The 54,691-nt window shown below is 70.1% G+C and carries 58 protein-coding genes and 1 tRNA gene (1 of these 59 cut by a window edge); 22 read left to right on the top strand and 37 right to left on the bottom strand.

Annotated elements, in window-relative coordinates:
- Together AB0B89_RS00295 and AB0B89_RS00290 are read right to left on the bottom strand one after the other, a co-directional pair.
- Positions 1 to 123, bottom strand: the start of a protein-coding gene (locus tag AB0B89_RS00295) for a GntR family transcriptional regulator (protein ID WP_358545860.1). Its footprint begins 255 nt before the window's first position; the window shows 123 of its 378 coding nt (coding positions 1-123); its start codon is at positions 121 to 123; its stop codon lies beyond the left edge, outside the window.
- Positions 120 to 596, bottom strand: coding sequence for a hypothetical protein (locus tag AB0B89_RS00290; RefSeq protein WP_358545857.1), 477 nt, complete (start codon positions 594 to 596; stop codon positions 120 to 122). Before AB0B89_RS00290 ends, AB0B89_RS00295 begins: the two co-directional genes overlap by 4 nt.
- Before the next feature lie 63 nt (positions 597 to 659).
- Between AB0B89_RS00290 and AB0B89_RS00285 the strand changes: the two genes are divergently transcribed.
- Entirely contained in the window at positions 660 to 1,223 is a 564-nt protein-coding gene (locus tag AB0B89_RS00285) for a site-specific integrase (protein ID WP_358545855.1), read from the top strand.
- 64 nt (positions 1,224 to 1,287) lie between these two features.
- Here the strand turns inward: AB0B89_RS00285 and AB0B89_RS00280 are convergent.
- The 3 genes from AB0B89_RS00280 to cysS all read right to left on the bottom strand — a co-directional run bounded on the left by AB0B89_RS00280 (position 1,288) and on the right by cysS (position 3,857).
- Positions 1,288 to 1,360 (bottom strand) — tRNA-Thr (locus AB0B89_RS00280).
- A gap of 100 nt (positions 1,361 to 1,460) precedes the next feature.
- Entirely contained in the window at positions 1,461 to 2,438 is a 978-nt protein-coding gene (rlmB, locus tag AB0B89_RS00275) for a 23S rRNA (guanosine(2251)-2'-O)-methyltransferase RlmB (RefSeq protein WP_358545853.1), read from the bottom strand.
- Between the two features lie 21 nt (positions 2,439 to 2,459).
- The gene (gene cysS, locus AB0B89_RS00270) at positions 2,460 to 3,857 is read right to left on the bottom strand and encodes a cysteine--tRNA ligase (protein ID WP_358545850.1); all 1,398 of its coding nucleotides are present in this window, start codon (positions 3,855 to 3,857) and stop codon (positions 2,460 to 2,462) included.
- A gap of 426 nt (positions 3,858 to 4,283) precedes the next feature.
- Here cysS and AB0B89_RS00265 point away from each other — a divergent pair, with 426 nt between their 5' ends.
- On the top strand, positions 4,284 to 5,891 hold the full coding sequence (locus AB0B89_RS00265) for a DUF2637 domain-containing protein (RefSeq protein WP_358545848.1): 1,608 nt from the start codon (positions 4,284 to 4,286) through the stop codon (positions 5,889 to 5,891).
- A gap of 174 nt (positions 5,892 to 6,065) precedes the next feature.
- On the opposite strand, the gene AB0B89_RS00260 is transcribed toward AB0B89_RS00265, so the two are convergent.
- The 3 genes from AB0B89_RS00260 to AB0B89_RS00250 all read right to left on the bottom strand — a co-directional run bounded on the left by AB0B89_RS00260 (position 6,066) and on the right by AB0B89_RS00250 (position 7,534).
- On the bottom strand, positions 6,066 to 6,335 hold the full coding sequence (locus tag AB0B89_RS00260; RefSeq protein WP_358545845.1) for a GlsB/YeaQ/YmgE family stress response membrane protein: 270 nt from the start codon (positions 6,333 to 6,335) through the stop codon (positions 6,066 to 6,068).
- A gap of 198 nt (positions 6,336 to 6,533) precedes the next feature.
- The gene (gene ispF, locus AB0B89_RS00255) at positions 6,534 to 7,034 is read right to left on the bottom strand and encodes a 2-C-methyl-D-erythritol 2,4-cyclodiphosphate synthase (RefSeq protein ID WP_358545843.1); all 501 of its coding nucleotides are present in this window, start codon (positions 7,032 to 7,034) and stop codon (positions 6,534 to 6,536) included.
- A 17-nt stretch (positions 7,035 to 7,051) separates the two neighbouring features.
- Entirely contained in the window at positions 7,052 to 7,534 is a 483-nt protein-coding gene (locus AB0B89_RS00250) for a CarD family transcriptional regulator (protein WP_114028347.1), read from the bottom strand.
- Positions 7,535 to 7,797: 263 nt separating this feature from the next.
- Here AB0B89_RS00250 and AB0B89_RS00245 point away from each other — a divergent pair, with 263 nt between their 5' ends.
- Positions 7,798 to 8,424, top strand: coding sequence for a copper chaperone PCu(A)C (locus AB0B89_RS00245; RefSeq protein WP_358545840.1), 627 nt, complete (start codon positions 7,798 to 7,800; stop codon positions 8,422 to 8,424).
- A 189-nt stretch (positions 8,425 to 8,613) separates the two neighbouring features.
- On the opposite strand, the gene AB0B89_RS00240 is transcribed toward AB0B89_RS00245, so the two are convergent.
- Positions 8,614 to 9,303, bottom strand: a complete 690-nt coding sequence (locus AB0B89_RS00240) for a response regulator transcription factor (protein ID WP_358545837.1) — start codon at positions 9,301 to 9,303, stop codon at positions 8,614 to 8,616.
- Positions 9,300 to 10,412 (bottom strand): ATP-binding protein, encoded by a 1,113-nt coding sequence (locus tag AB0B89_RS00235; RefSeq protein WP_358546039.1) that lies wholly within the window; start codon positions 10,410 to 10,412, stop codon positions 9,300 to 9,302. Before AB0B89_RS00235 ends, AB0B89_RS00240 begins: the two co-directional genes overlap by 4 nt.
- 175 nt (positions 10,413 to 10,587) lie before the next feature.
- Between AB0B89_RS00235 and phoU the strand changes: the two genes are divergently transcribed.
- Complete coding sequence (gene phoU / locus AB0B89_RS00230; protein ID WP_358545834.1) at positions 10,588 to 11,244, top strand: phosphate signaling complex protein PhoU; 657 nt, start codon at positions 10,588 to 10,590, stop codon at positions 11,242 to 11,244.
- Between the two features lie 96 nt (positions 11,245 to 11,340).
- Here the strand turns inward: phoU and AB0B89_RS00225 are convergent, their stop codons facing one another.
- The 3 genes from AB0B89_RS00225 to mshA form a co-directional block, all read right to left on the bottom strand.
- Positions 11,341 to 12,084, bottom strand: coding sequence for a phosphoglyceromutase (locus AB0B89_RS00225; RefSeq protein ID WP_358545832.1), 744 nt, complete (start codon positions 12,082 to 12,084; stop codon positions 11,341 to 11,343).
- A 54-nt stretch (positions 12,085 to 12,138) separates the two neighbouring features.
- Positions 12,139 to 12,660, bottom strand: a complete 522-nt coding sequence (locus AB0B89_RS00220; RefSeq protein ID WP_358545829.1) for a YbjN domain-containing protein — start codon at positions 12,658 to 12,660, stop codon at positions 12,139 to 12,141.
- Positions 12,661 to 12,735: 75 nt separating this feature from the next.
- Complete coding sequence (gene mshA, locus AB0B89_RS00215; protein WP_358546037.1) at positions 12,736 to 13,974, bottom strand: D-inositol-3-phosphate glycosyltransferase; 1,239 nt, start codon at positions 13,972 to 13,974, stop codon at positions 12,736 to 12,738.
- A 231-nt stretch (positions 13,975 to 14,205) separates the two neighbouring features.
- Here mshA and AB0B89_RS00210 point away from each other — a divergent pair, with 231 nt between their 5' ends.
- From AB0B89_RS00210 to AB0B89_RS00195, 4 genes are all read left to right on the top strand, one after another.
- Positions 14,206 to 14,946, top strand: a complete 741-nt coding sequence (locus AB0B89_RS00210) for an SDR family NAD(P)-dependent oxidoreductase (RefSeq protein ID WP_358545827.1) — start codon at positions 14,206 to 14,208, stop codon at positions 14,944 to 14,946.
- Between the two features lie 49 nt (positions 14,947 to 14,995).
- Positions 14,996 to 15,802, top strand: coding sequence for a class I SAM-dependent methyltransferase (locus AB0B89_RS00205; protein ID WP_358545824.1), 807 nt, complete (start codon positions 14,996 to 14,998; stop codon positions 15,800 to 15,802).
- A gap of 198 nt (positions 15,803 to 16,000) precedes the next feature.
- Positions 16,001 to 16,444 (top strand): CBS domain-containing protein, encoded by a 444-nt coding sequence (locus AB0B89_RS00200; RefSeq protein ID WP_358545822.1) that lies wholly within the window; start codon positions 16,001 to 16,003, stop codon positions 16,442 to 16,444.
- A complete protein-coding gene (locus AB0B89_RS00195; protein WP_358545819.1) occupies positions 16,441 to 17,730 on the top strand; it encodes an ArsB/NhaD family transporter in 1,290 nt (429 codons plus the stop codon). Before AB0B89_RS00200 ends, AB0B89_RS00195 begins: the two co-directional genes overlap by 4 nt.
- Positions 17,731 to 17,752: 22 nt before the next feature.
- Here the strand turns inward: AB0B89_RS00195 and AB0B89_RS00190 are convergent, their stop codons facing one another.
- From AB0B89_RS00190 to AB0B89_RS00175, 4 genes are all read right to left on the bottom strand, one after another.
- A complete protein-coding gene (locus AB0B89_RS00190; protein WP_358545816.1) occupies positions 17,753 to 18,880 on the bottom strand; it encodes an enolase C-terminal domain-like protein in 1,128 nt (375 codons plus the stop codon).
- Positions 18,864 to 21,968 carry an FAD-binding and (Fe-S)-binding domain-containing protein gene (locus AB0B89_RS00185; protein WP_358545813.1) on the bottom strand — a complete coding sequence of 1,035 codons (3,105 nt, stop codon included), beginning with the start codon at positions 21,966 to 21,968 and terminating at the stop codon, positions 18,864 to 18,866. The genes AB0B89_RS00190 and AB0B89_RS00185 overlap by 17 nt, the downstream gene beginning before the upstream one ends.
- Positions 21,965 to 23,731 carry a thiamine pyrophosphate-dependent enzyme gene (locus tag AB0B89_RS00180; protein ID WP_358545811.1) on the bottom strand — a complete coding sequence of 589 codons (1,767 nt, stop codon included), beginning with the start codon at positions 23,729 to 23,731 and terminating at the stop codon, positions 21,965 to 21,967. Before AB0B89_RS00180 ends, AB0B89_RS00185 begins: the two co-directional genes overlap by 4 nt.
- Positions 23,732 to 24,096: 365 nt before the next feature.
- On the bottom strand, positions 24,097 to 24,660 hold the full coding sequence (locus tag AB0B89_RS00175; protein ID WP_358545808.1) for a YetF domain-containing protein: 564 nt from the start codon (positions 24,658 to 24,660) through the stop codon (positions 24,097 to 24,099).
- 484 nt (positions 24,661 to 25,144) lie between these two features.
- Here AB0B89_RS00175 and AB0B89_RS00170 point away from each other — a divergent pair, with 484 nt between their 5' ends.
- Complete coding sequence (locus tag AB0B89_RS00170; protein WP_358545806.1) at positions 25,145 to 26,656, top strand: SDR family oxidoreductase; 1,512 nt, start codon at positions 25,145 to 25,147, stop codon at positions 26,654 to 26,656.
- Here the strand turns inward: AB0B89_RS00170 and AB0B89_RS00165 are convergent.
- Positions 26,569 to 28,323, bottom strand: a complete 1,755-nt coding sequence (locus tag AB0B89_RS00165) for a glycoside hydrolase family 15 protein (protein WP_358545804.1) — start codon at positions 28,321 to 28,323, stop codon at positions 26,569 to 26,571. The genes AB0B89_RS00170 and AB0B89_RS00165 overlap by 88 nt on opposite strands.
- Before the next feature lie 124 nt (positions 28,324 to 28,447).
- On the opposite strand from AB0B89_RS00165, the gene AB0B89_RS00160 reads away from it, so the two are divergent.
- From AB0B89_RS00160 to AB0B89_RS00130, 7 genes are all read left to right on the top strand, one after another.
- Positions 28,448 to 28,804 carry a BlaI/MecI/CopY family transcriptional regulator gene (locus AB0B89_RS00160; protein WP_358545802.1) on the top strand — a complete coding sequence of 119 codons (357 nt, stop codon included), beginning with the start codon at positions 28,448 to 28,450 and terminating at the stop codon, positions 28,802 to 28,804.
- A 2-nt stretch (positions 28,805 to 28,806) separates the two neighbouring features.
- Positions 28,807 to 29,727 (top strand): M56 family metallopeptidase, encoded by a 921-nt coding sequence (locus AB0B89_RS00155; protein WP_358545800.1) that lies wholly within the window; start codon positions 28,807 to 28,809, stop codon positions 29,725 to 29,727.
- A gap of 12 nt (positions 29,728 to 29,739) precedes the next feature.
- Entirely contained in the window at positions 29,740 to 30,279 is a 540-nt protein-coding gene (locus AB0B89_RS00150) for a helix-turn-helix transcriptional regulator (protein WP_358545798.1), read from the top strand.
- Positions 30,280 to 30,282: 3 nt separating this feature from the next.
- Positions 30,283 to 30,723, top strand: a complete 441-nt coding sequence (locus tag AB0B89_RS00145) for a hypothetical protein (RefSeq protein WP_358545796.1) — start codon at positions 30,283 to 30,285, stop codon at positions 30,721 to 30,723.
- A 219-nt stretch (positions 30,724 to 30,942) separates the two neighbouring features.
- Positions 30,943 to 31,272, top strand: coding sequence for a DUF2516 family protein (locus tag AB0B89_RS00140; protein WP_358545794.1), 330 nt, complete (start codon positions 30,943 to 30,945; stop codon positions 31,270 to 31,272).
- A gap of 68 nt (positions 31,273 to 31,340) precedes the next feature.
- Positions 31,341 to 31,727, top strand: a complete 387-nt coding sequence (locus tag AB0B89_RS00135; protein WP_358545793.1) for a hypothetical protein — start codon at positions 31,341 to 31,343, stop codon at positions 31,725 to 31,727.
- Positions 31,724 to 32,179 (top strand): hypothetical protein, encoded by a 456-nt coding sequence (locus AB0B89_RS00130; RefSeq protein WP_358545792.1) that lies wholly within the window; start codon positions 31,724 to 31,726, stop codon positions 32,177 to 32,179. The genes AB0B89_RS00135 and AB0B89_RS00130 overlap by 4 nt, the downstream gene beginning before the upstream one ends.
- Positions 32,180 to 32,207: 28 nt before the next feature.
- Here the strand turns inward: AB0B89_RS00130 and AB0B89_RS00125 are convergent, their stop codons facing one another.
- Positions 32,208 to 33,164, bottom strand: coding sequence for an asparaginase (locus AB0B89_RS00125; RefSeq protein ID WP_358545791.1), 957 nt, complete (start codon positions 33,162 to 33,164; stop codon positions 32,208 to 32,210).
- A gap of 96 nt (positions 33,165 to 33,260) precedes the next feature.
- On the opposite strand from AB0B89_RS00125, the gene dtd reads away from it, so the two are divergent.
- A complete protein-coding gene (dtd, locus tag AB0B89_RS00120; protein WP_358545790.1) occupies positions 33,261 to 33,686 on the top strand; it encodes a D-aminoacyl-tRNA deacylase in 426 nt (141 codons plus the stop codon).
- A 21-nt stretch (positions 33,687 to 33,707) separates the two neighbouring features.
- On the opposite strand, the gene AB0B89_RS00115 is transcribed toward dtd, so the two are convergent.
- The 3 genes from AB0B89_RS00115 to AB0B89_RS00105 all read right to left on the bottom strand — a co-directional run bounded on the left by AB0B89_RS00115 (position 33,708) and on the right by AB0B89_RS00105 (position 36,136).
- On the bottom strand, positions 33,708 to 34,769 hold the full coding sequence (locus AB0B89_RS00115) for a folate-binding protein (protein ID WP_358545788.1): 1,062 nt from the start codon (positions 34,767 to 34,769) through the stop codon (positions 33,708 to 33,710).
- Positions 34,770 to 34,807: 38 nt separating this feature from the next.
- Entirely contained in the window at positions 34,808 to 35,221 is a 414-nt protein-coding gene (locus AB0B89_RS00110) for a Fur family transcriptional regulator (RefSeq protein WP_358545786.1), read from the bottom strand.
- A 426-nt stretch (positions 35,222 to 35,647) separates the two neighbouring features.
- Entirely contained in the window at positions 35,648 to 36,136 is a 489-nt protein-coding gene (locus AB0B89_RS00105; RefSeq protein ID WP_358545783.1) for an FABP family protein, read from the bottom strand.
- A 99-nt stretch (positions 36,137 to 36,235) separates the two neighbouring features.
- Between AB0B89_RS00105 and AB0B89_RS00100 the strand changes: the two genes are divergently transcribed.
- Positions 36,236 to 36,598, top strand: coding sequence for a DsrE family protein (locus tag AB0B89_RS00100; protein ID WP_358545780.1), 363 nt, complete (start codon positions 36,236 to 36,238; stop codon positions 36,596 to 36,598).
- Between the two features lie 24 nt (positions 36,599 to 36,622).
- On the opposite strand, the gene AB0B89_RS00095 is transcribed toward AB0B89_RS00100, so the two are convergent.
- The 4 genes from AB0B89_RS00095 to AB0B89_RS00080 form a co-directional block, all read right to left on the bottom strand.
- Positions 36,623 to 37,336, bottom strand: a complete 714-nt coding sequence (locus AB0B89_RS00095) for a glutamine amidotransferase (RefSeq protein WP_358545778.1) — start codon at positions 37,334 to 37,336, stop codon at positions 36,623 to 36,625.
- Positions 37,326 to 38,555, bottom strand: a complete 1,230-nt coding sequence (locus AB0B89_RS00090; protein WP_358545776.1) for a MurT ligase domain-containing protein — start codon at positions 38,553 to 38,555, stop codon at positions 37,326 to 37,328. Before AB0B89_RS00090 ends, AB0B89_RS00095 begins: the two co-directional genes overlap by 11 nt.
- 72 nt (positions 38,556 to 38,627) lie before the next feature.
- On the bottom strand, positions 38,628 to 41,711 hold the full coding sequence (locus AB0B89_RS00085) for an ATP-binding protein (protein WP_358545773.1): 3,084 nt from the start codon (positions 41,709 to 41,711) through the stop codon (positions 38,628 to 38,630).
- 62 nt (positions 41,712 to 41,773) lie between these two features.
- The gene (locus tag AB0B89_RS00080; protein WP_358545770.1) at positions 41,774 to 43,717 is read right to left on the bottom strand and encodes a hypothetical protein; all 1,944 of its coding nucleotides are present in this window, start codon (positions 43,715 to 43,717) and stop codon (positions 41,774 to 41,776) included.
- A 284-nt stretch (positions 43,718 to 44,001) separates the two neighbouring features.
- Between AB0B89_RS00080 and AB0B89_RS00075 the strand changes: the two genes are divergently transcribed.
- From AB0B89_RS00075 to AB0B89_RS00065, 3 genes are read left to right on the top strand one after another with little or no spacing between them, the layout of a single operon-like run.
- Entirely contained in the window at positions 44,002 to 44,682 is a 681-nt protein-coding gene (locus tag AB0B89_RS00075) for a hypothetical protein (protein ID WP_358545768.1), read from the top strand.
- On the top strand, positions 44,682 to 45,335 hold the full coding sequence (locus AB0B89_RS00070) for a hypothetical protein (protein ID WP_358545766.1): 654 nt from the start codon (positions 44,682 to 44,684) through the stop codon (positions 45,333 to 45,335). Before AB0B89_RS00075 ends, AB0B89_RS00070 begins: the two co-directional genes overlap by 1 nt.
- Positions 45,335 to 46,153 (top strand): hypothetical protein, encoded by an 819-nt coding sequence (locus tag AB0B89_RS00065; protein ID WP_358545763.1) that lies wholly within the window; start codon positions 45,335 to 45,337, stop codon positions 46,151 to 46,153. The genes AB0B89_RS00070 and AB0B89_RS00065 overlap by 1 nt, the downstream gene beginning before the upstream one ends.
- On the opposite strand, the gene AB0B89_RS00060 is transcribed toward AB0B89_RS00065, so the two are convergent.
- From AB0B89_RS00060 to AB0B89_RS00015, 10 genes are all read right to left on the bottom strand, one after another.
- Positions 46,038 to 47,417, bottom strand: a complete 1,380-nt coding sequence (locus tag AB0B89_RS00060) for a hypothetical protein (protein WP_358545760.1) — start codon at positions 47,415 to 47,417, stop codon at positions 46,038 to 46,040. The genes AB0B89_RS00065 and AB0B89_RS00060 overlap by 116 nt on opposite strands.
- A 258-nt stretch (positions 47,418 to 47,675) precedes the next feature.
- A complete protein-coding gene (locus tag AB0B89_RS00055) occupies positions 47,676 to 47,975 on the bottom strand; it encodes a DUF1416 domain-containing protein (protein WP_358545758.1) in 300 nt (99 codons plus the stop codon).
- Positions 47,975 to 48,814 carry a sulfurtransferase gene (locus AB0B89_RS00050; RefSeq protein ID WP_358545756.1) on the bottom strand — a complete coding sequence of 280 codons (840 nt, stop codon included), beginning with the start codon at positions 48,812 to 48,814 and terminating at the stop codon, positions 47,975 to 47,977. The genes AB0B89_RS00055 and AB0B89_RS00050 overlap by 1 nt, the downstream gene beginning before the upstream one ends.
- A gap of 14 nt (positions 48,815 to 48,828) precedes the next feature.
- A complete protein-coding gene (locus AB0B89_RS00045; protein ID WP_358545754.1) occupies positions 48,829 to 49,239 on the bottom strand; it encodes a DUF4395 domain-containing protein in 411 nt (136 codons plus the stop codon).
- 90 nt (positions 49,240 to 49,329) lie between these two features.
- Positions 49,330 to 49,413: a putative leader peptide gene (locus tag AB0B89_RS00040; RefSeq protein ID WP_358546035.1), complete on the bottom strand. Its 84-nt coding sequence runs from the start codon at positions 49,411 to 49,413 to the stop codon at positions 49,330 to 49,332.
- 32 nt (positions 49,414 to 49,445) lie between these two features.
- Complete coding sequence (locus AB0B89_RS00035) at positions 49,446 to 49,817, bottom strand: thioredoxin family protein (RefSeq protein ID WP_358546032.1); 372 nt, start codon at positions 49,815 to 49,817, stop codon at positions 49,446 to 49,448.
- Between the two features lie 105 nt (positions 49,818 to 49,922).
- Complete coding sequence (locus AB0B89_RS00030) at positions 49,923 to 50,714, bottom strand: zf-HC2 domain-containing protein (protein WP_358545751.1); 792 nt, start codon at positions 50,712 to 50,714, stop codon at positions 49,923 to 49,925.
- On the bottom strand, positions 50,711 to 51,223 hold the full coding sequence (locus tag AB0B89_RS00025) for a sigma-70 family RNA polymerase sigma factor (RefSeq protein WP_358545749.1): 513 nt from the start codon (positions 51,221 to 51,223) through the stop codon (positions 50,711 to 50,713). Before AB0B89_RS00025 ends, AB0B89_RS00030 begins: the two co-directional genes overlap by 4 nt.
- Positions 51,224 to 51,254: 31 nt before the next feature.
- Positions 51,255 to 51,932: a DUF2993 domain-containing protein gene (locus AB0B89_RS00020; RefSeq protein ID WP_358545746.1), complete on the bottom strand. Its 678-nt coding sequence runs from the start codon at positions 51,930 to 51,932 to the stop codon at positions 51,255 to 51,257.
- 108 nt (positions 51,933 to 52,040) lie between these two features.
- Positions 52,041 to 52,298 carry a MoaD/ThiS family protein gene (locus tag AB0B89_RS00015; protein ID WP_358545743.1) on the bottom strand — a complete coding sequence of 86 codons (258 nt, stop codon included), beginning with the start codon at positions 52,296 to 52,298 and terminating at the stop codon, positions 52,041 to 52,043.
- Positions 52,299 to 52,591: 293 nt separating this feature from the next.
- Between AB0B89_RS00015 and AB0B89_RS00010 the strand changes: the two genes are divergently transcribed.
- Complete coding sequence (locus tag AB0B89_RS00010) at positions 52,592 to 53,311, top strand: response regulator transcription factor (RefSeq protein WP_358545740.1); 720 nt, start codon at positions 52,592 to 52,594, stop codon at positions 53,309 to 53,311.
- 84 nt (positions 53,312 to 53,395) lie between these two features.
- Here AB0B89_RS00010 and AB0B89_RS00005 read toward each other — a convergent pair.
- On the bottom strand, positions 53,396 to 54,691 hold a 1,296-nt coding region (locus AB0B89_RS00005; protein ID WP_358545737.1), incomplete at its 5' end, for a bifunctional UDP-sugar hydrolase/5'-nucleotidase.

Raw genomic sequence — 54,691 nt, 5'->3', positions numbered from 1 at the left:
GAGGTGGCGGATGGTCGGCAGCCGGGCGCCCACGGCCAGCGTGCGGTCCTGGATCTGGCGGGCGAGCTGGGCCCGTAGCTGCTCGAACGGCGGCACCGGCGAGGCCGCGTCGATGACGATCATCGGACGCGCATGACCCGCCGGGCCACCGTCGCGCTCGACGGCGTCCTGGCTTGGAGCGCGATGGTCGCGCCCACGCCCAGGAGCAGGTAGGCGACCGCGGCGGCGCTCCACCAGCCGGGCGCGGTGCCGAACAACAGCACCATGGGCAGCGTCCACTGCACGCTCGGCGTGGTGAGCTCGCGGGCGTCCTCGACGCGCATGATGACGTCGGCGGTCAGCGACTCCTCGTCCTCCGCCACCACCGGGCGCCGCAGCAGGTGGCGCAGCTGCATGGCGCTGATGGCCGTCCCGCCGAGCAGGCCGATCAGCAGGACGACGGCCAACTGCCGAACGGTGGGGTCGGGAACGGCCAGGGCGCTCCCGGCCAGCACCATCGCACCGGCGAACGTGGCGGCCACGAAGACGGCGTACGGCCGGCCGAGCACGGCTTGCCAGCCGGGCTGGATCAGATGGGCGACCCTGCAAGACAGCATCGCGCCCGGTGCGTCATAGCTTGCGACAAAGTCAACGCTCCGTGGACTCTCATCGTCCCGGTGGTGCGAGCCCCGGCTCAGCGGCGGCCGTCGCCGTGGACCATCATCGACCTCGACGTACCGGAAGTCCGGATCAAGGGCAGCTCGTTCGTGATCGACGGGGAGCGGGTGGAAGGCACCACCAAGAGCGGCCGGTCGCGCGTGGTGAGCCTGGACGAGGAGACGGCACAGGTCCTCCGGGAGCATCGCGCCCGGCAAGCCGGCGAGAAGCTGGTGGCAGGCGAGGAGTGGAAGGGCACGGACGACTACGTGTTCACGACCGGCTGGGGTGAGCCGATCTACCCGGACACCGTCACCTCGTTGGTCCCGAAGCTCATCGCCGCCTACAACGCACCCAAGGACCGCCCCAGACCGAAGAAGCCGCTCCCCCATGCGAGGCTGCACGACCTACGGCACGTCCACGCGACGACGCTTCTGCTGGCCGGCGTTCCGGTCCATGTGGTCGCCGCTCGGCTCGGTCACGCCGACCCCACGATCACCCTTCGGGTGTACGCGCACGTGATCAATGAGCAAATGGCGACGGCGGCGGACATCTTCGCGACCGTCGTCAAGGACGCCGCCGCATAGCCGCTGTTAGCAACCTGTTAGCAAAAGGCCCCTTGTGATGATCGCAAGGGGCCTTTGGGCTGGGAGCCGACGAGGGGAATCGAACCCCTGACCTACGGTTTACAAGACCGTTGCTCTGCCGATTGAGCTACGTCGGCGTGTGGTGCCCTACGAGTTTAGTCGTAGGGCGTGGGCACCGTCACCGATCATCGGTACCGGGTCGGCCGGCTGGGGTGGGGTCGGCCGGCTGGGGGGGGGTCAGCGGCGGCGGCGGAGGCGGGCTACCTCGTAGAGGGCGATGCCTGCGGCTATGCCGGCGTTGAGGGACTCGGCGGCGGCGTTCATGGGGATGCGTGCCACCACGTCGCAGGCCTCGCGGACGAGGCGGGACAGGCCCTTGCCCTCGGAGCCGACCACGACGACCAGAGGCTCGGTGGCCAGCTCGACGTCGCCGATGTCGGTGGAGCCCGCGCCGTCGAGGCCGACGACGAACAGACCCTGCTCACGGTATTCGCGGAGCGTGCTCGTGAGGTTCGCGGCCCTGGCCACGGGCAGGTGGGCCAGGGTGCCGGCAGAGGTCTTCCAGGCACCGGCGGTGACCCCGGCCGAGCGGCGCGCCGGCACGAGGATGCCGTGGGCCCCGAAGGCCGTGGCGGAGCGCGCGATGGCTCCGAGGTTGCGCGGGTCGGTGACGCTGTCGAGCGCGATGATCAGCGGCACCTCGGCCGCGTCGCGTGCCCGCTCGACGAGGTCCTCCGGGTGGGCGTACTCGTAGGGCGGGAGCTGGAGCGCGAGGCCCTGGTGGACCGTGCCCTCCGTGAGCCTGTCGAGCTTGTCGCGGCTGACCTCAAGCAGGGCGATGCCCCGGTTGGCGGCCATCTTGATCGCATCGCGGACGCGGTCGTCGCTCTCGACGCGCTGCGCCACGTACAGGACGTTGGCGGGCACCTCGGCACGCAGGGCCTCGACCACGGGATTGCGGCCGCCGATCACCTCGGGAGCGTCGTCGCGCTTGCCCCCGCGGCTCGGCCGGGCGGGCTGCTTGTCAGGGGTGCGCGGCCCCGAGCCCGGAGCGCCCTGAGCGGCGCTGCGCTTCTTGTCCTTGAACCAGTGGCGCTCGTGGGCAGGCGGGGTCGCTCCTCTTCCTTGAAGAGCGGACCGGCCCTGCCCACCGGTGCCCCGTGTGGGGCCCTTCTTCTTCGCGGGCCTACCGGACCCCTTACCCACACCAGCCATGGTCCCAGCCTACCGGCGCGATCAGCGGGCCAATTCCCATCGAGCGCCCTGGGGGGTGTCTTCGACCATCACGCCCGCCGCGGCGAGCTGGTCGCGGATCGCGTCGGCCGCGGCGTAGTCCTTGCGGGCGCGGGCGGCCTGACGCTGCTCCAGAGCCACCTTGACCAGGGCGTCCACCGTGTCACGGAGGCCGCTGTCGGCCCTTCCCTCGCGCCACTGCGGTGCCCGGGGGTCGAGACCGAGCACGTCGAGCATGTTCTGGGTCTCGGCGAGAAGTCGTGCGACCTGCTCCTTGTTGCCGTGGGCGAGGGCGACGTTGCCCTCGCGGACGACCTCGTGGACCACGGCGAGCGCCTGCGGCACCCCGAGGTCGTCGTCCATGGCGTCCACGAACGCCTGCGGCAGCGGCGCCGCCGCGTCGACGTCGTGGATCACCTCGGCGGCCCGGGTGACGAAGCCCTCGATGCGCTGGTAGCCGGTGGCGGCCTCGGCCAGCGCCTCGTCGGAGTAGTCGATCGAGGAACGGTAGTGGGCGGCCACCAGGTAGTAGCGGAGCTCGACGGCGCGGACCTTGCCCAGCATCGCCGGGACCAGCAGGGAGTTGCCGAGGGACTTGCTCATCTTCTCGGCGCCGATCTTGAGCATGCCGTTGTGCAGCCAGTAGCGCGCGAAGCCGTCACCGGCCGCCTGCGACTGGGCGACCTCGTTCTCGTGGTGCGGGAAGATCAGGTCGACACCGCCGCCATGGATGTCGAAGGTCTCGCCGAGGTACTTGGTGGCCATGGCGGAGCACTCAAGGTGCCAGCCGGGACGGCCGGGGCCCCACGGGGTCGCCCAGGTCGGCTCGCCGGGCTTGGCGCCCTTCCACAGCGCGAAGTCACGGGCGTCGCGCTTGGCCGAGTCGGTGTCGGTGTCGGCCGCCGCGCGCATGTTCTCGGGACGCTGGTTGGAGAGCCTGCCGTAACGCTCGGCGTAGGACATGACGTCGAAGTAGACGTCGCCGCCCGTGGCGTACGCGTGGCCCTTGTCGATCAGCCGGTGGATCAGCTCGATCATCTCGGGGATGTGGCCCATCGCCCTCGGCTCGACCGTGGGCGGCAGGCAGCCGAGCATGTCATACGCCCACGTGAACGCCCGCTGGTTGCGCTCGGCGACGACGAACCACGGCACGCCCTCTTCACCCGCGACTCGGATGATCTTGTCGTCGAGGTCGGTCACGTTGCGGCAGAACGACACGTCGTAGTCGGACCGCATCAGCCATCGGCGCAGGACGTCGAAGTTGACACCTGAGCGGATGTGCCCGATATGCGGTGGAGCCTGGACAGTGGCGCCGCACAGGTAGATCGAGACCCGGCCCGGGTGGATGGGGACGAAGTCGCGGACCGCACGGGTGCTGGTGTCATATAGGCGCAGACTCACGAACGCAAGGCTAATGCCTCGCACGCCGTGGCAGGACTGGTTGCCCGACCTCACAGGCCCGCAAAACGAATGTGAATCCTGAGGCCTTTCCGCGAGGCCGGAAGGACTGACCGCCTTCTCCCTAATAGAGCACCTTGTCCGAGATCATTTGGGCTGGTACGCCCTACTTTGCCCCTAGCCTCAGCGATAGATTCGCGGAACGCGCCGGCTCTTACGAAAATCCGGATCCCCGAGGGGATGACCGAAGGCACTTCGGTCACCAGGGCCTCATTGTTCACTCCGCCACCAGACCCCTCGCTCGTCAGTCGCCTTGCCGTGACGGGCCTACGCGAAGGGGTCGGGTTGGGTTTCATTCTGATCTGCTGCCGCGTGGCGTCGCGGTCCGCGCCGGTTACGGCAGCGCCGATTCTGTAGGCTCGAAGCGCCATGGACGTCACTCCCCCCTTGGCGGCAGGCCAGTCCTCCCGCCGGACCGCGCCTCCGCCCGTTCCCGCCCAGCCGACCGGAACGGCCTTGGTGCTGCGCCGCGTGGGGACCGCCGTCGCGGGCCTCGCGGTCGCCGCGCTGGCCGGTGCCGCCTGTGTGCTCTCCTTCGACGCGCTGCGGGCCCTCGCCGTGACAGGAGGGGCACGTTCAGACCTGTCCTATCTCTACCCGGCCGGCTTCGACGCGCTGCTCGCGATCGCGCTGATCAGCGTGCTCCTGCTGCGTCCCGCCCGGCTGCTCCTGAAGCTGCAGGCCGCTCTGGTCCTCACCCTGCTGATCGTGGCGGCCGCCGCGGCCAACGTCGTGATCGCCACGGGCGTCACCGTCGGCGTCCGGCAGGCCACTGTGGCCGTCGCCGTGGTCCCCTGGGTGATGCTGGTCCTCGGGCTGTGGCTGTTCCTGCTCCCGGCGAGGAGCGGCCAGTCCCGCCCTTCGGCGGCCGGCGTCACGGAGCACGAGGCGGCCGACATCCCCGAGCACGAAGCCACGGACGTCCATGAGCGTGCGGTACGGACGGACATCGTCCCCTTCGGGCACGAGGAACGTGACCCCGACCTGGCTCCTCCGCTCATGACGGGCCACGCCCCCGCCCTGGAGCGGGACTTCGCGCCGCATCTGGAGGCGCTGTACACGCCCGAGCCCGAGATCGCTCCGGTGGTGCCGCCGACGCCCGCTCCGGAGACCCCTCCCGTGGACGAGCTGCCGCCTCTGCCGCGCCAGGACAGGGACGGTGAGGCGGGCGAGCCCGAGCCCCAGCGCGTGCCCACGCGCGCGGTTCCGGCCCCCAGGCAGGCTACGAGCCCCCATGAGACCGGCGCCTCCCACAAAGAGACGGGTTCCTCGCGAGAAGGAAGCGGTGTCTCCCCTGACGCGGGCGGCGTCCCCGATCCCGAAGCGACCGTGCCCCAGCCGGGCCCTATGAGTCCGGAACCAGGCCCTATAAGTGGGGAACCGGGCCCTATGAGTCCGGAAGAGGACCACGCCGCCCAAGAGCACGCACACGCCGCGCAGCAGGAGCACGGGGTACCGGACCAGGGACACGGCGCGCCGGAGCAGGAGCACGCGGTTCCCGAGCCGGAGCCGGAGCAGCGGCTGGTGCCGAAGCCCCGGGCGCGGACCAGACCGTCCCCGCGACCGGAGCGAGACCCCGACATGCCGCTCCGCTGGGGAGACCTCGTACGTCCCTCCACCGGCGACGTGCTGGTCCATCCGCTCCCCAAGCCGACGCGTGATCGCGAGCCAGGCGACACGCAGCCGTACCCGCAGATCACCGACGAACCGGCTGAGCGGCCGGCCACGGAGGTCTCAGACGGCGCTGAGGACTCGCCGGCGGCGAACACCCAGCCCTACCCCCATCTGCGTGAGGACGCCGCTCCGATGCCCTCTGAGGCGCGGCAGGAGGCCGGCGCCGGTCCCGACCCGGCCCACGACGCCGGCTGCGCCGACGAGGAGGAGGCCCCGCGGGCGCGGCGGCAGCCGTACGGGGAAGCGCCCGCGGCACCGCCGTCCGTCCGGATGCGCAGCACCCCGCTACCCCCCGAGGAGTAGGCCGGGAACGCCGAAGATCCGCCCGATCGGGGGGATCGGGCGGATCTTTGAAGGTGCCGGCGGAGTCGGGCACCGTGCGGGTGACCGCCGTGTTTCAGGGCCTGACGGCCGAGAGATCACATCCGGCGGTTCGAACGTCGGCGAAGGTCACCGTGTGGTGGACTCCGCCGAGGGTCAGACCCTGGTGCGGCCGCGGAGACCGGCCACGATGCCGACACCGACGACGGCCAGAACCACCTGCATGACGAGCTCGATCCAGTCGATGCCGTTGGTGGTCGCGACGCCCAGCACCTGGGCGAGCGCGGTACCGATCAGGGCGGCGACGATACCGACGACGATGGTGAGGATCCACCCGATGGGCTGCCGACCCGGAAGGATGAGCCGTCCGAGGGCGCCGATGATGGCACCGATGACGATCGCGCCGAGGATGGTTTGAATGGACATATTGAGCCTCCCCTTGAGGGTTGCACCTTCACGCTGAAAAGGTGGCTACCCGGATTCGGGGCTCTAATCCTAGAAAGTAAAAAATCCCTGCTCAGCAGGGTAAAAAGAGGACGGCGTCCCGTGCACCGCGCCGGTTGCCGGGGCACCGCCCTCTGATTCGCGAGCAGTTCGACCCGCCCGCCGTTCGGGATCCCGCTCTTAGGACGTGCCGGCGGGCCCGACGGTTGGCGATGATTCCGGAGAACCTTCGAAGACGATCGCGTTCGCGATGGCCGCGACGCCCTCTCCGCGCCCGGTGAGCCCGAGCCCGTCGGTCGTGGTGGCGCTGACGCTGACCGGCGCGCCGACGACCGCGCTCAGCGCCCTCTCGGCCTCGGCGCGGCGGGGCGACAGCTCGGGGCGGTTGCCGATGACCTGCACGGCGATGTTGCCGATCTCGAAGCCGGCCGCGCGCACATGACGTGCGGCCTCCTCAAGAAGGGTCACGCCCGACGCGCCCGCCCATCGCGGGTCGGCGGTGCCGAAGAGCCCTCCGAGGTCGCCGAGCCCCGCGGCCGAGAGCAGGGCGTCACAGCACGCGTGGGCGGCGGCGTCGCCGTCGGAATGACCCGCGAGCCCCGTCTCGCCGGGCCAGTGAAGGCCGGCGAGGTGAAGGTCACGGCCGGATGCGAAAGGGTGGACGTCGACTCCGACGCCCACCCTTGGATGTTTCGTGTTCAGGAGTTGAGAACCTCGTCGAGAAGGGCCTCGGCCTTGTCCTCGTTGGTCTTCTCCGCGAGCGCGAGCTCACTGACCAGTATCTGCCTGGCCTTCGCGAGCATGCGCTTCTCGCCCGCGGACAAGCCCCGCTCCTTGTCGCGCCGCCAAAGGTCGCGCACCACTTCGGCCACCTTGTTGACGTCGCCGGACGCCAGCTTCTCGAGGTTGGCCTTGTAGCGGCGGGACCAGTTGGTGGGCTCTTCGGTGTGTGGCATGCGCAAGACATCGAAGACACGCTCTAGGCCTTCCTGGCCTACAACGTCACGCACGCCGACGAGCTCGGCGTTCTCCGCCGGCACCTGAACGGTAAGGTCGCCCTTGTCGACCTTCAGCACCAGATAGGTTCTGTCTTCGCCCTTTATCGTGCGGGTCGTGATGGCTTCGATCCGAGCAGCCCCGTGGTGGGGGTAGACGACAGTGTCGCCGACCTGGAAAGTCATGTGACAAGTACCCCTTCCGCTGTACTCCAGGATACCACGCGCCAGTCCCCTCCCGGAACAGTGAAATCAACATAACTGCAGGTCAAAGCCTCGATTTGGGACTTGACAACCGCCCGACTGTATGAATCCTAAGTCCTGACATACCCGGTGACCTGCGATGCTGGCCGCGTTCGCGCTCGCACCCGCCCGCCTCGGAGAGGGGTGCGGCGCACGGATAAGGTTGCTTCTGGCCATGCCCATGTGTATCAAGGAGACCTCGAACTGTGACCAGCACCAGCCGTCGCAGGGTGATCGCCGTCACCGCGCTGCTCGCAGCCGCCCCGGCGCTGGCGGCGTGTGGCGCGGGAGCCGATGCGAACACCAGCAATGCGTACGCCCCGACTGAGGCCCACGTGCTGATTGACGGCAACGACACCGCGAAGACCTACGGCAGGAACGGCATCAAGATCCCTCAGGCGTTCCTCCTCGGCCCGGACTCGGGTGCCAAGATCGCGGCGGGAGGCTCCATCCCGCTCTACCTGTCCATGGTGAACTACGGCACCACGGCCGACTCCCTCGAGGGGGTGGCGGTGGCCGACCAGAGCGCCGCCTCGGTCAAGACGGCAGGGGCGATCGCACTGCCCCCCGGCAAGCTGGTCAACACCGGCAGGCCCACCTCCACGGTCATCCTGGAGGGCACCCAGAAGCCGCTCCTCGGTGGCGAGAGCATCTCCGTGACCCTGAAGTTCGCCAACGCCGGCGACATCAACATGACGATCCCCGTGATCACGCGCAGCCGCGAGTTCAGCAGCCTGTCGCCCGCCCCCAGCGCGGTCCCGTCCGCCACCCCGGCTCCGGAGACCTCCCCGGGCACGCCCGCCCCGAGCGCGACTCCGTCGGCGAACGGTTGAGGCACCCAAGGCAAGAGGCGCCTAAAGGCACTCAAACGGCGAAAGGCCCGTAGACGGCCAAAAGCCCCCAGAAGTGCCTAGGAGCCCATACAAGCGAGAAAGGCCCGGTTGATGTACGTCCGTACATCAACCGGGCCTTTCTCACTGCGGCTCAGCCCCGGGAGGGACCGATCCACGGCACGACCGGGGTCACCCCTCTGCGGGGTCGAACTTGTAGCCGAGGCCCCGCACAGTGAGGATGCAGCGCGGGTTGGACGGGTCGGCCTCGACCTTCGCCCGCAGACGCTTGACGTGGACGTCCAGGGTCTTGGTGTCGCCGACGTAGTCGGCCCCCCACACGCGGTCGATCAGCTGGCCACGCGTCAGCACCCTGCCCGCGTTGCGGAGCAGCACCTCAAGCAGCTCGAACTCCTTGAGCGGGAGCTGCACCTGCCGGCCCCGTACGGCGACGATGTGGCGGTCGACGTCCATGCGGACGGGGCCCGCGGCGAGGACGGCCTGCTCGATCTCCTCGGCGTCGCCATGCCTGCGCAGCACCGCGCGGATGCGTGCGACCAGCTCACGCGAGGAGAACGGCTTGGTGACGTAGTCGTCGGCCCCGAGCTCCAGGCCGACCACCTTGTCGATCTCGCTGTCCTTGGCGGTGAGCATGATCACGGGAACCTTGGAGCGCTGCCGCAGCGAGCGGCAGACCTCCGTACCCGGGAGGCCGGGGAGCATCAGGTCGAGAAGCACCAGGTCGGCGCCGCTTCGGTCGAAGGTGTCGAGCGCTTCGGGGCCGGTGGCCGCGACCGCGACCTCGAACCCCTCCTTGCGAAGCATGTAGGACAGGGCGTCTGAGAACGACTCCTCGTCCTCGACGACGAGCACGCGGGTCACTTCGCGGCCTCCAGAGAGTTCGATGTGCTTGGTACGGCTATCGCCGTGCCGCCGAAGGCCGGCAGACGAAGGGTGAAGGTGGAGCCCGAGCCTTCCTTGCTCCAGACCGTCACCTCGCCGCCGTGCGCGACGGCGACGTGCTTGACGATGGCGAGGCCGAGACCCGTGCCGCCGGTGGCCCGCGACCGGGCGGCGTCGACGCGGAAGAACCGTTCGAAGATGCGTTCCTGGGAGCTCTCGGGGATGCCGATGCCCTGATCGCTGACGCTCACCTCGACGACCTCGCCGGCGGGCCTCGCGCTCACCACGACGCGGGTGCTCTCAGGGCTGTAGGCGACGGCGTTGTCGATCAGGTTGCGCAGCGCGGTCACGAGGAGCTCGTCGTCGCCCCACACGCGCAGGCCCTCGGTGCCGCCCGCGACCAGGGCTATGTCCTTGGCGGAGGCCTTGGTGTTGCACCGGTCGATGGCCTCGTGGAGCACCTCGTCGACCGGCACGCAGCCGGGCGTGGGGATGGGCTCGCCGCCCTGGATGCGGGACAGCGTGATCAGGTCTTGGACGAGGTAGGTCAGGCGAGCCGCCTCGTGCTGCATGCGGCCGGCGAACCGGGTGACCGCCACGGGGTCCTCCGCCGCGTCCTGGATGGTCTCTGCCAGCAGGCTCAGTGCCCCGACCGGCGTCTTCAGCTCGTGGCTGACGTTGGCGACGAAGTCACGGCGTACGGCCTCGACGCGGCGGCGCTCGGTCTGGTCCTCGGCGAGGACCAGCACCTGGCCGTGGGTGCCGAGAGGCGCGACCCGGACGGCGAACGTGGTGGTCTCAAGGCCGAACTTGTGGCCCGCGACCTCGAACTCGCTCTCGCGGATCTCACCGTCCCTGCGGACCTGGCGGGCGAGGGCGAGGAGCTCGGCGGCCATAAGATGATCGCCCTTGACCAGTCCGAAGGCACGGGCGGCCGAGCTGGCCCGCAGCACCTTGTCGTCGCGGCCGAGGACGACGGCGGAGGATGGCAGCACGGCCAGCACCGACGCCACCCCCTGGGGCAAGACGGTGTCGGAGTTCTCCACGATCTCGGTGCGACGTTTGTCCTTCGGGCGCACCGCCACCATCGCGATAGCCCCGACGACAAACCCCGCCAGAGCGGCCAGGCTCGTCAGGATCTCACTCACGCTTTCGATGGTAGGCGGCCTTCTTCGCTGGCCAGGACCTCACAGAGGCCCCTTTCCTGGAGAGTTCATCTATTGGACGAAGTTCGTTCACGAACGCGCGCGTAGCGTGAGCCGCATGCGCGACGCCTTCCACGAAGAACTCAACGCTCTCACCGATCGGCTGGTGGAGATGACCAGCCTGGTCCGCTCGGCCATATCGAGGGCCACCACCGCACTGCTGGACGCCGACCTCCAGCTCGCCGAGAGTGTGATCTCCCAGGACGAGGAGGTCAACCGGCTCTACGCGGAGATCGAGACCTCCATTTTCGAGCTGCTGGCCACGCAGCAGCCCGTCGCCGTGGACCTGCGCATCGCCATCACCGCCCTCCGTATGGGCGGCGACCTGGAGCGCATGGGCGACCTCGCCGAGCACGTGGCGAAGATCGCGCGGATGCGCCACCCCGACTCGGCGATCCCGCCGGAGGTGCGCGACACGATCCTTGAGATGGGTCAGATCGCCGAGCGCCTGATCACCAAGACCGGCAGCTGCATCGCCACGCACGACGTCGAGCTGGCCAAGGAGCTGGACGACGACGACGACGCGATGGACAGGCTCCACCGCAGGCTGTTCCGCGTGCTGCTGTCGAAGGACTGGGCGTACGGCATCGAGCCGGCGATCGACATCACCCTCACCGGCCGCTACTACGAGCGGTACGCCGACCACGCCGTCCGCGTCGCCCGTGACGTGGTCTACCTCGTCACCGGCAGCCGCGAGAGCGGCACCGCCTCCTGACCGGGCACGCCACGTCCTGACCACCAAGGCGCCCAGGCGCATGAGAGAGCCCCGGACCTCAGCGGTCCGGGGCCTCCTCCGTCTATGTGGGGGTGGCTACTTGCCCTGGTTCGCCACGGCCTCGATGGCGGCCTTGGCGGCCTCGGGGTCGAGGTACTCGCCGCCGGGCTTGAGGGGCCGGAAGTCGGCGTCCAGCTCGTACCGGAGTGGGATGCCGGTCGGGATGTTCAGCTTGGCGATCTCCTCGTCGCCGATGCCGTCGAGGTGCTTGACCAGTGCGCGCAGGGAGTTGCCGTGGGCCACCACCAGCGTGGTGCGTCCCGCCGCGAGGTCGGGGACGATGCTGTCGTACCAGTAGGGCAGCATGCGGTGGACGACGTCCTTGAGGCACTCGGTGCGGGGCATCAGCTCGGACGGCAGCGTGCCATACCGCGCGTCCCCCACCTGCGAGAACTCGTCGTCGTCGGCGAGGGGCGGGGGCGGGGTGTCGTACGAGCGCCGCCACAGGGCGAACTGCTCGTCGCCGAACTCCTCGCGGGTCTGGGCCTTGTTCTTCCCCTGGAGGGCGCCGTAGTGGCGCTCGTTGAGTCTCCAGGACCTCGTGACCGGCAGCCACAGCAGATCGGCCGCGCCGAGCGCGAGGTTCGCGGTCTGGATCGCCCGGCTCAGGACCGAGGTGTGCACCACATCGGGCCGCACCCCCGCGTCGACCAGCAGTCTGCCGCCGCGCCGCGCCTCTTCCTCACCCGTGGCCGAGAGCGTGACGTCGACCCACCCGGTGAACAGGCCCTTCGCGTTCCACTCACTCTCGCCATGCCGCAATAGCACCAAAGTAGCCATGCGCCAAGCTTAAGGGCGGGCCCGGCGCGGTCACCCAGCCTTCGGCGTCCTGCGTCAGCTCTCAGCCCTCGGCTGCTGTGTTTCAGCCGTCGGCCTGTTGCGTTCGACGATGCCTTCGAACGCGCGCAGGTTGGCGAGCGACTCTCCCCGCTTGACCCGCCAGTCCCACTCGCGCCGGATGGACGAGGCGAATCCCAGCTCCAGGGCCCGGTCGAACCATTCGTCCGCGTAGGTCAGCACGCAGCCGAGCAGCCGGTCGATCTCCTCGTCCGAGACCGCCGCCAGGGGCAGGTGCCCGACCAGGTGGACGTCGCCGACCGAGTCGAGCGCGAAGTGAACCCCGTACATCGAGCCGTTCTTGGACAGCAGCCAGCGGTAGAACGCCACGTGGTTCTCGTCGGGCTGACGGCAGAAGAACGCCTCGACGTGCAGCGCCTGGTCGGAGATGGTCAGCCAGGTCATGGTGGCCAGCTTGTGCCCACCAGGCAGCTTCACCAGGAACGAACCCGGACGCGGGCGCTCATAGGTGATCTCCGCCGCCTTGAGCGCGGACTCGACGACCGCCTCGTGATCCATACCAGTGCACACTCCCGCGTTCCGATCCGGCTAAACCCTGTGTATCAGTGTGATGGCACCACAAGGTGGAGCCGGCTAGAGGTTGACCGCCATCGGCACCCGGTGGAGCCGGGTCATGGCGCCGGCGTAGACCTCCATGAGGCGCGCGGCCGTGGCCGACCAGCCGAAGGCCGCGGCGTGGTCCCGCGCCCCCTCCGCCATCGAGTCCCGCCAGGTCGGGTGGTCGACGAACTGGCGCAGCGCCTTCGCCCACACGTGCGGCTCGTGCCCGTCGACGAGCAGGCCCGAGACGCCGTCCTTCACGGCCGTGCGGAGCCCGCCCACCGAGGCCGCCGCGACAGGGGTGCCACACGCCTGTGACTCCAGTGCCACAAGGCCGAAGGACTCGTTGTGGGACGGGACGACCGTGACGTCGGCCGCCCGGTACCAGTCGGCCAGCTCGTTCTGCGGGGCGGGTGGCGCGAGCCGCAGAAGCTCGGAGATGCCGAGTGCGGCCGCGAGGTCGGTGAGGTAGGACGGGCGGGCGAGCCCGTTGCCGCTGGGGCCCCCCACGCAGGCGACGATCAGCCTGGACCGCAGCGAGGGGTCGTGGGCGACCATGCGGGCCGCCGCCCTGAGCAGGACGTCCGGGGCCTTGAGCGGCTGGATGCGTCCGACGAACAGCATGATGTGGGCGTCCTGCGGCAGGCCGAGCCTGTGCCGCGCCGCGCCCTTGGACGCCGGCTGGAACACCTGGAGGTTGACCCCGGGATTCACCACCGCCACGCGTTCGGAGGGGGCTCTGTAGAGATCGATCAGCTCCTGCGCCTCGGCGGCGGTGTTGGCCACGAGACGGTCGGCGACCTCGACGACCTGTTCCTCGCCCAGCACGCGCGCCACCGGCTCGGGCTTGTCGCCGTGGGCCAGCAGGAGGTTCTTGACCTTGGCCATGGTGTGCATGGTGTGCACCAGCGGCACGCCCCAGCGCTCCTTGGCCAGCCATCCGACCTGGCCGGACAGCCAGTAGTGCGAGTGGATCACGTCATAGTGCCCCGGCTCGTACATCGCCTCGGTGCGCAGCACGCCGGACAGGAACGCGCAGAGCTGGCCCGGCAGGTCGCCCTTGTCGAGCTCCTCGTACGGCCCGGCGGTGACGTGCCGTACGGTCACGCCCGGCTCGATCTCGACGGCCTGCGGGAGGTCGCGAGCGGTCTGCCTGGTGAAGATCTCCACCTCTACGCCGAGCCCGGCGAGGCGCTTGGCCACCTCGACGATATAGACGTTCATGCCGCCCGCGTCGCCGGTACCCGGCTGGTCCAGCGGGGATGTGTGCATGCTGATAGTCGCCACCCGGTTGATCCGGCGTGCGACAGGCACTCGCGGCACCTGACACCACCTCCAGAGGGGTTATAACTGTCGGATACTTCCTGAGATTCCCGACAGTGGTCGCGTGGCCCGGCGCAACCCCTACCCAGTCGCGCTGGGAGGATGACGACCGGGCGGCCCACGAGCGTGGCCAGGGGCGCCAGGGCACCGAAGCACCAGAGGCGACCTTAAGGACGAGACATGACCAAGACAGCGGTGGTGACGGGCGCGAGCAGCGGCATCGGCGAGGCGACGGCTCGGCGGCTCGCGGCGGAGGGCTTCGAGGTCGTGGCCGCGGCCAGGCGTCGTGACCGGCTCGACAAACTGGCCGCCGAGGTCCCCGCGATCCGGCCCGTCACGCTCGATGTGACCTCCGACGAGTCGGTCGCCGAGCTGGCCGCCTCGCTCGACCGCTGTGACGTGCTGATCAACAACGCGGGCGGGGCGTTCGGCCTTGAGAGCGTGGCCGAGGGGCTGGTGGACGACTGGCAGCGCATGTACGAGGTCAACGTGCTCGGCTCGCTGCGGATGACACGGGCGCTGCTGCCCGAGCTGATCGACTCCGGGGACGGCGTCCTGCTGATGCTGACGTCGGTCGCCGGTCTGGTCTCCTACGAGGGCGGCGGAGGCTACTGCGCGGCCAAGCACGCCCAGACCTCCATGACCGAGACCCTCCGTCTTGAGCTGTGCGGGGAGCCCGTGCGGATCATCGAGGTGGCTCCCGGCATGGTCTACACCGAGGAGTTCTCGCTCACCCGCTTCCGCGGCGACGCCGAGCGCGCGGAGAAGGTGTACGAGGGCGTCCCGAACCCGCTGACCGCCGACGACGTCGCCGACGCGATCGCCTGGTGCGTCACCCGGCCCGCGCACGTGAACGTCGACCGGCTCGTCATCCGCCCGCGCGCCCAGGCCGCGCAGCACAAGGTCCACCGGATCTCCTGACCATGAAGATCCAGCGGTACGAGGTCCACCGGATCTCCTCCTCATGAAGATGGGAAGGCCGGTCGGCGAGATCACCCGGGGGACGACGGGGCACAACCGCCTGCGCCGCTCCGACCGGTGGACGGCCGCGGTGTACGGCCCTCTGCTGGTCTCCGCCGACAGGCCACTGGTGGCCGACCTCGGGTACGGGGCCTCGCATGTCACCACGTCCGAGCTCTTCGTACGGCTGCGCCGGGTCCGCCCCGATGTGGAGGTGGTCGGCATCGAGATCGATCCGGTCCGCGTCGCGGCGGCGAAGCCGTACGAGAGGCCGGGGCTGTCGTTCGTGCGCGGCGGCTTCGAGCTGCCTGTGGGCAGGCGGCCGCTGATCGTCCGCGCGTTCAACGTGCTCAGGCAGTACGGCGAGGCGCAGGCGTGGGAGGCGTGGGACCTGCTGCGATCCGGCGTCGCGGAGAACGGGGTGGTCGTCGAGGGCACCTGCTCGGAGATCGGCCACCGGGCCGCGTGGGTGGCCCTGGACAGGCGCGGGCCGCGCACCGTCACCCTGTCCGCCCGGCTCGCCGGGTTCGAGCGCCCCTCGGACCTCGCCGAGCGGTTGCCCAAGACTCTCATCCACCGCAACGTGCCCGGCGAGCGCGTCCACGCCTTCCTCCGGGACTTCGACCACGCCTGGGCCCTGGCCGCGCCGTACGGCGCCTATGGTGTACGGCCGCGCTGGATGGCCGCCGTGGAACGACTGGCCGGCACCTGGCCGGTCGCCACCACTCCCCCGCTCGGCGGCAGACGCCGCTGGCGCCTCGGCGAGATCACCCTCCCCTGGTCGTCCCTCGCCCCGGACGAACGGCCGTCCGGCTGACGCCTCCGGTCGTCCGGCCCTCCGGTCTGACGATGAGATCGACGTGCGCGCGTGGAATCCACCTGTCAGTCACAGCGTAGATCTCTCCTGCTCGACCTGGCTGCGCTGTGCCGATCTTTCACGGTCGTTGATAGGTTTCGTCCAGGTGCGCCGGGAAGTCTGGTCGGCAGTCGCTTTGTCGATCTTGAAAGGACTGCCGTGCGCGCTCGTGATCTGATCAGCGCCTTCCCCTCCGTCACCCTTGGCACACCGGTGATCGAAGCCGCCAGGCTGCTGGCCGACCAGGACCTGCCAGGGCTGATCGTGGTCGATGACGACGGGCTGCCGGTCAGCATCCTGCCGGGCACCCAGGTGCTGCGAATGGCGGTGCCCGGCTACTGCCAGGACGATCCGGCGCTGGCCCGCGTGGTGGACGAGAAACACGCCGACGCCTTCCTCACCTCGCTGGCCGGGCGAACCGTGGCCGAAGCCCTGCCCGTCGACGCACGGGAGCTCCCCGTCACCGACCCCGACGCCACCGTGCTGGAGATCGCCGCGCTGATGGCGCGCACCCGTAGCCCGCTGGTGGCGGTGGTGGACAAGGGAAGGCTGCTGGGCGCGGTCACCCTGCAGGCGCTCATGGATCGGGTGCTCGGCTCATGACGACGCTCGCCTGGATCTCGGTAGCGGTCTTCCTCGGCGCCTACGCGCTGATCGCCAGCGAGAGGATCCACCGGGTCGCCGCCGCGCTGGGCGGTGCCGCGATCATGCTTCTGATCCACGCCAGTGGCGCCGATGCCGCGTTCTTCTCGCGGGAGACCGGGGTCGACTGGAACGTCATCTTCCTGCTGCTGGGCATGATGGTGATCGTCGGCGTACTGAAGCAGACGGGTGTCTTCGAGTACCTGGCCATCTGGGCCGCGAAACGGGCACGCGGCAAACCGTACCGGCTGATGGTCCTGCTGGTCGTCATCACCGCGCTGGCCTCGGCGTTGCTGGACAACGTCACCACTGTGCTGCTGATCGCGCCTGTCACATTCCTGGTGTGCGAACGGCTCGCGGTGCCGGTCGTGCCGTTCCTCATCGCGGAGGCGATGGCGTCCAACATCGGTGGCACCGCCACCCTGGTCGGCGATCCGCCCAACATCATCATCGCCAGCCGCGGTGGGCTGACCTTCAACGACTTCCTCGTCCACATGGCGCCCATGATCCTCATCGTGATGGTGGTGTTCATCGGCCTGTGCGGGCTGATGTTCCGCAAGGCGTTCCGCTACGACCCCGACCGCGCCGCGGAGATCCTCCAGCTCGACGAGCGCGAGGCGATCGCCGACCGGCGCCTGCTGTGGCAGAGCCTGATCGTGCTGGCCCTGGTGATGGCCGCCTTCGTGCTGCACCCGGTGCTGCACTACGAGCCGTCGGTGGTGGCCATCCTGGGCGCCGGAATCCTGGTGGCGGCCACCACGGTCACCACCGAACAGGCGATCGCCGAAGTGGAGTGGCCGACGCTGGTGTTCTTCATGGGCCTGTTCGTCATGGTCGGCGCCCTGGTGGAGACCGGGGTGATCGGCCAGGTCTCGCGACTGGCCGTGGAGGCGACGCAAGGACAGCTCGGCGTGACCACGATGGTGCTGCTGTGGGCCTCCGCCGGCCTTTCGGGGATCGTGGACAACATCCCCTACGTGGCCACGATGAGCCCCATCGTCGCCGACCTCGTCCAGGCCAACGGCGGCAACGGGCACGCGCAGGTGCTGTGGTGGGCGCTGGGCTTCGGCGCCGACCTGGGAGGCAATGCCACCGCCGTGGGCGCGGCGGCCAACGTCGTCGTCATCGGCATCGCCGCCCGCAACCGCACCCCGATCAGCTTCTGGGAGTTCACCAGGTACGGGCTGATCGTCACCTTCGTCACGGTGGCGCTGGTGACGCCCTACCTGTGGCTTCGCTACCTCTGACGTCAAGACGGCATCGGCGGGGTCAGTCCACGCGAAAGCGCTCCGCGGCGGTGTCGTCGAAGGCGAGGCCGTTACCTGGGGAGTCCAGGTTCGGCTGGGCCGCGCCACCACGGGCCGTGGATACTCCATGGAACAGCATCGTCTCGATCCGTACGTGGTCGTGGAACCACTCCAGGTGGCGAAGGTTGGGGACCGACGCAGCCACAGCGAGGTGCTGGTGTGGTGCGCAGTGGCCGGAGACCTCAAGGCCGTTCGCGGCGGCCACGGCGGAGGCCCTCATGAACTCGGTCACCCCGCCGCATCGGGTGACGTCGATCTGCTGGCAGTCGACGAACGGCGCCATCCGGGCGAAGTAGGTGAGGTCGTAGCCGTACTCTCCCGCGGCCACGTCGGCGCGAACGGCGTCCCTGACGATGCCCAGGCCCTGGAGATCGTCGGAGGAGACGGGCTCCTCGAACCAGCGCACGTCCAGGTCGTCTGCCTGCCGCATGAGCCGTATGGCCTGCTTGCGGGTGTAGGCGCCGTTGGCGTCGACGAACAGCTCCGCGTCGTCCCCGATCGTCCGGCGTGCCGCCGCCATCCTGTCCAGATCCCGGTCCATGCGCCGGCCCCAGGATTCCCCTATCTTGATCTTGACCCGTGGGATGCCCTCGTCATGGGTCCACCGTTCGAGCTGCCGGTGCTGCCGCTCGGCGGTGTAGGTGGTGAAGCCGCCGCTGCCGTAGACGGGCACGGTGGTTCGCGCGGTTCCCAACAGCCGGGCCAGTGGGAGGTCGTGGCGGCGGGCCTTGAGGTCCCACAGGGCGCAGTCCGCGGCCGACAGGGCCATGCCGGCGATGCCGGGCCGCCCGGCGTTGCGCAGCCGCCGCCGCATCGCGAGCCAGGCGCCGGGGACGTCGTCGGGGTCCCGGTCCCGTATGACCGGTGCGAGAAGCTCACGCACGACGGCTGCCGTGGCGGCGGGGCCATAGGTCCATCCCAGTCCTGTGGTGCCGTCGCAGGTGGCGTGTACGACGACGAGCGTGGTGCTGGACCAGCTCAGCGTGCCGTCGGCCTCCGGCTCGTCGGTGGGGACCTCGTAGGCGCGTGCGGCCAGCAGCGTCGTCATGTGGTCGTCTCGTACGACGCCACGTTCATCTGGACGGTCCACGCCTGCGTCGTAGCGTGGCGACCACGGCGGCACACAGGCCGAACACGGCCGCCCCTGCCGCGATCCGGGCGGCCATCGAGGGTGTCGCCGGCCGGCGCGCGTACTCGCGTTCGGGAAGCGGGGATCGTCCCATGTCACCATGCAGCCCGGCGCGCAGCAGCTCCGCCAGGTGCATGGCGGTACGGCCGCGTGCGTCGCTCTGCTCGACCTGGGTGCGGCAGCTGAACCCGTCGGCGAGGATGGCGGTGGTGTCGTCGGCGTCGCGGACGGCGGGCAGCAGCACCCGCTCGGCGCACGCGCCGGAGACCTCGTAGTGACCCTGTTCGAAGCCGAAGTTACCCGCCAGCCCGCAGCAACCGGAGTCGAGCACGTCGGCATCCACCCCGGCGTCGCGAAGAAGCGCACGGTCGGTGTCGTATCCAAGGATGGCGTGCTGGTGGCAGTGGGTCTGGACCAGCGCGGCCCGGGGCACCCGCGGGGGTCGCCAGCCTGGTGTGTGCTGGTGGAGCAACTCGGCGAGGGTGAGCGTCTGCCGGCTGAGCCGCCGGACGTCCATGTCGTCGGGGAGCAGCTCCACCGCGTCGCTCCGGAACACCGCGGTGCAGCTGGGTTCCAGTCCGACGATCCAGGTGCCGGCTCGAATGTGGGGCCGCAACTCCTCGACGACGCGGCCCAGCGACCTCTTGGCCATACCGAGCTGACCGGTGGAGATCCACGTCAGCCCGCAGCAGACCGATCGGTGTGGCACCCGTACCCGCCATCCCGCACCCTCGATGACCTCGACGGCGGCCTGGGCGACTCCGGTGTGGAAGTGGTTGGTGAAGGTGTCCGGCCACAGCACCACCTCACCGAGGGAGCCGTCGCCCGTGGGGCGGCGCCGTCGGAACCACTCCTGGAACGTCTCCGACGCGAACAGCGGCAGCTCCCGCCGCGGGTCGACGCCCGCCGCCTTCTTGGCGAGCCGGTCCAGCCCGGGGGTGCGGGACAGAACGTTCACCGTTCGAGGGGCGTGCGAGGCGATCACCGCCCACAGCGGCAGCCAGCCCATCGAGTAGTGGGCGCGTGGGCGTAGCCGCCTCTGGTAGTGGTGGGAGAGGAACTCCGCCTTGTACGTCGCCATGTCCACGTTGACCGGGCAGTCGGACTTGCAACCCTTGCAGGCCAGGCAAAGGTCCAGCGCGTCACGGACCGCGGGTGAGCGCCATCCGCCGCCCACCGCGCCGCCGCGTGAGGTGCCGTCGAGCATCTCGAACAGCAGCCGGGCTCGGCCGCGGGTGGAGTGCTCCTCCTCGCGGGTGACCATGTAGGACGGGCACATGACTCCGCCGCCGTCGCTACCGTGGCGGCGGCAGAGCCCGACTCCGACGCAGCGCGATACCGCCCGGCCGAAGCTGCCGTCGTCGTCCGGATAGCCGAAGTGGGTGGTCACATCGCCGTGGTTGTAGTCGGCGCCGAGCCGCAGGAACCCGTCGAGGGGGTAGGGGTCGCTCACCTTGCCGGGATTCATGCGGTTGCCCGGGTCGAAGATGGCCTTGAACTGCCCGAAGGCACGGATCAGTTCGGGGCCGAACATCTTGGGCAGCAGTTCGGCGCGGGCCTGCCCGTCGCCGTGCTCGCCTGACAGCGAACCCCCGTAGGAGACGACCAGGTCGGCGGCCCGTTCCATGAACGACCGGAACGTGCTGATCCCACCGGCGGTCTGGAGGTCGAACGGGATGCGGGTGTGCACGCACCCTTGCCCGAAATGCCCATACAGGGAGGCCTGCTGGTAACCGTACTCCTCGAACAGCTTCTTCAGGTCGCGCAGGTAGTCCCCCAGCCGGTCGGGGGCGACGGCGGAGTCCTCCCATCCGGGCCAGGTGTCGGGAAGTCCCGGCACACGGGCCGTGGCGCCGAGCCCGGACTCCCGTATCGACCACATCTCCTGCTCGCGCTCGGGGTCGTCGAAGAAGCCCACGCCGTGCTCTCCACGTCCCTTGCCCAGGGCACGCAGCATGTCCTCGGCCGCCCTGTCGGTGCCGGCCCGGTCCTCGCCGCCCATCTGCACGAGCAGCCACGCGCCGCCCGGGGGTAGCTCGGGGAGCGCCTCCGGGTTCAGACGCTTCTTCCGTTCGAAGCCGATCAGCTTGTCGTCGAAGGCTTCGAGAGCCACCGGCCGATGCGGCAGGATCGAGGGGACGGCGTCAGCGGCGGCGGCGATGTCGGGGTAGGCGATGAAGACCACGGTGCTGGCCTTGACCACCGGAAGCAGCTTGAGCCGGGCACGCAGCACCACCACCAGGGTGCCTTCCGATCCGACCAGCGCCTGCGCGACGTGGAAGTCCTTCTCCGGGAGCAGGCTGTCCAGGTTGTACCCGGAGACCCGTCGCGGGATCTTTGGGTAGCGGGTGCGCAAGGGCTCCAGGTAGGCGTCACGGAGCGCGCGGAGCTGCTCGTAGATCTCGGCCCGGCGGCCGCCCCTCCGCTGGATCTCGGCGTACTCCTCCTCGGTGGTACGTCCCACCCACATCCGGGTGCCGTCGTAGAGCAGCACCTCCATCTCGACGACGTTGTCGACGACCTTGCCCGCGCGCTGGGCGGTCGCCCCGCAGGAGTTGTTTCCGATCATGCCGCCCAGAGTGCAGTGGTCGTGCGTGGCCGGCCGTGGGCCGTATTCCAGGCCGGTGGCGCGTAGCCGCTCGTTGAGCACGTCCAGGACGATGCCGGGCTCGACGAGGCAGGTCCGGTCGTCGGGGTCGACCTCCAGCAACCGGTCGCAGTACTTGGTCCAGTCGATCACCACGGCGGTGTTCGTGCACTGCCCGCCCAGGCTGGTGCCGCCGCCTCGGGAGAGCAACGGCACGTCGTGGCGCCGACAGACGGCGACCGCTGCGACGCCCGCCTCCACGGTGCGGGGGACCACGACACCGAGCGGCACCTGCCGGTAGTTGGAGGCGTCGGTGGAGTACGCGCCTCGCGTCCCGTCGTCGAAACGGACCTCACCGTCGACGGCGGCGGCCAGGTCGCGCTCCAGGCGGGTGAGATCGATCTCACGGACCGGCTCACGAGCCCGGGTGACCGGGTGCGCGAGATCGCGGATCGCCATCATGACAGCAGCTCGTTGATCTTGTCGCGGACGACGGTGGCCAAGATCGTCGCCTTGTGCGGCTGACCTCGCAGGAAGGCCTCGGTGAACGCCTTGGCCTGGTCGTAGCTGACCTTTCCTGGCATCGGCGGCTCGTTGGGGTTGACGTCGCAGTCGACCAGGGCGGGCCCGTCGTGGGCGAGCGCTCCACGGACGGCCTCGGGGAGTTCCCCCGGCTCGGTCACCTTGGCCCCGTACGCGCCGCATGCCCTGGCCCAGGCGGAGAAATCGGCCTCGGGAGGGTGGTGACGCACGGAGTACTCGGGGAAACCGAGCACGATCTGCTCCCACAGGATCTGCCCGTAGGCGTTGTTGTTGTTGACGACGACCTTGATGGGCAACTCGTAGCGCACGGCGGTGAGGAACTCGGCCATAAGCATGGCGAAGCCGCCGTCCCCGACGAACGCGATCACCTGGCGGCCGGGATAGGCGTGCTGGACGCCGATCGCGTAGGGCAGGCCGGGCGCCATGGTGGCGAGGTTGCCCGACAGGTAGAACTCACGGTCGCCACGTATCATCCAGTGCCGGGCCGCCCAGGTGGCGATCGTGCCGGAGTCACAGGTCATGATGGCGTCGTCCGCGGCGGCCTGGTCGACGCAGCTGATGAGGTACTGCGGGGCGATCGGGTGCCGCGAGGGGTCCTCCAGCGCTTTCATGTCCGCGCGCCAGGCTTCGGTCTTGCGCTGGTACCGGCGCAGCAGCGACCGATCCGGATTCGCTTTGAGGAGCGGGAGCAGTCGTTGGAGGGCGAGCTTCGCGTCGGCCGCCACGGGCGCCTCGACGGGCAACCGGAGGCCGATCAAACTGGGGTCGCTGTCGATCTGCACGACCCGGACACGGCCGGCTTCCGGCAGGTACTTCCCGTAGGGGAACGAGGTGCCGACCATGAGCAGCGTGTCGCACTCCTCCATGAGCTCCTCGCTCGGCCGGGTGCCGAGCAGCCCCAGCCCACCGGTGGTCAGGGGATGGTCATCGGGAACGACGGCCTTGCCCGGGAGGGTCTTCACGATCGGGCTTCCGAGCCTGTCGGCGACGGCGAGCACTTCCTGCCGGGCATGCCGCGCGCCGGCGCCCACGAGCATGGCCACCTTGTCTCCCCGGTCGAGCACCTCGGCGGCTCTGTCCAGGTCCTCCTCCGCCGGGCGCAGGGGCGGCTTGGAGTAGGTCGGGACGCTGCTCGGTGGAGTTCCCGGGCTGACGTGCCGGTACGGATCCTCGGCGGCGGGCGCCACCTGGATGTCGTTGGGGAAGGTCAGGTGGGCGACGGTCCGTTTCGTCAGCGCCGCGCGCACGGCGAGGTCGACCACCCCGGGCACCTGCTGGGGATTGGTCACCATCAGGTTGTAGGCGGCCAGATCCTGGTACAGCCGATCGAGATGGACCTCCTGCTGGTAGTACGTTCCGAGCACCGAGGTCTCCTGCATGCCGGTCAGCGCGAGCACAGGGACGTGGTCGAGCTTGGCGTCGTACAGCCCGTTGAGCAGGTGGATCGCTCCCGGCCCCGAGGTCGCCGCGCACACGCCGAGCCGCCCGGTCGCCTTGGCGTACCCGGTCGCCATGAACGCCGCCGCCTCCTCATGGTGGACCAGCACGAACCGCAGCCTCGCCCGCTCCCGCCGAAAGCCCTCCATCAGGCCGTTGATCCCGTCGCCCGGAAGACCGAAGATCGTGTCGACTCCCCACTCCACCAGCCTTCTGGCAACGCTCGCGCCTACGATCTCCGTCATCGGTGCCTCCGGTCCGCGAAATGCGGGCACAGGATCCGTGAGCGGAGCACGGCGGCGGCCGGAAGCGGTGTCCTACTATTCTCACCGGCGCTTTCGCCGTCGCAGGGGGGCGCGCGGGCTCTGGTGCGGCTGGACGGTGCGCACCTGGCATGCTCTGGAACCTGTCACCCATGTCAACCTGTTACCCGCGTCGCCCTTCCCGGCGGCCAAGCGGGCAAAACCAGGGATCGACGGTGACCTACGCAGGCCTTGTACGGTCCTTGCCGAGGATTGACGAGGTCATGTGGTACGGGCTCACCGGCCTGCCATCCGTACCGATTGTGGCGGGACGCATGAGGCGGTCGACTGTACGTCCGGCTGTGCTGTCAAGGATCGGGATCCGTCTCTTCCCCGACGGCCGGACCATTCGGCTCCGTCGGGCTGTGCTCACGGCGAGCCGCCTGGTGCCCTGTCCGGGTGATGACGGAAATCGAGCCCCCGGGCTCGAAAACCGCGAGGTGGACGTTCGCGAGGTCGGTGACGCCGTGCCGGCGGAGCACGCCGTCCAGATCGCGCCCGGTCATGCGGCAGCGGCGCAGTTCCAGCCGCCGCACCACGCCGTCATGGACCAGTACCCGCGGCGTTGGGTCCACGAGATGGGCGACCCCGGGAAAAAGACGTAGACAGACGACCACACGGTGCGCGAACAACAACGTGACCAGGGCCGCCGCCCCGGTCATGGCCGAGGCGTCGGTGGCGGTGGCGGTACGCCCGATGATCGCCCCTACCGAGATGGCGGTGACGAAGTCAACGGGTGAGAACTCGGCCAGCGAGCGGCGGCCACCGAGCCGGAACGCCATCACAGCGGTGAGGAACAACGCCAGTATCTTGACGGCGGCATACAGGGCACGCTGAGGATCGCCGACCAGCGCATCGAGGATCGCGTTCACGCCGTGGTCGTCCGGAGCGGGGCCTCGCACCGGCTCCCGGTCGGCCGGCGCGCGTCCGTCCCCGCCTCGACGAAGATCGACACGAGTGGCGAGGTAGGAGCAGCCACGAGTCTTCCCGCAGGTGAAAGAGGCGCCCAGCCGGCACCTCAGTTGCATGGGTTTACCCTCTCGGCGTTCCGCGAAAACGATCAGAAACGCTCTACGAGTTTCTGGCATCAGGAGCGCATCACCTTACAGTGGCTCCCTTTTCGCACCCCATGGGAGCGGAACCCGCTTTATAATAATATTGCAGCTTTTACGGTGTTTTGTCGTTTTGATCGGGTAAGGGACCTTCATCGTATTTATCAGGCTAGGAACCGCGGCTGTCATGCGGTACGCCTCAAGTGGTCGCACGTGGACATACGCACGCCACGCCCGATACCAGGTCGGTTCCGCCGCGTAGGTCCTCACGGTGCCCGGCCCCAGGCAGGACGGAAGTCGAGTCATGACGACAGCAAACGGACGCCGTGTCGTGGTGATCACCGGAGCCAGCGCGGGCATCGGCCGGGCCGCGGCACGCCGCTTCGCTGGGATGGGTGATGCCGTGGCGTTGCTGGCTCGCGGCGCTGACGGTCTTGAGGGTGCGGCGCGCGATGTACGTCAGGCGGGTGGCGAGGCGTTGGCCATCGAGGTCGACACAGCCGATCACGAGCAGGTCGACGCCGCGGCCGGCAAGGTCGAAAGCGAGCTCGGCCCGATCGACGTGTGGGTGAACGTCGCCTTCGCCTCGGTCTTCGCGCCCTTCACGAAGATCACACCGGACGAGTTCCGCCGTGCGACCGAAGTGACCTACCTCGGTTTCGTGAACGGTACCCGCGCCGCGCTGGACAGGATGATCCCTCGCGACCATGGCGTGGTGGTGCAGGTCGGCTCGGCCCTGGCGTACCGGGGGATCCCCCTGCAGAGCGCCTATTGCGGGGCCAAGCACGCCATCCAGGGGTTCAACGAGTCCGTGCGGTGCGAACTACTGCACGACAAGAGCAAGGTGCGGGTCACCATGGTGCAGCTGCCCGCGGTGAACACCCCGCAGTTCGACTGGGTGCTCTCGCGCCTGCCCGGCCATCCTCAGCCTGTTCCCCCGATCTATCAGCCCGAGATCCCCGCCGACGCGGTCGTCTACGCGGCGGACCACCCGCGGCGGCGTGAGTACTGGGTGGGCGGCTCGACGGCGGCTACGCTCCTCGCCAACGCGGTGGCGCCCGGCGTACTCGACCGGTATCTGGCCTGGATGGGATACCGCTCTCAACAGACCAAGCATGTGACGCATCGGGACCCTCCCAACCTGTGGCGGCCGGCCGACACCGAGCCGGGTACCGACCAGGGAGCTCACGGTTCCTTCGACGACAGGGCCAAGTCCCGCAGCGTCCAGCTCTGGGCCTCCCAGCACCACGGGCTGCTCACCGCGGTGACGGCGACCTTCGCGACGGGCCTGGGCGCACTTGCCTTGGCCCACCGGCTCAAGACGACCAGGATGACGGGGGTCGAGCCGTCTGCTGATCTTCCTCATGAGGGAATCCGGGCGGTGCGGGCGATCGAGGCCGGGCGCGCGGCGTGGGGGCTGGTGTTGCTCACCGTGCCCGCGCGGGTGATCTGTGCGCTCGGAGGCAGACGTGATCGCACCGTGGAGATCGTCGCCCGCCTCCTGGGAGCCCGGCAGCTGGGCCAGGCGGCCATGTCAGGCCTTCGCCCCAGCAGGTCTCTGCTGGTCGGCGGCGCCGTGATCGACCTGGTGCACGCGGCCACCGCTCTGGCACTCGGGACGGTCGACGACCGGTGGCGGCGCGTCGCCCTGGCCGACGCGGCCATCGCCCTCGGCTGGAGCCTGAACGGGTTGCGCGACAGCACCAAGACAGGTCGAACCACGCCTTCTCATTCTGACGCCGACAGGGTGACGGCCGCTTCCAGCACCAGCGCGTGGACGAATGCCTGGGGCAGATTGCCCCGCAACTGCCGCTGACCGACGTCGTACTCCTCTGCGTACAGGCCCGGCGAACCGCAGGCGGCCCGGTTACGCTCGAACAGGCGCACCGCCCCCACGTGGTCTCCGCTCTGCCCGGCGGCGAGCGCGGCGACCAGGCCGCAGAGCACGAAGGCCCCTTCGGCGTCGCCCAGCGGTCGCCGGTCCTGGTGGAAGCGATAGAGGTAACCATCGGACTCAAGCTCGGCGTGTACGGCCGCGCGGGTGGCGACGGTGCGCGGATCGCCTGCCGGCAGGGCACCCCGCACCGCGGGGATGAGCAGCGCCGCGTCCACCCGCGGATCCTCGAAGCCGCGCTGCCAACGCCCCGAAGCGTGGAGTCCGTGGCTTGCGGTATGGGCGAGGATGGTGTCGCCCAGAGCGCTCCAACGACCCGCCTGCGCCGCGGGCGCCACGGAGGCGGCCGCCTTCAGCCCGGCGACGCAGGTCAGCTTGGAGTGCACCCACTGGCGCGCCGGCAGCTCCCAGATTCCCGAGTCCGGTTCCCGCCACCGCTCGGCGATGGCCTCGGCAGCGATCTCCACGGCGCGCCAGTGGTCGACGTCCAGCCGGTCCCGGCGCGCGGCGGCGGCGAGAAACACCAATGTCTCGCCGAAGGCGTCCAGTTGCGACTGCCCGGTCACCCAGTTGCCCATCTTGGGCGGGGCCCCGGGGTAGCCGGGCAGGAACGCCAGTTCACGCTCTTGCGGGACCTGGCCGCCCCTGGTGGTGTAGGCAGGTGCCAGATGGGGCCCATCGGCCAGCAGCCGTGCGGTGATGAACGCGACCGCGGCGTCCATGAGGACCTCGCTGCCGGCGACTGCGGCGGCGTGACCGGCGAAACACTGGTCACGGATCCAGGCGTAGCGGTAATCGTAGTTACGGCCCGCCTCGGCCCGCTCCGGCAGCGAAGTGGTGGCCGCCGCGACCATGCCGCCACCTGGCGTGGTGAGGCCGCGCAGCACTGCGTGGGCGTGCGCGGCGTCGCGATGGGCGAGGCATCCGTACAGGTGGGGCGTTTCGCCGGACCACGATCGTTCCGTGGCGCGCCACGCGTCCGCCGGGTTGGGGGGAGCCGTCTCGAACGGCCGGCGGCCCAGTTCCAGTACGAGGTCGTGGTGTCCTCCCGGGGGCACGCGCAGGGTGGCGCGCAGCTCGCCATGTGCCCCCCGACGGGCGTGTCCGGCGCCCGTCCAGCGCATGTGGAGGTCACCGGTGCGCCCGCTCCAGACCCCTGATTCACGATGCGCCCCGCACAGGTTCCGCCTGCCGAAGTCCGCCCGCGGGTCGAGGATCACCACGACCTCCGCCGGGCCTTCCACAGCCCGTACGCGCCGCAGTAGCACAGCACAGTCCGGATCGCCGGGGAACGCCAAGGCCTCACGGCATTCGACGACGCCTGCCGAGGTCACCCAGCGGCTGTTCCAGATCAGCGACCCGCTGTCGTAGTGCCCTCCCCACACGAACCGCGTGTCGGAGGGAGTGACCGCGTACGTGCCCTCTCCGCCGAGGAGGCTGGTGAAGACCGCGTCGGAATCCCACCCCGGCACGCACAGCCACGCGATGTCTCCCCTCGGGCCGATCAAAGCCCCGCGGTACCCGTCACCGAGGAAGGCGTAGAGCCGTAGCACCTGCGGTGCGAAGCCAGAGCTCCCCCCGTGCGCCATCGAGGTGGCTCCTTCCTGTTACGCCAGGTCATACCCCGGTCCGCGGCCCAACTCTCCGCGTAAGCGAGGCAGGCCGCCCGGACTCTCTACACGACGTAGTACTACCCGAGGTAGGCTTGCGTGCGTGAAGGGTCTCGGCGAGCTTGAGCGCAGCATCATGGACATCCTGTGGGCCCACGGGGCCCCCTTGACCGCCAGGGAGGTCGGCCGTCTGATCGCCGACCGCGACCTCGCCCCCACCACGGTCATGACCGTTCTCGACCGGCTGACCCGTAAAGGTTTCCTCGACCGCACCCGTGACGGCCGCGCGTGGCGCTACGAGCCCGGCGCCAGCCGCGACGCATACGTCGCTGAGCTTATGCTGGAAGCGCTCGACATGACCGGTGACCGCTCGGCGGCGCTCACGCGCTTCGCCCAGACGGTCTCGGGCTCCGAGGCCGAAATCCTGCGCAAAGCACTCACGGAGCTGGAAGAGGAGTGATCATGGCCGCTGTCCTTGCCGCGCTCGCCACGGCGTGCGCGGTGGGTGCATGGCGGCTCGCGTTCGCCCGATGGCCGTGGCGCGCCCCCCGGGCGGCGATCCTGCTGTGGCAGTCCCTCGGCGTGACGTGGGGCCTCGCCACGGTGGGTGCGATGCTCGCGTACGCACTGGAGCCCTACGGAGGGGGCGTGCTGTACGGGCTGCGCGCGTTCGCCGAGTCGGCGATCTCCTTCGGCATGGGGTACGGCCTGATGAAGCCGTACGACCTGCCCCGCGTCGCCGCTCTCGTCGCCGGCCTGGCGCTCCTCGCCGTGCTCGTCGTGGTGCTGCTCGCCGCGGGGGCGCAGACCCTCCGCGCCCGGCGCCGGCACCGCGTGCTGCTCTCGCTCATCGCCCGCGACGACCCCGGCGTGCCGGGGGTCCGCGTGGTCGACCACCCGGGGGCGGCGGCGTACTGCCTGCCCGGCCTCAGGTCTGAGGTGGTGGTCAGCGCGGGCACGCTGTCGCTTCTCGACGCCGACGAGCTCACCGCCGTCCTCGCCCACGAGGCCGCGCACGTCCGCGAGCGTCACGACCTGGTCCTGCTGCCGTTCACCGCCCTCTGCTGGATGCTGCCCTGGCTGAGCGTGGTGCGCAACGCCCATTCCTCGGTCGCCCTGCTGGTCGAGATGGCCGCCGACGACCGTGCCCGCCGTTACTGCTCGCCTCGCCGGCTGGCGACCGCGCTGCTCCGGTTCGGTACGGCCGGGGCCGTGCCCGCTCCTAACGGAGCCATGGGCGCGGCCGGTGAGCAGGTGATGGCGCGGGTCAACCGCCTGATCAAGCCTGGCGTGGCGCTGCCGAGGCGGTTCCGGTACAGCCTCGTCACGTTCTCTGTGCTTCTGTCCGTGTCCGCGCCTCTTCTGTGGATCTATCCCGGCTGACATCCCTAGTGCTTGCTGGAGTTTGCCAGCGTGTTTGCATTTGCAAGCACACTGATGCAGACTAAAGGCATGGAACTACCGAAGGTCGGCTCAATCGGTGAGTACATCCGCGATCAGCGGAAGCAGGCGAAGATCTCCCTGCGCCAGCTCGCCACTCAGGCCGGGGTGTCGAACCCCTACCTGAGCCAGATTGAGCGCGGGCTGCGCAAGCCGAGCGCGGAGATCCTCAACCAGATCGCCAAGGGTCTGCGGATCTCGTCGCAGGCGCTGTACGTGCAGGCGGGCCTCATCGAGGACCGCGAGCCGGACAGCGACGTGCTGGCCGCAGTGCGGGCCGACGGCACGCTCACCGAGCGGCAACGTCAGGTGCTGATCGATATCTACGAGTCGTTTCGCAAGGAGAACCGAGTCGAGGCGCAGACCGAGGCCGGGCGGACCTCCCAGAACGCCCGGCCCGAGTCAGCGACCTCGGAGGTCGAAACGGTTCTCGACCAGGAGGGTGTGACCTCCTCGCCGAACGGCCGCATTCAAACGGAACCCAAGGAAGGTTAACCCATGCCTCTCAACGCCGAGGTCAAGAAGCTCGCCGAGTCCAAGCCGTTCTACGCCGTCGCCGGCGCGGGCGACTTCGCGGTCGAGAAGCTGCGTGAGCTGCCCGAGCAGCTCCAGCGCCTGCAGACGCGCCGGGTGGAGTCGGGCGCCACGGCCCGCGACCTGCCGCACATCGCGCGGAAGTACGCCAGCACCGTGCAGGTCAAGGCCGAGGCCGTCGCCAAGGACCTGCCCGAGAAGGCCAAGGAGTACGCCGACACCATCACCCACAAGGCCGTGATGCTGTACGACCAGTTCGCCAACCGGGGCCGCAAGGTCGTCAGCAGGGTGACGGGCGAGGCCGCGCTGGAGCTGGAGGAGGTCTCCAGCAGCGCCGAGCCGGCGACCGCCGCCCGTCCCACGCAGGCCCGCAAGAGCACCCGCGGCACCGGCCCCAAGGCCTGAACGCCGTCACGTCCGCAGGAGCACGGCCCGTCCCGGAACCCGGGGCGGGCCGCGTCCGTTGTCGGGGTACGGCCCGTGCGCGTTGAGCGGGCACGGGCCGTCCAGCACGTCCAGATCAAGCACCTCCAGACCAGGCCGTGACGACCGTCGCGGGCCCCCCGGGAGGTCTCCGTCCGGGCTAGGCTGAACCCGGCATTCACCTGACCCCTTGGAGAGGCGATGTTCGAGATTCACGGCTTCCTGGATCTCATTTTCTGGGTGCTCGCTATCGGGGCGTTCGGCCTGTGTGCCTGGGCTCTGATCCACGCGCTGAGGACCCCGGCCCGCGCCTTCGCCATGGCGGGCAAGCTCAACAAGCGTCTCTGGCTGCTGATCCTCGGCCTCGCGACCCTGTTCTCGTTCGCCGCCGCCGTGAAGTACCTCTCGGTGCTCAGCATCTTCACCGTCGCGTCGGTGATCGGGTCGGGCATCTACCTCGCCGATGTGAAGCCGGCCGTCGGCGAGATCGGCAAGGGCGGAGGGAACAGCGGCCCGTACGGGCCCTGGTAGGGCTTGCCAGGGACGGCGCGATCCACCGCCGGTCCGGCGGCAAGGGCACCGCGACCATCGAGTACGACGTGGCGGGCGCCGTCACGCCGGTCGGCGGCGGCGAGGAGCTGCGCTGGTACGCCGTCAGCGGCTGGTCGGCCCCCGTCAGGGACGCCGTCGTCAAGCTGAGCGGCCCTGCCCCCCTCCAGAACCTGTCGTGCTTCGCCGGGGACCTGACCTCCGCCATCGGCTGCACCGCGGCCTCGATGGACGAGAGCGGCACCCGGGCCGAGTTCGAGCAGCAGGGCCTCGGCCCCTCGCAGGCGCTGACCGTCGTCGCCGGCTTCCCCGCGGGTGCGAGCGGCGGCAAGCCGATCCTGGAGCGGCGGTTCGAGCTCGCCAACGCCTTCACGCTCAGCCCGCTCACCGGGGGCGCGCTCGTCGCGCTCCTGGTCGCTGGACCACGATCGGCGTGATCGTCACCGGCCTCGGCGTGCTCGCCACCGTCCTGCTCGCCTGGCTGACGACGTACGGGCTGATCGGCCTGGCGCTGGTCATCGCGGGAGCCGCCCTGGCGGTGGGCGGGCAGTACATGCCGGCCAAGACCTCACGGGGTTCCTCGGCCCTCGCCCACACCCTCGGCTTCCGCGACTACCTCGCCTCGGGGGAGATCGGCGAGGTGCCCCCGGCCCAGCGGATCGAGCTGTTCTCCCGCTACCTGCCGTACGCCGTGGTCTTCGACAACGTGGACCGCTGGGCGCGCGTGGTGGCCGCGCTGGACGGCGACGGCGGGCCGGCCGACCACCTGTACTGGTACAACGGGCCCGCCGAGTGGGACCTGTCCAAGTTCGCCGGCTCCATGCGCACGTTCACGCTGACGACCTCGGGCGCGATCTCCGCGTCCCGCCAGTTCCGCCGCTCGCTCTGAGCGGTCCCAAGGCCCGGGTAGCGCGGGGTCACACCTGGCCGCGTACGCGGAGCTCGCCAACGGGACGGCCTCCGCCGAACTGCGGCGGGCAGGCGAGCGCGTCCAGCACTGGGGAGTCCAGCCCCAGCCCGAGCGCGCGCAGGACGGCGATCGTCACCGGCGCCCTCGCCCGCTGGCTGCCATCCTCGATCTTGACCGTGGCCGCACGGCCGTCCTCGAAGGCGAACGCCTCGAAGGCCTCGGCCCCCGACTTGACCAGGAGCCCCGGCACGGCGCGCATCAGCGCGGCCTCGGGGCGGGACGTGCCCGAGGTCCACTCAGGGTGGGCGCGCATCGCGTCGGCGATCCGCCGCTCGTACGTGCCGGGCGCGGCCAGCGTGAGCGCGCGGAAGGCCCGCGCGACCCCGGCCATGGAGGCGAAGAACAGCGGCGCGCCGCAGCCGTCGACTCCGGTGGCCGCGACCCGCTCTCCGGTCAGCTCCTCGGCGGTCGCGCGGATCGCCCTCTGCAGGGGATGCCCAGGATGCAGGTAGTCGCCGGTCGGCCAGTCGTTGACCACGCAGGTCGCGAGCATCGCCGAGTGCTTGCCCGAGCAGTTCATGGTGATACGGGCCGGTCCGCCTCCGCCGCGCAGCACCCGGTGCGCCGTCGCGGTGTCCAGGGGAAGGTCCTCGGGACACCGCAGGGCGGTCGCGTCGAGCCCCGCGCCCGCGAGGATCTCGGAGGCTCCCCTGACGTGGAAGTCCTCACCCGAGTGGCTCGCGCAGGCGAGCGCGAGAAGCTCGCCGGAAAGGTCGAGCCCCGCGCGGAGCATGCCGAGCGCCTGCAACGGCTTCATCGACGAGCGCGGCGAGGCCGCGGCCGCGACGTCACCGTGGACGGCCACCGGCACCCCCTCGGCGTCCATGGCGAAGACCCAGGCACGATGGACGGACTCCACGAACCCGGAACGGACAACTTCCACAATCAATGGCACAGCGGACACTTGGCCTCCTTTCGCACCTGAGTGTACGGACGGTGAGAGGACGCCGTTCAGGCCGATGGCGTCGCCCGCGCGACGGCGGTGGAAGAATCGTGGACCATGCGTGCCGTTGTTCAGCGGGTGACCTCCGCCTCCGTGGTCGTCGACGGGCAGACCGTGGGGGCGATCGACGAGCCCGGCCTGCTCGTGCTGGTCGGCGTGACCCACACCGACGGCCCCGTCGAGGCCGCGAAGCTCGCCGCCAAGCTCTGGGGCCTGCGCATCCTGTCGGGCGAGAAGTCGTGCTCCGACATCGGCGCGCCCCTGCTGGTGGTCAGCCAGTTCACGCTTTACGGCGACGCCAGGAAGGGCCGCCGCCCCACCTGGCAGGCGGCGGCGCCCGGCCCGGTGGCCGAGCCCCTGGTCGAGGCCGTGGTCGCGGAGCTGCGCTCCGCGGGCGCCCGGGTGGAGACCGGTGTGTTCGGGGCCGACATGAAGGTCGAGCTCGTCAACGACGGCCCCATCACGCTGATCATCGAGACCTGAGACGCCCGACCGGCGGCGGGGTCAGCGGATGCGGCGGCGCAGGCCCGGGTCGATGGTGACGTTGCGCCCGGCGTCCGGCGGCACGATGACCTCCTGGCTCGCGGGAACACCCCCGGCCAGCAGCGAGATGTCCACGGGGACGGTGCGCTTGACCACGGCCAGGGCGATGGGCCCGAGCTCGTGGTGGCGGGCCGACGAGCCGACGAAGCCGACCTGGCCGGGCTCGGCGCTCCCCTCCACGGCGGCCTCGGGGTCGGCCTCCCTGGGCGACCCCACGCCGAAGGTCACCGGCGCGCCGTGGTGCGGCAGGGTGTCGACGCTGCCGTCCAGGTGCAGGAAGACCAGGCGGCGCGGCGGGTGACCCAGGTTGTGCACCCGGGCGACGGTCTCCTGGCCCCGGTAGCACCCCTTGCTGAGATGGACGGCGGAGCCGATCCAGCCGACCTCGTGGGGGATCGTCTTGTGGTCGGTCTCGAACCCGGCCCGAGGCAGGTGCGCCTCGATGCGCAGGGCCTCGTACGCCCACAGGCCCGCCGGGCGCAGGCCGAGCTCCTCGGCGAGCCCGGCCAGCCGCTCGCGCGGGACGAGCAGGTCGCCGCCGATCGCGATCGCCCCCTCAGGCACCGGCCGCGTGGCGCCGTCGGCCGCGCCGGGGGCGGCGACGGTCACCACGGCGTAGCCGGCGGTCATGTCGGCCACCTCGACGCGGAGCATGAACCGCATCTTCTCCAGGAAGGCGACCAGCGCGGCCGAGGTGCCGGGCTCGACGTGCGCCCAGACGGACTCGCCGTCGTCGACGAGCGTCAGGTGGTGCTCCAGCCTGCCCTGCGCGTCGAGGAGCAGCGTCTGCGTGGGCGTGCCGGGCGCCAGCGTGTCGACCTTCTGCGAGCTGAGGTCGTTGAGCCATCTGAGCCGGTCGGGCCCGGAGATGCGGACGACCTCGCGGTTGCTCCGGTCGACCAGGGCCTCTCCCGCCGCGAGCGCGCGTTGCTCGGCGTAAAGCTCGCCGTAGTGCGCGGCGACGGTGTCATCGGGGGACTCGGCGGCTACGGCTCCTGGCGTGTCGAGCAGAGGGCTTCGCATGCGTCCAGGTTATTGCTCTCAGGCGGATTTCCGCGCACTCACGGGCGGCAGTCGCGGCACCGGCCGAAGACGGTCAGGTGGTGGACGTCGGTCTCGAAGCCGAGCTCGCTTTCGAGCTTGGACACCATGCCCGCGACCAGCTCCGGCCTCACCTCGGTGATCTGGCCGCAGCCCCGGCACACCAGGTGGACGTGATCGGCCTTGCTCGCCAGGTGGTAGGTGGGGGCGCCGTGCCCGAGGTGGGTGTGGGTGACCATGCCCAGCTCTTCGAGGAGCTCCAGCGTGCGGTAGACGGTGGAGATGTTGACGCCCCTGGCGGTCTCCTGCACCTGGCCGCAGATGTCCTCGGGCGTCGCGTGACCCAGCCGGGTGACCGCCTCCAGCACCAACTGCCGTTGCGGAGTTACTCGATATCCACGCGCGCGCAGCTCCTCGTGCCATGTCCCGGTCATGCACCGAGTCTACGAGTCCCGCGCGGGGGGCGAGGGAGGTACGCGGAGCCGAGTGGGACCGCGTCACGCGGCCCCTTCCGGGACCTCGCACGACGCCGTTCACGCGGCTCGGGGCGTGAGGAAATATTCGCTTGCCCGCCCGGAGGGGCTCGCATAGCGTACGAAGCACGCAGAAGGGAGGTGGTCCGAACAATGGTTGATCATTATTGGGCTAGCGAGGTGGCTGTCCGCTAGGGCAACGCCAGTCAGGACCTTCCGTCCAGACGTCGTGCCCTCCCGGGCACTGGTGGCGTCCAGGCGAATCCACGACAGACACCGGAACCCCGGGCAGCCGGCGGGGGGAGTTCCCTCCTCCCATGGTCCAGCCGGCCCGTCTCATCAGGAGACGGAGCACGCCCGGGGTTCTTTCGTGTTCCTGGCCCCGCCTCAGCCGACCTTCTTCAGCTCGGCGGACAGGTGCGAGGTGAGCGGCTGCCCCTCGGCGGCCATGTCGTACGCGTACATCAGGTTGCCCTCGACCAGGCCGTAGAGCCGGTGCCCCGCCGTGTACTCCTTGGCGGTCGAGGTGCGGGCGACGACGTCGGTCCGCATCTCGATCTTGTGGAACACGACCTCGCCGAGGTAGATCTCGACGATGCCGGTCGGGTGGGCCAGCACGATCTCCAGCTGCCGCTCGGGCAGCGCCCGCCAGTACCCCGACTCGGTGGCGAGGGGCCTCACCATGGCGCCGTCGTCGTCGAGCAGCCAGGTTCTGCTGTGGTAGCTCAGGAACGGCTTGCCGTTGTGCTCGAAGGTGATCTCCTGGCCGAACCGGAAGCTCTCGATCGTCGGGTAACCGCCCACTCCGGCGCCCTCCCACCTGCCCAGCAGGAAGGAGATCGGCTCAAGGGCAGGATGCAGTGACTGGGAGTCCATGGCACATGAGCCTAAATGCCCGCCCGCGCGGCTCGCGCCGCGACACCGAACGGGGCATTCGCCTGGTGAAGTCCCGTCCTCCGCGCATAGGCTCAGATCATGGCACGATCAATGGTGATAAAGGTGACGGCAGGGTCAGACGCCCCCGAGCGGTGCAACCAGGCCTTCACCGTCGCGGCCGCCGCCGTGGCCAGTGGTGTCCCGGTGTCCCTGTGGCTGACCGGAGAGTCGGCGTGGTTCGGCCTGCCCGGCCGGGCCAAGGAGTTCACCCTCGCCGAGGCCACTCCGCTCGCGGACCTGCTCGACGTCGTGCTGGCCGGGGGCAAGGTGACCGTGTGCACGCAGTGCGCGGCACGCCGGCACATCGGCGTGGAGGACCTTATCGACGGCGTGCGCATCGCGGGCGCCTCGACGTTCGTCGAGGAAGTGCTCGGCGAAGGGGTCCAGGCGCTCGTCTACTGAGCCCGGACCCCCGCCACCGGCGGCTCAGTGGGGCAGAACGGCCCTGAGGCGCTCCTCGCGGAGCCTTTCGTACCAGCTGTCGTCGATCGGGGTCAGCGGCCCCGTGGCCCAGCCCAGGAAGACGTCGGCGAGCCACGGGTTGCGCGCCAGCGCCGGCCCGTGGAGATACGTACCGACGATCTTGCCCGCGTGGCATCCCTCGGTGCCGTCGCCGTTGCCCGTGCCCACCACCGTGCGCGACAGCGGCCGTACCCCGGGGCCGAGCCGGGTGATGCCCATGTGGTTCTCGAAGCCCGTCAGCATGTGCCCGCCAAGGCCGGTGTCGACCTCGGCGGCCAGCTCGCCCACCGCGCGGGCGGGCCCCCGGGCGCTCTCGATGTCGAGCAGGCCGATGCCCGCCACCGGCTGGCCCTCCTCGCCGCCGAACACCGACCCCATGATCTGGTAGCCCGCGCAGACCGCCAGGAGCGAGGCCCCGCGGTCGACCGCCCGCCGCAGGCCTCCGTCGCGCCGGAGCCGTTCGGCCGCGAGGATCTGCGGCCGGTCCTCTCCGCCGCCGATGAGGTAGATGTCGCCCGAGTCAGGCACCGGGTCGGCCGACCGGACGTAGACGGTCTCGACGGGAATGCCCCGCTTGCGGGCCCGCTGCTCCAGGATCAGGACGTTGCCCTGGTCGCCGTACGTGCTCAACAGGTCCGGGTAGATCCATACGATGCGCAGGGCGCTGTCAGACGGCACGGCCGAACTCCGCTCGAATCTGCTGGAAGGCTGTGTAGTTGGCGATCACGTCGACGCGGCCGGGCGCCTGCCGGGCGACGGCCTGCTCGAAGGTGTCGCAGAGCTCGAAGGCCACCCCGGCGACGTCGAGCCGCAGTGCCAGGTCGAGCCGCCGCTCGCCCGTCACGTAGACGGGCCGGCCGCTCAGGATGCGGAAGTCGACGTCCCAGAGCCAGGAGGTGTCGCGGCCGTCGGGCCCTTGGGCGTTCACAGAAAGGACGATCGGCAGGGACGGGTCGGCGACCTCGAACGCCTCCAGCCAGCCTGCGGGGTTCTTGGCGAGCAGCAGCCGCAGCGAGCGCCCGTCGCGCTCGACCGTCGTGTAGCGCCCGGCGACCGACCTGACCTCACGGAGCCTCGGGAGCGCCCGGTCGACCGGCAGGCCGAACGCCTCGGCCGTCGCCAGCGCGATGGCGGCGTTGGCGCGGTTCGCCCGGCCGGGAAGCTGGAGGCCGAGCACCCAGCGCTGCCGCCGGGGGTCGATCACCGCGTCGTCGTCGAGCACCCAGGTGGGCTCGGGACGGCGGAACGTGCACTCGCGGCAGGCCCAGTCGTTGCCCTTGCGGTCGAGCGGACCGCCGCACTGCGGACAGCACCAGGAGTCCTCCTTCCAGGGCTGCCCGCAGGAGACCCAGGTGACCCGGGAGGCGGTCGAGGCGCCCCAGGTGACCAGCGGATCGTCGCAGTTGGCGATCACGTGGGTGTCCTTGCCCGCAAGGGCGCGCTGCCACTTCTGGGCCAGCAGCCAGATCTCGGCCGCGCGGTCCATCTGGTCGCGGCTGAGGTTCATCAGGCACACGATCGTCGCGCCGGTCGTGTCGAGCACCTCGGGGAGGTACTTCTCGTCGACCTCAAGGACGGCGAAGGGCGCCTGCTTGGCCTGGGACAGCGCCGACACGTGACCGGCCGGCATGTTCGCGCCGAAGGCGTTGGTGGCGACCTCGCCGAGCTCCTGAAGCTCTGAGGTGATCAGCCGGGTGGTGGTCGTCTTGCCGTTCGTGGCGCTGACCAGCACGAGCTTGCGGTCGGCGGCCAGCTTGCGGAGCAGGTCGGGCTCCAGGATCAGCCCGACGCGCCCGCCGATCACCGATCCGTCGCCACGCCCGGTGACCCGGGAGAGGGTGGCGGCAGTACGCCCGAGGGCACTCGCTAGCTGAGCACGCAGCGGTAGCTGGGTCATGCCCGTGATCCTAGTGCGGCCCGCGCGGAGAGTTCCGCACAAGGCTCACGAGCCGGGCCGTACGAGGGCGCGCTAGTCGAGGAACGACAGCTCCGCCTGGTTCTCGGCGCCCCCCTCGAACGGCAGCACGAACCTCCTCGGCCAGGCCAGCACCGTCTCCAGCCACGCCGCCCCCATGGTCTGGGCGATGTGACGGACCCGGTCACGCGGCTCGACGCCGATGGCGACGGTCGTGAAGTCCTCCTGGATGCCCTCGTGCTCGTCGTCACCGAGCAGGACCCGCCAGGCGAGCGCCCGGTTGCGGTCCATCTCCATCGACAGCGGGTGGTGGCGCAGGGCCTTGGCACGGTGCCCGAGCAGCTCGGTGCGGGCCACGTTCTCCACCGGCCCCGACCCGTTGACCCCGATGTGCGGGTACGGCCTGCCGGACGGGTCGGTGCCGAACAGGGCGTACTCCATCACGGGGGCGGGACTGCGGAGGTTCGGCGCCTGGTGGCCGTACGGGAAGAGCCGGTCGACCTCGTGGACCCAGCGGACCTGCGGGATCACCCACGCGGCGCCCGGCCGCTCACCGGGGGCCGGCTTGCCCTCACCGGACGGGTCGAGCAGCGCCGCGGCCACCTCCGCCGCCTTCACCGTGAGCAGGCTCGGGTCGTAGAACGTGCGCAGCGACCACGCCCGCCTGGCCACCGCGCGCTCCACCAGCGTGGCGAGCAGGCACTCGCGGCGCCTCGGGGGAAGCTCGCCCCAGATGTCGGCCAGCACGCGCGGGACGCCCGGCAGCGACCGGTTGGTGCAGAAGGCCAGCACCACGGTGTCGGTCCAGATGCGCAGCCACGCCCACTCGGGCGCGTCGGCGAGCAGGTCGGCCTCGCGCAGCTCGAACAGCGTGCAGGCCTTGCCCGTCGTGCACTCGTGCCCGCAGGCGGCGGACCGGCGTCCGCGTATGGGCGGGATCGGGCCGAGAAGGGTGTGCTCGCGGTCCTCGCCGAGCGGCACCTGGATGCGCAGCGGACGGTCCATGCCGTCGGCGAAGACGGCGGCGGTGCCCGGCTGGAGGGAGACGACCTGGCGGGACTGCTCCTCGCTGAGGTTCATGGCCGCGCCGACGAGCCTGCGGTCGTCCTCGGCCGGGAGCCGGTGCACGACCTTCAGCGCGGTGTTCTTCACCACGTCGGCGATGAGCTTGGTCGGGATCTGCTCGGCCACGACGATGCCCTCGCCGTACGCGCGGATCTCGGCGAGCATCCCCGCCAGCAGCTCCACCGCGTGGGTGCTGGCCCGCTGGGAGCCCCTGTCGCGCAGCAGCCGGTGGGCCTCCTCGATCACGATGACGTGCTGAAGCCCGCGGGCCTTCTCCTGCCGGGCGCGCATCCGCAGGTGCTCGACGATGCGGATGATGAGCGTGCCCATCAGGAACGCCTTGTCCTCGTCGTTCGCGACGTCCTCGATCGCGAACACGACGTTGCGCTGTAAGAGCCCGCCGATGTCGGCGGGGTGGCCGCCCTCGAAGAACCGCCCAGCCGAGCCGACCCGGAGGCTCCTCAGCCGCAGGCTGATGAAGCCTTCGACGTCGGCCTGGACCTCCCTGCCGTACCCGATCTCCTGGATGACCTCAAGGGCGTGGGTCTGCAACTGCTCCAGCGTGGGCACGGCCGGCTGCACCGCGGCGCCCGGGACGCCGCCGCCGGTGACGACGTCCCAGCCGTTGGCCTCGTACACGCGCTGCAGCGCCAGCGACATGATCTGCGGGAACGGCTCCTCGGCGTCGAAGGCGGCCATGAACAGCGCCCTGACCATGTCGATGTGCGCCTGGACCGGGTAGCCCGGCTCGGGGGCGAGCGGGTTGACGCTGAACGGGACGTTGTCGGGCGCCGAGGGATTGATCACCGTCAACGGCCCCAGGTGCTCCATGCGCCCGGCCATCGCGGCGTACTCGGACTTGGCGGGCTCGATCGCGAGCCAGGGGATGCCGGCCTCGCTGAGCTGCTCCAGCAGGTGGCGTACGGTCTGGGACTTGCCCGAGCCGGTCGCCCCGGTGATGAAGGCGTGCCGGTTGAGCGTCGCGAGCGGCACCCGGAACGACCCGACCGGGCGGTCCTGCCCGTCGATGATCGCGCCCAGGTCGAGCACGGGCTCCCCGGTGTTGCGGACGTCGGCCTCGCTGGTCACGTCGAAGAACCCCGCGTCGAGCACCCGCACACCGGGGACCTCACGGCGGGGCAGCCCGGCGAGCGCTGCCAGCGCCCCGGCGGTGGCCGCGAAGGGCGCCGCCGCGCCGTCGGCCGGGTCCTGGAGGGTCACGCCCAGCGCCTCGGCGAAGCAGTACACGGGCTCGACGGCGGTGGCCCGGCCGAACCCGGCGAGGATGGGCAGCGACAGCGCGCTGCGCAGCCGGTAGGGGTGGTGGCTCATCTCGACCGAGCCGACGAGGACGGGCGCGATCTGCCGCAGTTCGTCGGGGCCCGCCGCGCCGGCCAGCACCCGGACGTTCCACAGGCCCGCCTCGCGGAAGGCGTCGAGCTCCTGCATCCGCCGCTCGGCCCGCTCGGCGTCGAACCGGCTGCGCTCGGAGGCGTCGCCGTACTGCCGAAGTACGTTGAGCTGCGTGCGCAGGTGGGCGACCTCGGCGTCCAGCAGGTCGGTGGGCTCGGCCACGACGAGCCAGGCGAACGGGCGCGACATCAGCGTGACCAGCGTGGACTCGAAAAGTGTCGGCCGCAGCAGCTCGTCGGGGCTCGGCTCCCTGCGCCCGTTGAGCGGCGGGGCCTGGCGGCCTGGGCACGGTGTCCAGGCCAGGTCGGCGAGGTCGGCGAGCCAGTCGTCGCCGATCTCCACGCCCCGCGCGCCGCCGGGGAACAGCAGCGGCTGGGGCCCCTGCGGCGGCTCCTCGACGGTGGCGCTGGACGCGCGCCTGGGCGGGCGCGGCGGCGTGAGCGGTCCGGCGTTGGTGATCAACTCCAGCGGCGCACCGGATCCGCGGGAGAGCCAACCGATGACGAAGGGCCGGTTGCGCTGGGCGGCGGACAGCACGGCGGGCAGGACGGTGACGAAATCCCACTCGGCCGACGAGCTACGCGAAGGGGCCGTGATCGCCTGGATGCGATACCACGGACCACTCAGCGGGAACGGCGCGCTGGGCGCTGCGGAGGACACGCTTGCCTGCATATCAAGCTCAAATCCCTTATGCCATCGACGTTTGCCAGGGGATTACCTGTTCAATGCCGTGTCCTCCAGTCGAGCCGCTCGGGCGGCGGGCCCAGATTGGGCGGGAACAGGTCCTCCTCCGGCACGGGCTCGGGCTCCGGCGGGGTCAGCATGACCCGGCGGACCTCCTCGAACTCCCCCAAAGTGGTCTTGGGGAAGGTGAGAATCGCCGGGTTGGCGTCGGCGAGCCGCACCTGCCGGCCCTCTGCCGTCGCGTGGGTGACGATCACCGAGGTCGTGGGAAGTTGCTGGAGCTGGTGCGGCTCCACCAGGAACTCCCTGCTGCGGTGCAGCACGCGCTCCTCCCCCATCGCCTTGCTGGCGCTGCGCCCCCACTCGGTGGACTCGGTGATGCCCTCCTTGAGGTCGCCTTCGCCCTTCTCCTCTTCCCCGGGACGGGTGCGACCGGCGCCGTCGCCGACCGTGGAGGTGTAGGAGCCGTTCACGCCGTCGACGGCCGGGCTGATGGTCTCGGTGAGCTGTGCCAGCTCCAGGCGGTGCTCGGTGCCCATGTGCTCGCTGGCCACCCTGGCGTCCTCGGCGTTGCCGAGGCGCATGAACGCGACGGCCGCGTGCCCCCGGCCGAGGCGCTCCCTGACGGTGGGGGTGAGGGAGCGGTAGGTCAGCACCAGGCCTGTCTGCGAGGTCTCGCAGGCGTCCATCAGCCTGTCGAGCACGTCGCCCCTGAGCTTGTCCGCCCCCGCGACGATGATCGTGTGGTACCAGGGACGCTCCGAGGCCGGTGACTGCCGCAGGATGTGCGTCAGCGCGGTCGCGACGTACGTGCCGAGGACCCGGTTGCCGAAGACCCCGGCCTGGCGGTCCATGGAGACCACGCGCAGCCGCGCGGGCGGCAGCTTCACCGCCTCCGAGCCGAGGGTCTCCAGCTTGCGGAGCTGGGATTCGAGCGCCCAGGCACGCTCGATCACCACCCGGTCGGTCACGCCCCTGCCGAACAGGGTGCCGATGCGTTCGAGCTGGGTGGCGGTGAGCAGGCCGTACCGCAGGTCGTCGCGCGGGTCGCCCACCTGGGCCAGGGCGCGGAGCGCGGCCGTGACCTGGTTGATCGTGGCGTTCTCGCCGAGCACCTCCAGCACCCGTTCGAGGATCGCGTTGTCGAAGCTCAGGTCGCGGGTGGTGCGGTGCTCCTCGCTGACGCTGACGACGTGGGCGAGCACGTCGGCGAACGCCTCGGGCGGCAGCGTCGCGCCGAGGTCGAGCCTCGGCAGGTCGACCGGGAGCACCCACACCAGGGGGTCGTCGCCGCCGCGCCTGGCCAGCTCGATGAGATCCTTGGCGATCGCGCCCTCGGACAGGTCGAGGACGGTGAGGTGGCCGCCGCTGTAGAGCCGGGTCGCGCCGAGCAGGGTGATCAGGGCGGACCAGCCGGGCAGGGTGCCGCCGGCCACGTCGATGCGGTCGATCTCGTCGGGCACGGCCACGGCGTACCAGGTGAGCTGCCTGTCGTACTGCTCCTTCTTGGCGGCCCACTCGCGGTAGCGCCCGGCGTGCTCCTCCTGGGCGTCGAACAGCTCGCGCTCGCGCCGCTCGCGGCGCTGGTCGGCCCGCGACTCCTGCTCCCTGATGCGGGAACGGAGCGCCCGCTCGCCCTGGTGGACGGCGTACCCGCAGATGGTGGCCACGCCTCCGGTGGCCACCAGCCCGATGACGACGAACGGCCAGCCGATGATCTCGCTGACACCGAGGGCGAGGAGGAGGATCGCGAGGATGCCCATGAAGATTCCGACGATCTTCACGGGGCGGTTGAGCAGGTCCTCCTGAAGGCGCTCCCTGCGGACCCAGGCCGGGTCGACCGGGGCGGGCTCCTCCGCGATCTCCCCGGGCGAGGGGCGCCTCGGCGGGGGGCCCGGATCGGGAAACAGCATCGCGTACTGCCAACCCAGATAGATCCGGTCAGCCTGCAGCTGCGCATGCTCTGGGTGCACGTCCGCCACCGGACCTCCACCTGCCAATGGTCGCGCTCGCTGGGGAGCTTGCCGGCCCCATGCCCGTGAACTAGCTCTCCGACTGTGACAGCGTATGAGTTACACCCCTTATTGGGGCAGGGTTCTCGCCATTCGGACCAGATTCCTGGGAACCGGCGGTCAGGTTTCACCACTCCCGGGAACACCGTTCCTCGACCCTTTTGCCGGGTTTCTGCATAGTTGCGGACTTGTAGCGCCCATTCGTGGGACGAACGAGGCGGAAGGGGAACAAGCAACGACTACCATCCTGTGGCATGACGTCCACCCCTACGAGCGGCGGTTCACGGCGGCGACCGGTCCTCCTACCGGTCCTGGCCGCTCTGGTGGCCGTGACCGTGGGAGTGAGCGCGGCCTTCGGGGGCCTCGAAGACGCCCCGAAGGAGAAGCCCGAGCTGCTCGGTAAGGGCGCGAAGGTCGACCAGGGCCGGATGACCACGCTCTTCGAGGACGCCGTCGTCCGCCCCGGAGGCGAGGACGGCCTCGGCGTCTCCGGCAAGCGCTACCTGCAGATCATCATGAGGGTGACCAACACCTCCGAAGAGACGTTCATCGCCGAGATGATGAACTCGGCGCTGGTCGCGGTCAGGGCCGACGGGAAACTCATCAAGGAGTCCGGCCCGTCGGCCACGACGATCGGCCCCCGTGTCGTGACGATCTCCGGAGGCCGCACGTACGGCCAGCTTCATCCCGGCGTGCCCGCGACCGTGGTCATGGCATACGAGCTGCCGGCCGACCAGGAGCCCCCCAAAACGGTCGAGATCGATGCCGGCGCCTACGAGTGGCACGAGAGCTTCATCTATCGGACCCACGACTGGCTGCGGGTGGAGACCGAGGAGCCGCTGACGGCGGAGGACCGCGAGAGGGGCGGCACCTCCGGTTACGCGCCCGTGGTCGTCGCCCAGGTCGACCTGCCCGTCCGCGTGGAGGAGGTGTGATGGCCGCCTCCCCCGGCCTCGTGCCCGGCGCGCAGGCGCCCGCGCGTCCCGGTCCGCCACGCCGCCGCGTTCCGCTGTGGCGCAGGACGGTGGGCGCGATCATCGGGGTCGCGCTGATGTGCGCCGCGGTCTACGTCCAGACGCACGTGCTGACGGTCGACCAGCGGAGGGAGCCCCTGACCGTGTCAGGCGGCATGCACCAGGAACTGCGCACCGCGCACTTCTCCGCCCGCCTCGAACGCGTGGAGTTCGCCAAGTCCGTACGGGTCAAGAAGCAGTACGCGACCGAGGATTCCACGGCCGACCAGGTCTTCCTGATCGCCAAGGTGGGGCTCACCTCACCCCGCCGGCCCATCAAGATCACCGCGCACGTCATCACCGCCGACGGCCTGCGCTTCGAGCCCACCGACCGGGTGGACTCCGGCGCGACGCTCGGGGACAAGTGGATCCAGCCTGCCTGGTGGCGCTCCGGCTTCTACTTCTTCGACCTCCCCGCGGACAAGGTCGCGGGGGCCCAGGTCGTCGTCGCGGAGCCCAGGACGCTGTTCGGCGACGCCTACATGCCCGAAATCGCCCTCGATCCCGGTCTCGACCAGGCGAAGGCCCGCCAGATGGTCGATGCCGCGAAGGACGTCTACGAGGTGAGCGGCTGATGCGCGACGAGAATCCCGACGACACCGGCGTCTGGCGCCCTCCCGCCGCCGAGCCGTCCTGGTTCACCCCCTCCAAGCGCCTGCCCCGCCCCGACGCCAGGGTCTGGCCTCCTCCTGAGCCGGAGTCCAGAGGCAGCTCCACGGTGCCGATCCCCGTGATCGACGACGGGCCGGCCCCCCGCCGCCAGCCGTGGCCGCCGCCGTCCCCCGCAGGCATTCCGGCCCCCGCCAAGGCGCCTTACGCCGGGCCCGTCGCGCCCCCCGTGCAGGCACGCCCGCCCGCGCAGCCCTCGCGGCGGCGCCGCCGCCCGATGCCGAAGGCGGCCAAGATCGGCTTGCAGCTCGCCGGGGCCCTCGGGCTGACCGCCGCGTTCCTCGCGATCGGGGGGTACGACGCGCTGAACCGGTTCGAGAAGAGCGTCACTCCCGCACGGGTCCAGCGGGTGTCGCCCGGCCAGGAGGCGCCGCTGGCGGACGCGAAGTGGCGGCTCCTCGGCATCGCCGTCATACCGGACCAGCGGACGGACCTGCCCGACCGCACCATCATCCAGATCGACGTGCAGGCCACCGCGCTGAACTCCGAAGGCACGAGGTACTCCTACAGCCTGCCCGGCTTCTATATGGCCGACAAGGCGGGCCGCACCTGGACGGCCGAGCCGTGGAAGACCCCCGACGAGCTCTCGCCCGGCGTGCCGGGACGCTTCACCCTGCTGAGCGCGGTCCCGAAGGAACTGGTCGACCAGGTCGAGCTGATGCTCTGGCCGAGTCTCCACGCGGGAGAGCAGGAGTCGGGGCCTGCTCTGCGGTTCGGTCGCTGACCGCCGCGGCGCGCCGCCGTTCGGCGGAGGCGGCGACGTCGAAGGTCGCCGCCAGCAGGCAGGTGGTGAGCATGGTGACCGCGAGGTCCACCACGAAGTTGATCGGCACGAAGACGACGTCCCAGTAGAGCACGGGGTAGTCGTTGCCCGCCAGGTACTGCAGGCCGCGGTCCGCGTACCCCTCGCCGACCTTGATCGCCGCGAAGCAGAGGGCGAACACCCCGAACAGCGGCGCGCCGCCCCGCACGACCAGGCGCACGGTGTTCGCCAGCGCCACCCAGTGCGTCCAGCGGCCGAAGAACCGCGTCAGGGTCCGGCGGGTGAGCGAGTGGGTCCGCGCGGTGATCGCCTCTCCGGCCTGCGCGGCCGCGGGCTCCAGCTTCGTGCCCTTGATCACGGTGGCGGCGTCCTCCGCGTACGCGCCGTACATCAGGATCGCGACGGTCAGCCAGACGGCGGGGAGCACCAGCGCGTCCCAGGCGTACGGCCTGATCACCCCGACCGCGCCCCAGAACGCCTCCCAGCCGGGGACTTTGAGCGAAAGGGTGGCCATGAGGTCGTTCCACCAGGTCACGGCGGCACGGCCGCCGACCCAGCCGCCACGGGAGGCGACGACCTGCGCGCCGTAGTAGAAGAAGGAGAGCTCGCAGAAGGCGACGGCGAGGGCCGCGGAACGGCTCCCTCGTTTCTCGCGCCAGATCGTGAAGAAGTAACGAGCCACGAAGGCCGCGATCATGATGGCCAGCGTCACGGTGAAGTTCAGCCCGACGAGGCCGAGGCTCGTGTCCTGGGTCTGCCCGGTGGAGATGTCGTAGAAGGCGCCGAGGTAGCCCTTCTCACCGCTCTGCCGCTTGAAGTCGGTGGTGATGAAGGCCCGCACGTCGTCCACATGCCAGCCCCAGCTCAGGTAGAGCGCGGTGAAGGGCACGATGACCCTGCTGAGGCTGCCGACGAAGCCCTCGTCCTCCTCGCCGTCCCCCCGCCTGGCGCGCATCTCCGACAGCGCCCCGCGCAGCGTGAAGAACATCCCCACGCTGACGATCAGGTTCGCCAGGACCATGACGATGAAGAGCAGCATCGTCACGACGAGCCGCAGGTCGCGCATGGAGCCGTGCGAGAGGTCGGTACCGGCGGCGAGCAGGCCGAACCGCAGCAACTGCCCCGCCGAGTACCACATCACGAGCGGCAGCAGGCATCGCCCGGCCAGGCTCAGGGTGTGCCACGGCAGCGACCAGACGGCGGGAGTGCGGGTGGATTCGGACATCCGGTGCATCCTATCGACGGCTCACCACGCGTCGCAGCAGCATCAGGGGAAGAGATCCCATTTGGGGAATCCCTGAACAAGCCCGGGAAAAGGCCGGACGCGCGAAAGGGCCCGCGTTGCCGTCACCGCCACGCGAGGGCCGGCGTTCCCGTCACGGGACACGCGAAAGGGCCGGCGCGCCCGTGACGGGAACGCCGGCCCTTTCGTCGAGATGCGCGCCTCATGGCCCTGCCGGACGGCGAGGCCACCAGGCGATCGTCAGACGGCGACCTGGAGCTGGGAGACCTCGCCGAGGCGGGCCTCCACGGTGACGTCCTTGGTGACGCCACCGCCCGCGATGATGCGGACGGTCCAGGAACCGGGCGCGGCGAAGAAGCGGAAGATGCCCTCGTCGGACACCACCACCTCGCCGGTGAACTCGCCGGAGTGGTCGAGGAGGCGGGCGTACGCCGTGCCGGCGCCGGTGACGACACCCTGGATGACGGCCTGGGTCGACAGATCGATCCCGGCCGGAAGCGCTATGGTCTGCTCCGGTGCTGCGCAACCCTGAACGGTCATCAGCGGGCCTCCCCCAACTCGATCGGCACGCCCACGAGCGAGCCGTATTCGGTCCACGATCCGTCGTAGTTCTTCACGTTCGCCTGGCCGAGGATCTCGTGCAGCACGAACCAGGTGTGGGCGGAACGCTCGCCGATGCGGCAGTAGGCGATCGTGTCCTTGTCGAAGTCGACGCCCTCGCCGGCGTAGAGGGTGCGGAGCTCCTCGTCGGACCGGAAGGTGCCGTCGTCGTTCGCGGCCTTGGACCACGGGACGTTGCGGGCGGTCGGGATGTGGCCACCCCGCTGCGCCGCTTCCTGCGGCAGGTGGGCCGGGGCAAGGAGCTTGCCGGAGAACTCGTCAGGCGAGCGGACGTCCACGAGGTTGAGCTTGCCGATCGCGGCGACCACGTCGTCGCGGAAGGCACGGAGCGAGAGGTCCTGGTCCTTGGCGGCGTACTGCGTCTCGGGACGCGCCGGCACGTCGGTGACCAGCTCGCGCGAGTCGAGCTCCCACTTCTTGCGGCCGCCGTCGAGGAGACGGACGTTCTCGTGACCGTAGAGCTTGAAGTACCAGTACGCGTAGGCGGCGAACCAGTTGTTGTTGCCACCGTAGAGAACCACGGTGTCTTCGTTGCCGATGCCCCGAGCCGACAGAAGGGCCTGGAAGCCCTCACGGTCCACGAAGTCGCGGCGGACCGGGTCCTGCAGATCCTTCTTCCAGTCGATCTTCACGGCGCCACGGATGTGGCCCTTGTCATAGGCGCTGGCGTCCTCGTCGACTTCGACGAGTACGACACCAGGAGAGTCGAGGTTGGCCTCGACCCAGTCGGCGTCCACCAGTACGGCGGAGCGGCTCATTAGGGAACCTCCGGTTATCGGGTTACGGCGGGCATAAGACGGCGGACGATCAAGTACATTTCGCAGCCGAGGCAGAAGCCGAAGGCAGCGTTCAGGAACGCGGCCAGCAGGGCCGCGGCTGTCGCGCCGAGCGCGAGTGGTGCGATCCGCGCGGTGAACCCGATCACGCCGACGAGGGCGAAGACCAGGCCCACACCCTGCGCGAAGCGGGGCGGGGCTGCGTCCTCCATCTCCGCCGGCGGACCGAGTCTCGGCCGCACCAACCGTCTGAACACCAACCCGTACGGCGCGACTCCGGCGACCCCCAGGGCGAAGACGATGCCCTGAGCGAGGAGCAGCCAGGCGTTGCCCGTGAGCAGAACCAGCGCCAGGATGAGTGTCGTGATGAACGCGGAAAACCGCGTGCTTCGTGGATCGACCTGCATGGCGGAGAGCTCCTGAAGGGATCGTGCCGGAAACGCGTGGATCGGGCACTATTCAGAGCGGTGCGGTGGGTGAGACCCGCGAGATCGCCCTCAGGCCATACGACAGAGCGCGGTGGCCACGCGGCAGAAGTCAACCGCGCGCCGCTTCGTCAGCAGCTCCGTCGAGGGTGTCATGTCCACGACAGTACCCGCCGTCTTGCCATCTGTCACGTCCCGTCCGATTCATGAGATGTCACGATCCCCAGGGCCGCGATCACATCCACCTTGCGGGGCTGGCCGGAGGCTCTTTTGATCACCCGGCCGGCGCCGTCGAGGACCAGGACCGTCGGCGTGCGCATCACGTCGAAGCGCCGCACAAGGTCGAGCCGGGACTCCGCGTCGATCTCCACGTGCCGCACGCCCGGCACCATGCCTGTGACCTCCGACAGGATGCGCCGGGTCGCCCGGCAGGGCTGGCAGAAGGCCGTGGAGAACTGCACCAGCGTGGCGCGCTCGCCCAGCTCCTCGCCGAGGTCGTCGGCGGCCACGAAATCCATCTCGCTCCTCACGGCACGCACGGCACCGCTCCGCCGCCTCATAGCCAGCCCGGCCACGAGACCGGCGGCCAGCGTCACGCAGAGCACCACCAGGCCTGTCATCGCCAGCGACAACATCGGTCACCTGGCCGCCATTCCCGGTGCCGCCTACGGCGCCTTGACCCAAACGAGGCGCCTGCCCGTGGAGGCGCGGATGTCGAACCCCCGGATCCGGTCCATCGTCAGCTCGGTGCTCCCGGTGAACGTGGACGGCCCGCGACGGTAGTCGGCGGCGTCGACCGTCCAGCTGCCCACGGGAGACTGGGTGCCATCGATCCCGACGGCGGTCACCCGGCAGGACGTACCGGTCGGGACGCCGGACAGGACGATCTCGACGGCCGTGCCCTCGTCGCCCGGGGTCAGGGCCAGCTCGGCCCGTATGGGGCCGTTGCTGTTGGACGCGGAGACGGGGGACCTCGACGGCAGCGGCTGGTCCTTGAGCATGGCCGACGGCCCCGGGGTCGCCGCGAAGGGCTCACTGCGCCGGGCCAGGCCCTCCGCACTCTGGTCGGCGCTACCCTGGGCGCTGCTCGCGGCAGGAGCGCCCGCCATCGACGTGTCCGTGCCGGGGGAACGCCCCACCGCCAGCCAGGCCGAACCGCCGAGCACGACGGCGACCAGGGACGCCGCGAGGCCGAACACCACCCTGTTCAACCGGTGCCGCCTGGCCGACGCCGAGATCAGGCGGTCGAGGACGGCGTGCGGCGGGCTGGCCGCCTGCTCGATGTCCTCCTCCGAGACCCGGCCGAGCAGCGCGGTGAGCCCGCTCAGCTCCTCCAGCTCGGCACGGCATTCGGGACAGGTCGCGAGATGCGCCTCGACCTGGACCGCCTCGTCGGCCTCCAGCGCGCCCAGCATGTACACGCCGAGCGACATCCGTACGTCCTCACAGGCGCTCATGGCGCGAGCCCCCGCTCCTCCAGCGCAAGCTTCAGCGCGCGAAGCGCGTAGTACGTGCGCGACTTGACCGTGCCGGCCGGGATGCCGAGCGCCTCGGCGGCCTCCTTGACCGACCGGCCGCGGTAGTAGGTCTCCATCAGGACCGCGCGATGCTCCGGCCGCAGGTCCGCGATGGCGTCGGCGACGCCCCAGGACTCCACCGCCCGGTCCAGCTCGTCGTCGGCGGGGATCACGGCGAGGGCCTCGTCCGTGGTCTCCTGTGGCCGGGATCTGCGGGCACGGTGGTGGTCGACGACCAGGTTGCGGGCGACGGTGAACAGCCACGCCCGTACCGGGCGGTCGGCCAGCACCTCGGGGTGCTTCCACGCCCGCAACAGCGTCTCCTGTACCACGTCCTCCGCCTTGCCCGGATCGCCCGTCAGTCGCAACACGTAACCGTAGAGTGACCCCGCGTGCTCGTCGAAGAGAGTGCGTATCAGCTGCTCGTCGGCGGTTCCGGCGGGGCTCACATTCTCATGACGTACGGCGGCGGGATCCGGTTCAGCCACGCAGCGGCACGTCCGTCGCGGTGCCGTCGACCGCCAGCCCCTCGGGGGTGGTGCGCACCTTTTCGATCTTGAGGTTGAGCGGCAGGTCCTTGATGGGCACGGTGAAGCTGAGGGCCCGGCTGGCGTTCGGCACCTGGATGCCGTTGACGTTCTCGGGGGTCAGCCGCACGCCGCCCTTGACGACCTCGATCTTCATCTTCGCCGTGACGGGGATGGTGATGCCGGCCACCGTGAGCTTGCCCGTGACGTTCAGGGTGTCGTCGCCGTTGCCCTGCACCTTGAGCCCGCGCGGCGCGCGGGCGTCCAGGGTCTGCCGCGAGATCACCACCGTGCCCGTGACCCTCTCGGCGCGGATGTCGGCCGTGGCGGCGTTCTGGATCAGGTCCATGAGCGGGGCGTTCACCCCGTGCAGGACCGCGTCGATACGCGAGATCTTCGCGCCGTCGGGCGTCGTCATCGGCCCCATCGCGACGCTGATCTCCTCGTAGCGGCCGGAGATCGCCTGGGTGAGGAAGGGGATGCCGCGCACCTCGACCTTGGGCGGAGTGTCCAGGTCGTACTGCGCCGCCACCTGGCGCGAGACCTCGCTCTGCACGCCGGCCACGGCCACGCGGTCGACGACGACCAGGAGGACACCGAGCAGGATGAGGAACACGATCAGCTTGCGCATCCGACTCCTTCGGGGGGTACAGCCTGTGATGACAGTATCCGCGCCGCCCTACTCCCCCGGGCGATACCACCGAAACGCGTGTCAAGCAGGCATTCAGCGAGAGCCCGCTCAGCCTCCGGCGAAGGGCGGGAGCACCTCCACGGTGGCGCCCTGCGGGATCTCGACCGTGTGGGGGTCGCGCATGCCCGCCGGGTTCCCGTTCACGAGAAAGGAAGAACGTCCGAGAACGCGCGCCAGGTCCGAATTCTCATACTTTAGTGTGATTTCTGCCACGAGATCACCAAGAGTAACCGCCTCGAACGGCTCCTCGGCGACTCCCGCCGCCTCCTTGGCCGCCGCCCAGTAGCGCACCGTACCCCTTGTCATCAGCCACCTCCGTCGTCTACTCATGAGTACCGCACAAGTGTCAGTCACGCACGGCGAGGGAATGGTTACGGTTATTTCCCGCGTGATGGACCGTTCACCTGAATGACGCACTATGGACGCGCCTTTCCTGTGGGCTATCCTCACGTACTGACGGGACCTGGGCGATGTAGCCCCCGGGTCCTTTACGTGTTTGTACGGCTGGCGCCGTCACAACGCGGGGAGGAGGCGGATGCGGTGCGTGAGCGAAGCTGTGTCGCCTCACCCCCCGGTCAGCCTCTGGATTAGGAGGTGCTGTGAGTAACCTGCTCCTGCTCACCAATGCTCTGGAGCCCTCAGCGGAGGTGCTGCCCGCACTCGGGCTGCTGCTCCACTCGGTTCGGGTCGCTCCCGCGGAGGCGTCCGCGCTCATCGACGCACCACCGGCCGACGCCGTGCTGGTGGACGCGCGAAGGGAGCTCGTGCACGCCAAGAGCCTCTGCCGCCTTCTTCGCACCACCGGCGTCGACTGCCCGCTGATGGTGATCGTCACCGAAGGCGGCCTGGCCGCGATGACCGCCGAGTGGGGAGCCGACGACGTTCTCCTCGACACGGCGGGTCCTGCGGAGGTCGAGGCCCGGCTCAGGCTCGCCGTCGGCAGGCTCTCGATCGCCGCCACCGAGGAGGTGCCGGACGAGATCCGCAGCGGCGATCTCTCGATCGACGAGGCCACCTACACCGCGCGGCTCCGCACTCGCGCCCTTGACCTGACCTTCAAGGAGTTCGAGCTTCTCAAGTACCTCGCGCAGCACCCGGGCCGGGTCTTCACCCGCGCGCAGCTGCTGCAGGAGGTCTGGGGATACGACTACTTCGGCGGCACCCGCACCGTCGACGTGCACGTGCGCCGGCTGCGCGCCAAGCTGGGCGCCGAGTACGAGTCCCTGATCGGCACCGTCCGCAACGTGGGGTACCGCTTCGTGCCCGACCGCGGCGGCGAGCAGATCGAGGACCGCGAGCCGGCCCCCGCCCACCACTGAGCCCCTACGAGAAGGGGCTCGCTCCCCCGACCAGCGCGGAGGAGCGAACCCCTTGTCTTTCAGGTTGCCTTCAGGTGATGTCGCCTAGCCGGCGACCGTGATGCGGTTGACGGCCGGCGGGGCGATCGGCGAGTGCGCGCCCAGGTAGGCGACGAACGCGTCGATGTCCAGCGGCCCGCTCCACAGGTTGGTGCCGTCCTTGAAGACGCTGAAGCCGTCTCCGCCACCGACGAGGAAGTTGTTGGCGGCGACCCTGATCTGCTGGGCGTCCGTGACCGGAGTCCCGTTGATCTTGATGGCGGAGATCCGCGAGCCGATCGGCTGCGTCCGGTCCATCGTGTAGGTCAGCGAGGCCGACGGCTGCAGGATGCGCACGATCGAGCCGCCGCTCTGCCACTGCTGCTCCAGCAGGGCGTCGAGCTGGGCGCCGGTCAGCGTCACGACCTGCATGAGGTTGTTGAACGGCTGCACGGTGAAGGCCTCGCCGTACGTCACGACGCCGTCGCCCTCAGAGCCGCTCTGGGCGTAGGTGAGGTCGGTGCGGACACCGCCGGGGTTCATCAGCGCGATCTCGGCGTTGCCGCCCGTCTTCGTGCTCTCCAGCTGGGCGTCGGCGATCAGGTCGCCGAGCGCGGTCTCGCCGGACGGCCCGGCCGCCCGTCCGATGTCAGCCGTGATCTTGCCGAGCGGCTTGTTGGCCACCGTCGAGACCCGGTCCTTCCAGGTCTGGACGAACGTCGTGATGTCCGGGTCCGGCGTGACGTCGCGGGTGACCACGTGGTTGTCGGCGACGACCGAGGAGCGGACGACCTCGCCCGTCTTCTTGACCACCTGGAAGTCGATCGAGGTCAGCACGCGGCCGAACGACGAGCCCTGGGTGTAGAAGCGGTCCTGGCCGGAGGGGTCCTTGGTCTTGCAGATGTAGGCCTGGTGCGAGTGGCCCATGACGACCAGGTCGACGTCCGAGCTGAGGCCCTGGGCGATGCGGGTGCCCGCGCCCGGGGTGACCGGGCAGGCGTCCGGGCTCTGGTTCGGGGTGATCTGGTCGCCCTCGTGGACCAGGGCCACGATCGCCTTGACGCCCGCGAGCCGCAGGAGCCTGGCCGCCCGGTTGCCCGCGGCGACCTCCTCGTCGAACTTCAGACCGGCGATGCCGGAGGCGGTCACGATCGTGGGGGTGGTCTGCGTGACCAGGCCGATGAAGCCGACCTTGACGCCGTTGACCTTCTTGATGGCCACGGGCGGGAGCGCGTACCGGTCGCTGTTCTCCTTGAGAACGTTGGCCGCGAGGTACTCGTACTTGGCGCCCTTCCACTTCCCGGCCGGGGAACAGCCGTCGACGGGGTGGCAGCCGCCGTTCTGGATGCGCTTGAGCTCGGT

Source organism: Sphaerisporangium sp. NPDC049002 (assembly GCF_040649355.1).
In the GTDB taxonomy this organism is placed as follows: Bacteria; Actinomycetota; Actinomycetes; order Streptosporangiales; family Streptosporangiaceae; genus Sphaerisporangium.
This window is presented reverse-complemented; position numbering and strand designations above follow the sequence as displayed.

Bases quoted from the DNA above. Each gene is read 5' to 3' on its own strand.
- AB0B89_RS00140 (WP_358545794.1), top strand. From the start codon at position 30,943: ATGTTCGAGATTCACGGCTTCCTGGATCTCATTTTCTGGGTGCTCGCT.
- AB0B89_RS00040 (WP_358546035.1), bottom strand. From the start codon at position 49,413: ATGACACCCTCGACGGAGCTGCTGACGAAGCGGCGCGCGGTTGACTTC.
- AB0B89_RS00260 (WP_358545845.1), bottom strand. From the start codon at position 6,335: ATGTCCATTCAAACCATCCTCGGCGCGATCGTCATCGGTGCCATCATC.
- AB0B89_RS00115 (WP_358545788.1), bottom strand. From the start codon at position 34,769: ATGCGAAGCCCTCTGCTCGACACGCCAGGAGCCGTAGCCGCCGAGTCC.
- AB0B89_RS00030 (WP_358545751.1), bottom strand. From the start codon at position 50,714: ATGAGCGCCTGTGAGGACGTACGGATGTCGCTCGGCGTGTACATGCTG.
- AB0B89_RS00055 (WP_358545758.1), bottom strand. From the start codon at position 47,975: ATGACCGTTCAGGGTTGCGCAGCACCGGAGCAGACCATAGCGCTTCCG.
- AB0B89_RS00165 (WP_358545804.1), bottom strand. From the start codon at position 28,323: ATGGCGCACGGGGGGAGCTCTGGCTTCGCACCGCAGGTGCTACGGCTC.
- AB0B89_RS00070 (WP_358545766.1), top strand. From the start codon at position 44,682: ATGGCCGCCTCCCCCGGCCTCGTGCCCGGCGCGCAGGCGCCCGCGCGT.
- AB0B89_RS00090 (WP_358545776.1), bottom strand. From the start codon at position 38,555: ATGACCCAGCTACCGCTGCGTGCTCAGCTAGCGAGTGCCCTCGGGCGT.
- AB0B89_RS00220 (WP_358545829.1), bottom strand. From the start codon at position 12,660: ATGGATCACGAGGCGGTCGTCGAGTCCGCGCTCAAGGCGGCGGAGATC.
- AB0B89_RS00100 (WP_358545780.1), top strand. From the start codon at position 36,236: ATGGCACGATCAATGGTGATAAAGGTGACGGCAGGGTCAGACGCCCCC.
- AB0B89_RS00185 (WP_358545813.1), bottom strand. From the start codon at position 21,968: ATGATGGCGATCCGCGATCTCGCGCACCCGGTCACCCGGGCTCGTGAG.
- AB0B89_RS00060 (WP_358545760.1), bottom strand. From the start codon at position 47,417: ATGTCCGAATCCACCCGCACTCCCGCCGTCTGGTCGCTGCCGTGGCAC.
- AB0B89_RS00075 (WP_358545768.1), top strand. From the start codon at position 44,002: ATGACGTCCACCCCTACGAGCGGCGGTTCACGGCGGCGACCGGTCCTC.
- AB0B89_RS00265 (WP_358545848.1), top strand. From the start codon at position 4,284: ATGGACGTCACTCCCCCCTTGGCGGCAGGCCAGTCCTCCCGCCGGACC.
- AB0B89_RS00155 (WP_358545800.1), top strand. From the start codon at position 28,807: ATGGCCGCTGTCCTTGCCGCGCTCGCCACGGCGTGCGCGGTGGGTGCA.
- AB0B89_RS00290 (WP_358545857.1), bottom strand. From the start codon at position 596: ATGCTGTCTTGCAGGGTCGCCCATCTGATCCAGCCCGGCTGGCAAGCC.
- phoU (WP_358545834.1), top strand. From the start codon at position 10,588: ATGCGCGACGCCTTCCACGAAGAACTCAACGCTCTCACCGATCGGCTG.
- AB0B89_RS00065 (WP_358545763.1), top strand. From the start codon at position 45,335: ATGCGCGACGAGAATCCCGACGACACCGGCGTCTGGCGCCCTCCCGCC.
- AB0B89_RS00110 (WP_358545786.1), bottom strand. From the start codon at position 35,221: ATGACCGGGACATGGCACGAGGAGCTGCGCGCGCGTGGATATCGAGTA.
- AB0B89_RS00020 (WP_358545746.1), bottom strand. From the start codon at position 51,932: ATGCGCAAGCTGATCGTGTTCCTCATCCTGCTCGGTGTCCTCCTGGTC.
- AB0B89_RS00210 (WP_358545827.1), top strand. From the start codon at position 14,206: ATGACCAAGACAGCGGTGGTGACGGGCGCGAGCAGCGGCATCGGCGAG.
- AB0B89_RS00180 (WP_358545811.1), bottom strand. From the start codon at position 23,731: ATGACGGAGATCGTAGGCGCGAGCGTTGCCAGAAGGCTGGTGGAGTGG.
- rlmB (WP_358545853.1), bottom strand. From the start codon at position 2,438: ATGGCTGGTGTGGGTAAGGGGTCCGGTAGGCCCGCGAAGAAGAAGGGC.
- AB0B89_RS00145 (WP_358545796.1), top strand. From the start codon at position 30,283: ATGCCTCTCAACGCCGAGGTCAAGAAGCTCGCCGAGTCCAAGCCGTTC.
- AB0B89_RS00015 (WP_358545743.1), bottom strand. From the start codon at position 52,298: ATGACAAGGGGTACGGTGCGCTACTGGGCGGCGGCCAAGGAGGCGGCG.
- dtd (WP_358545790.1), top strand. From the start codon at position 33,261: ATGCGTGCCGTTGTTCAGCGGGTGACCTCCGCCTCCGTGGTCGTCGAC.
- mshA (WP_358546037.1), bottom strand. From the start codon at position 13,974: ATGCACACATCCCCGCTGGACCAGCCGGGTACCGGCGACGCGGGCGGC.
- AB0B89_RS00205 (WP_358545824.1), top strand. From the start codon at position 14,996: ATGGGAAGGCCGGTCGGCGAGATCACCCGGGGGACGACGGGGCACAAC.
- AB0B89_RS00235 (WP_358546039.1), bottom strand. From the start codon at position 10,412: ATGGTGGCGGTGCGCCCGAAGGACAAACGTCGCACCGAGATCGTGGAG.
- AB0B89_RS00195 (WP_358545819.1), top strand. From the start codon at position 16,441: ATGACGACGCTCGCCTGGATCTCGGTAGCGGTCTTCCTCGGCGCCTAC.
- AB0B89_RS00250 (WP_114028347.1), bottom strand. From the start codon at position 7,534: ATGACTTTCCAGGTCGGCGACACTGTCGTCTACCCCCACCACGGGGCT.
- AB0B89_RS00035 (WP_358546032.1), bottom strand. From the start codon at position 49,817: ATGAGGCGGCGGAGCGGTGCCGTGCGTGCCGTGAGGAGCGAGATGGAT.
- AB0B89_RS00050 (WP_358545756.1), bottom strand. From the start codon at position 48,814: ATGAGCCGCTCCGCCGTACTGGTGGACGCCGACTGGGTCGAGGCCAAC.
- AB0B89_RS00225 (WP_358545832.1), bottom strand. From the start codon at position 12,084: ATGGCTACTTTGGTGCTATTGCGGCATGGCGAGAGTGAGTGGAACGCG.
- AB0B89_RS00170 (WP_358545806.1), top strand. From the start codon at position 25,145: ATGACGACAGCAAACGGACGCCGTGTCGTGGTGATCACCGGAGCCAGC.
- AB0B89_RS00045 (WP_358545754.1), bottom strand. From the start codon at position 49,239: ATGCAGGTCGATCCACGAAGCACGCGGTTTTCCGCGTTCATCACGACA.
- AB0B89_RS00105 (WP_358545783.1), bottom strand. From the start codon at position 36,136: ATGGACTCCCAGTCACTGCATCCTGCCCTTGAGCCGATCTCCTTCCTG.